This is a genomic window from Providencia sp. CIM-Carb-044 (assembly GCF_033901115.1).
Taxonomy (GTDB): Bacteria; Pseudomonadota; Gammaproteobacteria; order Enterobacterales; family Enterobacteriaceae; genus Providencia; species Providencia hangzhouensis.
On record NZ_JAXADV010000005.1, the window covers coordinates 230686 to 276224 of the forward strand.

45 protein-coding genes and 1 pseudogene are annotated in these 45539 nt (G+C 41.1%); 29 read left to right on the top strand and 17 right to left on the bottom strand.

Translation table 11 applies throughout. The features are described 5' to 3' along the window. Positions 1–9: 9 nt before the first annotated feature. Positions 10–708, top strand: coding sequence for a HAMP domain-containing protein (locus SJ312_RS12635; protein ID WP_036958595.1), 699 nt, complete (start codon positions 10–12; stop codon positions 706–708). A 169-nt stretch (positions 709–877) separates the two neighbouring features. Then, entirely contained in the window at positions 878–2374 is a 1497-nt protein-coding gene (locus SJ312_RS12640; protein ID WP_319867864.1) for an insulinase family protein, read from the top strand. 66 nt (positions 2375–2440) lie between these two features. Here the strand turns inward: SJ312_RS12640 and SJ312_RS12645 are convergent, their stop codons facing one another. Further along, positions 2441–3439, bottom strand: a complete 999-nt coding sequence (locus SJ312_RS12645; protein ID WP_319867866.1) for a serine hydrolase domain-containing protein — start codon at positions 3437–3439, stop codon at positions 2441–2443. 209 nt (positions 3440–3648) lie between these two features. On the opposite strand from SJ312_RS12645, the gene SJ312_RS12650 reads away from it, so the two are divergent. Then, positions 3649–4710 carry an NAD(P)H-dependent flavin oxidoreductase gene (locus SJ312_RS12650; RefSeq protein ID WP_272574827.1) on the top strand — a complete coding sequence of 354 codons (1062 nt, stop codon included), beginning with the start codon at positions 3649–3651 and terminating at the stop codon, positions 4708–4710. Between the two features lie 46 nt (positions 4711–4756). Here the strand turns inward: SJ312_RS12650 and yhjD are convergent, their stop codons facing one another. Both yhjD and SJ312_RS12660 read right to left on the bottom strand, forming a co-directional pair. After that, positions 4757–5749, bottom strand: a complete 993-nt coding sequence (gene yhjD, locus SJ312_RS12655) for an inner membrane protein YhjD (RefSeq protein WP_319867867.1) — start codon at positions 5747–5749, stop codon at positions 4757–4759. A gap of 204 nt (positions 5750–5953) precedes the next feature. Continuing rightward, positions 5954–6358: a DUF1090 domain-containing protein gene (locus tag SJ312_RS12660; protein ID WP_036958592.1), complete on the bottom strand. Its 405-nt coding sequence runs from the start codon at positions 6356–6358 to the stop codon at positions 5954–5956. A gap of 233 nt (positions 6359–6591) precedes the next feature. Here SJ312_RS12660 and SJ312_RS12665 point away from each other — a divergent pair, with 233 nt between their 5' ends. Continuing rightward, complete coding sequence (locus SJ312_RS12665) at positions 6592–7434, top strand: 23S rRNA (adenine(2030)-N(6))-methyltransferase RlmJ (protein WP_004262593.1); 843 nt, start codon at positions 6592–6594, stop codon at positions 7432–7434. 138 nt (positions 7435–7572) lie between these two features. After that, positions 7573–8925, top strand: a complete 1353-nt coding sequence (gene gorA / locus SJ312_RS12670) for a glutathione-disulfide reductase (RefSeq protein WP_004266020.1) — start codon at positions 7573–7575, stop codon at positions 8923–8925. A gap of 55 nt (positions 8926–8980) precedes the next feature. Here the strand turns inward: gorA and SJ312_RS12675 are convergent, their stop codons facing one another. The 4 genes from SJ312_RS12675 to mobA form a co-directional block, all read right to left on the bottom strand. Further along, positions 8981–9580 carry a glutathione S-transferase family protein gene (locus SJ312_RS12675; protein WP_319867871.1) on the bottom strand — a complete coding sequence of 200 codons (600 nt, stop codon included), beginning with the start codon at positions 9578–9580 and terminating at the stop codon, positions 8981–8983. A gap of 49 nt (positions 9581–9629) precedes the next feature. After that, a complete protein-coding gene (locus tag SJ312_RS12680; protein ID WP_004262584.1) occupies positions 9630–10328 on the bottom strand; it encodes a helix-turn-helix transcriptional regulator in 699 nt (232 codons plus the stop codon). Positions 10329–10405: 77 nt separating this feature from the next. After that, complete coding sequence (mobB, locus tag SJ312_RS12685) at positions 10406–10924, bottom strand: molybdopterin-guanine dinucleotide biosynthesis protein MobB (protein ID WP_096863562.1); 519 nt, start codon at positions 10922–10924, stop codon at positions 10406–10408. Beyond that, positions 10921–11514: a molybdenum cofactor guanylyltransferase MobA gene (gene mobA / locus SJ312_RS12690; RefSeq protein WP_094960789.1), complete on the bottom strand. Its 594-nt coding sequence runs from the start codon at positions 11512–11514 to the stop codon at positions 10921–10923. The genes mobB and mobA overlap by 4 nt, the downstream gene beginning before the upstream one ends. A gap of 216 nt (positions 11515–11730) precedes the next feature. On the opposite strand from mobA, the gene SJ312_RS12695 reads away from it, so the two are divergent. The 4 genes from SJ312_RS12695 (at position 11731) to polA (ending at position 16847) form a co-directional block, all read left to right on the top strand. Beyond that, positions 11731–12000, top strand: a complete 270-nt coding sequence (locus SJ312_RS12695; protein WP_004262581.1) for a YihD family protein — start codon at positions 11731–11733, stop codon at positions 11998–12000. A 6-nt stretch (positions 12001–12006) separates the two neighbouring features. Then, complete coding sequence (locus SJ312_RS12700; RefSeq protein ID WP_282554683.1) at positions 12007–13002, top strand: serine/threonine protein kinase; 996 nt, start codon at positions 12007–12009, stop codon at positions 13000–13002. 33 nt (positions 13003–13035) lie between these two features. Next, positions 13036–13656: a thiol:disulfide interchange protein DsbA gene (gene dsbA, locus SJ312_RS12705; protein ID WP_004262579.1), complete on the top strand. Its 621-nt coding sequence runs from the start codon at positions 13036–13038 to the stop codon at positions 13654–13656. 398 nt (positions 13657–14054) lie between these two features. After that, entirely contained in the window at positions 14055–16847 is a 2793-nt protein-coding gene (gene polA / locus SJ312_RS12710; protein WP_319867876.1) for a DNA polymerase I, read from the top strand. A 526-nt stretch (positions 16848–17373) separates the two neighbouring features. On the opposite strand, the gene yihA is transcribed toward polA, so the two are convergent. Next, a complete protein-coding gene (gene yihA, locus SJ312_RS12715) occupies positions 17374–17985 on the bottom strand; it encodes a ribosome biogenesis GTP-binding protein YihA/YsxC (protein ID WP_036958591.1) in 612 nt (203 codons plus the stop codon). 323 nt (positions 17986–18308) lie between these two features. On the opposite strand from yihA, the gene ppiA reads away from it, so the two are divergent. The 3 genes from ppiA (at position 18309) to SJ312_RS12730 (ending at position 21250) form a co-directional block, all read left to right on the top strand. Further along, on the top strand, positions 18309–18881 hold the full coding sequence (ppiA, locus tag SJ312_RS12720; protein ID WP_004262568.1) for a peptidylprolyl isomerase A: 573 nt from the start codon (positions 18309–18311) through the stop codon (positions 18879–18881). A 431-nt stretch (positions 18882–19312) separates the two neighbouring features. Then, positions 19313–19888 (top strand): aminodeoxychorismate synthase component II, encoded by a 576-nt coding sequence (locus tag SJ312_RS12725; RefSeq protein ID WP_004265957.1) that lies wholly within the window; start codon positions 19313–19315, stop codon positions 19886–19888. Between the two features lie 129 nt (positions 19889–20017). Next, positions 20018–21250: an aspartate aminotransferase family protein gene (locus tag SJ312_RS12730; RefSeq protein ID WP_110592664.1), complete on the top strand. Its 1233-nt coding sequence runs from the start codon at positions 20018–20020 to the stop codon at positions 21248–21250. A gap of 54 nt (positions 21251–21304) precedes the next feature. Here SJ312_RS12730 and SJ312_RS12735 read toward each other — a convergent pair whose 3' ends face one another. After that, positions 21305–22603 carry a hypothetical protein gene (locus SJ312_RS12735; RefSeq protein WP_110592663.1) on the bottom strand — a complete coding sequence of 433 codons (1299 nt, stop codon included), beginning with the start codon at positions 22601–22603 and terminating at the stop codon, positions 21305–21307. Between the two features lie 193 nt (positions 22604–22796). Beyond that, positions 22797–23429 carry a cAMP-activated global transcriptional regulator CRP gene (gene crp / locus SJ312_RS12740; protein ID WP_004262556.1) on the bottom strand — a complete coding sequence of 211 codons (633 nt, stop codon included), beginning with the start codon at positions 23427–23429 and terminating at the stop codon, positions 22797–22799. Positions 23430–23785: 356 nt separating this feature from the next. On the opposite strand from crp, the gene SJ312_RS12745 reads away from it, so the two are divergent. Further along, a complete protein-coding gene (locus tag SJ312_RS12745) occupies positions 23786–24187 on the top strand; it encodes an OsmC family protein (RefSeq protein WP_004262554.1) in 402 nt (133 codons plus the stop codon). Positions 24188–24277: 90 nt separating this feature from the next. Here SJ312_RS12745 and SJ312_RS12750 read toward each other — a convergent pair whose 3' ends face one another. The 3 genes from SJ312_RS12750 to SJ312_RS12760 form a co-directional block, all read right to left on the bottom strand. Next, positions 24278–25147, bottom strand: a complete 870-nt coding sequence (locus tag SJ312_RS12750; protein ID WP_319867880.1) for a phosphoribulokinase — start codon at positions 25145–25147, stop codon at positions 24278–24280. Between the two features lie 177 nt (positions 25148–25324). After that, positions 25325–25543 (bottom strand): YheU family protein, encoded by a 219-nt coding sequence (locus tag SJ312_RS12755; protein ID WP_004262551.1) that lies wholly within the window; start codon positions 25541–25543, stop codon positions 25325–25327. Further along, on the bottom strand, positions 25540–26523 hold the full coding sequence (locus SJ312_RS12760) for a hydrolase (protein ID WP_036958590.1): 984 nt from the start codon (positions 26521–26523) through the stop codon (positions 25540–25542). The genes SJ312_RS12755 and SJ312_RS12760 overlap by 4 nt, the downstream gene beginning before the upstream one ends. A gap of 101 nt (positions 26524–26624) precedes the next feature. Here SJ312_RS12760 and SJ312_RS12765 point away from each other — a divergent pair, with 101 nt between their 5' ends. Beyond that, positions 26625–27230, top strand: a complete 606-nt coding sequence (locus SJ312_RS12765; protein WP_165879083.1) for a LysE family translocator — start codon at positions 26625–26627, stop codon at positions 27228–27230. A gap of 77 nt (positions 27231–27307) precedes the next feature. Here SJ312_RS12765 and murP read toward each other — a convergent pair whose 3' ends face one another. Continuing rightward, the gene (gene murP / locus SJ312_RS12770) at positions 27308–28774 is read right to left on the bottom strand and encodes a PTS N-acetylmuramic acid transporter subunit IIBC (RefSeq protein WP_004262534.1); all 1467 of its coding nucleotides are present in this window, start codon (positions 28772–28774) and stop codon (positions 27308–27310) included. 27 nt (positions 28775–28801) lie between these two features. After that, positions 28802–29713 (bottom strand): N-acetylmuramic acid 6-phosphate etherase, encoded by a 912-nt coding sequence (gene murQ / locus SJ312_RS12775; protein WP_004262531.1) that lies wholly within the window; start codon positions 29711–29713, stop codon positions 28802–28804. Positions 29714–29968: 255 nt separating this feature from the next. On the opposite strand from murQ, the gene SJ312_RS12780 reads away from it, so the two are divergent. Then, positions 29969–30829, top strand: a complete 861-nt coding sequence (locus SJ312_RS12780; protein WP_004262528.1) for a MurR/RpiR family transcriptional regulator — start codon at positions 29969–29971, stop codon at positions 30827–30829. A gap of 104 nt (positions 30830–30933) precedes the next feature. Beyond that, positions 30934–33201, top strand: a complete 2268-nt coding sequence (gene adiA, locus SJ312_RS12785; protein ID WP_319867885.1) for an arginine decarboxylase — start codon at positions 30934–30936, stop codon at positions 33199–33201. An 80-nt stretch (positions 33202–33281) separates the two neighbouring features. Here adiA and SJ312_RS12790 read toward each other — a convergent pair whose 3' ends face one another. Further along, positions 33282–35216 (bottom strand): ABC transporter ATP-binding protein, encoded by a 1935-nt coding sequence (locus SJ312_RS12790; protein WP_272574836.1) that lies wholly within the window; start codon positions 35214–35216, stop codon positions 33282–33284. Between the two features lie 183 nt (positions 35217–35399). On the opposite strand from SJ312_RS12790, the gene kefG reads away from it, so the two are divergent. The 4 genes from kefG (at position 35400) to slyD (ending at position 38667) form a co-directional block, all read left to right on the top strand. Beyond that, positions 35400–35954 (top strand): glutathione-regulated potassium-efflux system ancillary protein KefG, encoded by a 555-nt coding sequence (gene kefG / locus SJ312_RS12795; RefSeq protein WP_164564364.1) that lies wholly within the window; start codon positions 35400–35402, stop codon positions 35952–35954. Further along, a complete protein-coding gene (kefB, locus tag SJ312_RS12800) occupies positions 35954–37762 on the top strand; it encodes a glutathione-regulated potassium-efflux system protein KefB (protein WP_004262513.1) in 1809 nt (602 codons plus the stop codon). Before kefG ends, kefB begins: the two co-directional genes overlap by 1 nt. Positions 37763–37771: 9 nt before the next feature. Then, complete coding sequence (locus tag SJ312_RS12805) at positions 37772–37975, top strand: YheV family putative zinc ribbon protein (RefSeq protein WP_004262510.1); 204 nt, start codon at positions 37772–37774, stop codon at positions 37973–37975. Positions 37976–38061: 86 nt separating this feature from the next. Then, a complete protein-coding gene (slyD, locus tag SJ312_RS12810) occupies positions 38062–38667 on the top strand; it encodes a peptidylprolyl isomerase (RefSeq protein WP_181488835.1) in 606 nt (201 codons plus the stop codon). Positions 38668–38748: 81 nt separating this feature from the next. Here the strand turns inward: slyD and SJ312_RS12815 are convergent, their stop codons facing one another. Beyond that, on the bottom strand, positions 38749–38970 hold the full coding sequence (locus tag SJ312_RS12815) for a SlyX family protein (RefSeq protein WP_004262507.1): 222 nt from the start codon (positions 38968–38970) through the stop codon (positions 38749–38751). A 246-nt stretch (positions 38971–39216) separates the two neighbouring features. On the opposite strand from SJ312_RS12815, the gene fkpA reads away from it, so the two are divergent. From fkpA to SJ312_RS12860, 9 genes and pseudogenes are all read left to right on the top strand, one after another. Beyond that, the gene (gene fkpA, locus SJ312_RS12820) at positions 39217–39960 is read left to right on the top strand and encodes an FKBP-type peptidyl-prolyl cis-trans isomerase (RefSeq protein WP_319867889.1); all 744 of its coding nucleotides are present in this window, start codon (positions 39217–39219) and stop codon (positions 39958–39960) included. Positions 39961–40257: 297 nt separating this feature from the next. Then, positions 40258–40962: a transcriptional regulator gene (locus SJ312_RS12825; RefSeq protein ID WP_004262503.1), complete on the top strand. Its 705-nt coding sequence runs from the start codon at positions 40258–40260 to the stop codon at positions 40960–40962. After that, positions 40959–41363, top strand: a complete 405-nt coding sequence (gene tusD / locus SJ312_RS12830; RefSeq protein WP_110592658.1) for a sulfurtransferase complex subunit TusD — start codon at positions 40959–40961, stop codon at positions 41361–41363. Before SJ312_RS12825 ends, tusD begins: the two co-directional genes overlap by 4 nt. 24 nt (positions 41364–41387) lie before the next feature. After that, complete coding sequence (gene tusC / locus SJ312_RS12835) at positions 41388–41747, top strand: sulfurtransferase complex subunit TusC (RefSeq protein ID WP_004262499.1); 360 nt, start codon at positions 41388–41390, stop codon at positions 41745–41747. Between the two features lie 57 nt (positions 41748–41804). Then, entirely contained in the window at positions 41805–42092 is a 288-nt protein-coding gene (gene tusB / locus SJ312_RS12840) for a sulfurtransferase complex subunit TusB (RefSeq protein ID WP_036958589.1), read from the top strand. A gap of 136 nt (positions 42093–42228) precedes the next feature. Next, positions 42229–42603, top strand: coding sequence for a 30S ribosomal protein S12 (rpsL, locus tag SJ312_RS12845; RefSeq protein ID WP_004265905.1), 375 nt, complete (start codon positions 42229–42231; stop codon positions 42601–42603). 97 nt (positions 42604–42700) lie between these two features. Then, positions 42701–43171 (top strand): 30S ribosomal protein S7, encoded by a 471-nt coding sequence (gene rpsG, locus SJ312_RS12850; RefSeq protein WP_004262486.1) that lies wholly within the window; start codon positions 42701–42703, stop codon positions 43169–43171. 86 nt (positions 43172–43257) lie between these two features. Then, positions 43258–45384 carry an elongation factor G gene (gene fusA / locus SJ312_RS12855; RefSeq protein WP_165879081.1) on the top strand — a complete coding sequence of 709 codons (2127 nt, stop codon included), beginning with the start codon at positions 43258–43260 and terminating at the stop codon, positions 45382–45384. A gap of 77 nt (positions 45385–45461) precedes the next feature. Beyond that, positions 45462–45539: pseudogene (locus SJ312_RS12860) on the top strand (elongation factor Tu); the annotation flags it as partial.

Here is a 45539-nt window from a genome sequence, read left to right on the forward strand (position 1 = left end):
TGTGGCCAAATGAATACCCGAGTCCAACGCTCACTAACATTAAAAAGTATGGTCGTATTCTTTATGATTACGCTACTATCACTTGCGCTTTTTTTAGCTATTCAATTCAGTTACTTAGTTGAACAACGTAAGCAAGATTATTTAGACCAGCTCAGTAACGCTGTAGTGCAAATTCAAAAACCATTAACAGATTCCCTCCTAAGCTCCGACCTTAATGAAGTTAAACGGCTGCTGATAAGCTTAAAGACATCAGGCATTATGGGAAACGCGATTATTACTGTTGATGGCACAACGGTAATGAACCTAAGCTTTGCAACGCCGAAGCCGATACCCAATTGGGTTACCCATTTTGTGGGGATCCCTGTCGAAATGACCGTACCATTGTATGCGTATGGAAATGTTGTGTTGCAAGCGAAGCCTCAAGGGTATTTAACATTACAAGTGGATCCTAACCGTGTTTATCGATTTGCACTAAATACCCTTGCTTTGATGACAACAACTTATTTATTGTTGGTACTCATTATTGCTATTGGAATGACGTGGTGTGTCAGTCGTATGATAATAAGGCCGCTACGTAAAATCGCAATTGAATTACAGACAAATTCTGAAGTTAATCAAATTGTTGTGTCTGAATATCATCGTGACGATGAGCTCGGTTTACTTGCAAAAGGGTATAACCGTCAAAGAAAACAGCAAAAATCAGATTAAGTCATGAACATGAACTCAGCTTTATGGTCTAATATCGTTATAGTGGTAACAATGAAAAATGGAATAAAGCCAAACTATATCGTTTAACCCGATAAGTTCACGTTTTTCGTTAATTTATCTGTTGCTATTTGCGGTTAAATATAAAGATATAAAACACATAGGGGTTTACATGCAGGGCTTGAAAGTTCGGTATATCATTGGTGTTGTATTATTCTCAGTCGCGTATTTAGCGGGAGCTGAGCCTTTACAACCTGATCCAGCATGGCAGCAAGGGAAGCTAGAAAATGGCTTTAGCTGGCAATTATTACAAACACCGCAACGTCCTAATGATCGTATCCAGCTTAGGTTAGCAATTAAAACAGGCTCATTAACAGAAAAAGCGAGCGAGAAAGGGTACAGTTACCTCATTCCTAAAATGGCGTTGCTTCATCAAACTGAAGCATTTCCAACAGCAACATTACAAGATTTCTGGCGTCAGGCCACAGACCCTGACATGCCAATTCCACCCGCTGTTGTTTCTTATGACTACACCATTTATAGCTTAAGTTTACCGAATAATCGCCCAGACTTAATTAAGCAAGCACTCAGCTGGTTAGCAACTTCTGTTGCAGGAGCTGAGTATACAGAAACGACATTACATAATGGTTTGACAGCACAAAATGTCCCAGTTGCAACACTTCCTTTAAATGCCAATGATCCCGTTTGGCGAGCGCGTTTAAAGGGGTCGACGATGATGGGGTATGACCCAGGCCAAAAACCGAATGATGTTGTAGCTCTTGATAGTGTGAATTCTTTTTATCAAAAATGGTACACACCGGACGTCATGACATTGTATGTAGCGGGCCATGTTGATTCTCGAATGTTATCTGATTCAATTTCACAAACTTTCTCATCATTAGAAGGTAGGCGCTCTGAACCTGTTTCTGTTGCAGTACTATCGGCGGTAAAACCACAATCTATTGATATTTTACAGGAACAGCCTGCACAGGATACGCTTTCATTAATTTGGGATATTGATTGGCTCCCCATTAAAGACTCAAATGTTTTACTGCGTTATTGGTCGAGCGATTTAGCACGTGAAGCGGTTTATCGTTCTTTGCAAAAAGCGTTCAATCAAAAATTTAATCAAGGAGAAGTTGTTCCGGGGTTAGATTGTCGTGTGCAATATCAGAAAGCCAGTTGTACGTTAACGGTGACAGCAGTACCTGAAAAAATGGCAGCGGTAACGGATATTGTTGCGAGTGAGCTTGCATCGATTAACCAAAATGGTATTGCTGCTGAGCTATTTGACGATATGCTTAAAGAAAAACAAGTGCAGTTATCGCAACTATTTGCAGCCTATGCGCGTACGAGTACTGATGTTTTGATTAGCCAACGTTTGATTTCTCAACAAAATGGGGTGGTTGACATTGCTCCTGAACAATACCAGCGGTTAAGGCAATCTTTCTTGGCGTCACAAAGCCTTGAACAGGTGAATATGGAAGCCCGTCGGTTATTATCTCAAGAGGCAGCGTTTGTATTAGCGCAGCCAAAAGATAAACAAATGATGGATGCAGAACAAATTCGCCAGAAATTTACCAAGGTGTTATGGCCCCAAATTGCTGCGCCAGTACCAACAGAAGCGGCTCCCGCTGCACCAGCAGAAGAAAACCACACCTCACAATAAGCATGAAAAGATAGATATATGAAAAGATAGTCATTGAATGATTCAGTGGCTACCTTTTCATTAATGTTATTGGCTTAATAGCGATTCAATAACGCGAATTAGAGTCTCTCGCGACTCTCTGTCATCAACAAATCCTGCCGCACTGATTTTTGCTTCTGGTGCGTAATAGGCTACAGATCCCCAAAAGCCTAAATGGGAATACAGGGTGATACCATTGACCACATTCACCATAATGCCTAATCGGTAAAGTTCTGCACCTTCGTGAGAACCCATACTTAGCATAGTCTCTAGCGTATTTGGTGATGAAAAAATATTTCCCTCAAACAGCGCTTCTAGAAATATCGACATTTGTTTCGAGGACATAACTAAACCCCCACCGCCATAGGTATCCATGGAAGCATGAATATGTGTTCCATCCAATTTACCTAAATATTGACGAGCCCGTGGTGCTGCGATTTGCGGCGGTTGTTCTAATGACTCCCAATATGCGCTCTCGAGACCAATAGAATCGAAATGCAAAAGCTCCCTAACAGCTAGGCCAAGAGATTGCCCCGTAATCCGTTCAATAATATCACCGAGCAAAATATAACCCGTATCTGAATAGATAAAGGATTTTGCAGGCGAAAACGTTGGAAATTGTTTACGCATGTACATTTCGATTTGTTCTGTTCGGCTCCAAACATAGTTAGGTTGTTTGAGAACGGCTTTTAGATAGTCTCCATCTGCATGGTCTAGCAGGCCACTACTGTGCTCCAGTAAATGGCGGATAGTGATAGCGTGAGTATTATATTGGGTACTGAGTAGCGTATTATATTGAGGGTCAATATATTCAGATATTGCATCATCAATACTGAGTTTTTCCATTTCAGCAAGACGTAAAATTGCAGCTGCGGTAAATGTCTTTGTATTACTGGCAATTCGTAGTGGTGTATCAACAGTAAGAGGCCTACCTTCAATATCCATTCCTCTAGCACAGAAGGCACCCACGCTATTTTTGGTCTGATTATGATAGTAAAGGACGACGCCACAAGTTAAATTTTCGAGCTGTTGAATAGAGGTAGTCATAATAATCTCATTATTGAATGAGTAAGATGAGGATATATGGCATCTTAATCATATCTATACGATTCCTGCACGCTTTAAATGCGCTTAAAGTGACAATATGGCGACGACACAATGGCAAGTGTTTTTTCTTTTTATATAAATTTGGTGCTATGTTTATCCTCAATATAAGAACATAAAATGTACCCAGACATTGAAGTAAAGGAAATAACATGAATAGCTCGAATATATTTCTACAACGGTTAGGTTTGCGTTATCCCATTATACAAGCCCCAATGGCGGGAGTTTCTACTCCGGCGCTAGCCGCTGCGGTTTCAGAAGCTGGAGGGCTTGGCTCACTAGGCCTAGGCGCAAATTCAGTAGAACAAGCTCGCCAATTGATTACTCAAACACAAGCACTGACAAGTAAAGCATTCAATGTCAATTTATTCTGCCATTTACCTGCGAAACGTCATCCTGATAATGAACTGGCATGGAGCCAGTATTTAGCGCCTTATTTCGCTCAATTTAATGAGACTCCTCCTACCTATCTCAATGAAATTTATCACACTTTTTTAGATAACTCAGAAATGTTATCTATGTTACTTGAAACAAAACCTGCGGTAGTGAGTTTTCATTTTAATATTCCATCCATCGAGGTGGTACAGCAATTGAAACAACATGGTATTTATACCATGGCGACGGCAACGAATTTACAAGAAGCACAACAAATTGAATTGGCTGGAATTGATGCTGTTGTTGCACAAGGTATTGAAGCGGGAGGGCATCGAGGCATGTTTGATTTGCAGGCTTTAGATGAAGAACTCACTACTTATGAATTAGTGACATTAATCTCTCAACATATTGATTTACCTGTAATTGCAGCGGGTGGCATAATGGATGGGCAAGCTATCAATAGGGCTTTAGAGTGCGGTGCTGCTGCCGCTCAATTAGGCACTGCATTTTTGCTTTGCCCTGAATCTGCCGCGAACGCAGGCTATCGGGCTAAGATCAAATCGCAAACAGCGGATCACACTCAACTAACTTCTGCAATTTCAGGGCGCCCAGCGAGAGGGATTATTAATCAATTTATTCGAGCAGGTAACGGCTATGAGACAAGTCAATTACCTGATTATCCATTGGTTTATGATATTGGTAAGCAGCTCAATGCAGCAGCAATGAAGTTAGGTAGTGATGAGTTTGCGGCATATTGGGCGGGGCAGAATGTGGCGAAAGCTCGTGAGATGTCTGCGTCTTTATTGGTTAGAACGTTGGCAGAAGAAATGAAACGCTAGTTTTAAACAGTGGTAGGGCGGTTTGTCTTACCGCCCCAGTAAGTTGTTATTTAATTATTTCGTTATCCAATGAACCTTTTGGCTCATCAGTCGCTATCCAAGCTGCACAAAATAAGGTTAAACGCGCAAAGAAGTAAAAGAATGCCATTAGGCCAAGCACTGAACCAAACGCGGCTCCAGAAGGTGACGAGGCAAGGTTAGGTAAAATCCATGTCATGATGGATTTAATGATTTCAAACCCAATAGCTGCAAGCAATGTTCCTTTAAATAGTGACCTGCGGCGATGCTGCATACGCGGTAGGATCCAAAAAATCCATAAAAATAGTAGGAAATTAGCTGTAATTGATATTGTTAAACCAATCAGTGTCCAAGCAGGTTTAAGCCATTCTATACCATCTAACCCAAGCGTACTGACAATCGTTGCTTGTGCAGAGCCAGCAACAGAGGTAAGTGTAATTGTCACAATTAAGGCAATAAGTAGGCCAATTAAGGCAAAGAAGTCGCGAATGTAGCGGAAAATAATATTTTCATGTTCATCTTCATTACGTTCCCATACAGAACGTGATTGTGCCAAAATAGCTAAACGTAAGTTATTAACCCATTTAACCCCTGAGTACACGGCTAAAGCCAACCCTGTCAGCCCAACTGTCGTACGTTGGCGGATTGCGGTGTCTATTGTTCTTTCTAATGTATTTGCGAGCGTAGGGTCAGTAATATTTGCAGAAATTCCACGAACTAATTTTTCAAGCAATTCAGGATTACTGGCTAATACAAAACCGGCAGCGGCGAATGAAAACATTAAAACGGGAATTAAAGAGAGAAAGGAGAAATAGGTAATTGCAGCCCCAAACTGGTTCCCCATTCGGTCATTAAAACGTTGCACGGTACGAATGATGTGAGCAATAAAAGGAATTGCACAAATAAAGTTCACAACTCGCATTGAGAAGGTCACTGCTTTTTTACTGCCATCAATACTTTTATTCAGTGTCGCTTTCAGTTTATTAGTATCTTTCTGTTCTTCTTCCTGCGTATTCGACATTTAATCCCCTTTTCCCGCAACTAAAAGTTGTCTGACTTTTCGACCTATTTAATGCCTATAAATGAATGATATGCATAATACTATAGCTTAAATTGGACAATAACTTCATCCCAATGACTGTTTTAAGAGACAAATAGTCATTGGAACGTTTGTTTAAAGTCAAAGCAACTGGTTAATTAATCAGAGGAAAAGGGGCGTTAGAAATTAAAGCGCATCTTTATAAACTTGCAGTTCAGCTTGGGCTTCTTTTAATTCTGCTTGAGCTTCTGCGAGTTTTCTTTCACGTTTTTTAATTTTACTACTGTCATCGCCTTTTAATTTTTCTTCCTGCAGCTCAGCTTCGCGTTCCTGCACTTTTTCTGTTTTCTCAGCTACATCTTTTTGACTATCACGATATAAAGATTCTGGAGTGCAATAACGATTCACATTATCTAATGCTTCTTCTAAGCCTTTAACTCGATGCTGATTACCATGTTGTTTTGCGTAATCAATTTGTTCTTGAATGCGTTGTTTCTTTATTTCGCAGCCATTTTGTGTTTTTGCTGCCATTACTGATGCGCTAGCAAAAAAGGAAATACAAATACTAGTTGTAAGGAGTAGTTTATTCATCATTTACCTCTGTTTATTTTAAAATTTGTGTTTAGGATAGCGTTTTATTTCTTTTCAGTCATGTGAATTTTAACACAGCTATGGTTATGACATTTGTAGCCAATTTTAGCTATAATGACGCGGATGAATAAATCCGGTCTATTTTTTGTTCAAAAGGGCTATCTTTAAAGAACCTATTTAATAATAGTCATCTTAGTGGCTAGTATTGAATTTCCTCAGGAAACAAACGTTACATGTTAAGTTATCGTCACAGCTTTCACGCAGGCAACCATGCTGATGTGTTAAAACACACAGTACAGAGCTTGATCATTGAATCTCTGAAAGAGAAAGAAAAACCGTTTCTGTATTTAGATACACATTCAGGTGCTGGCCGTTATCAATTAACGGGGGAACATGCAGAAAAAACAGGTGAATATCTTGAAGGGATTGCGCGTATTTGGGAGCAACCTGATTTGCCTGAGGAATTATTGCCGTATATGAATATTGTGCGCCAATTGAATGATAATGGGCGTTTACGCTATTACCCGGGTTCACCATTATTAGCAAAATATTTATTACGTGAACACGATAAGCTGGTATTAACTGAACTACATTCGAGCGATTATCCATTATTACGTACAGAATTTTCACGGGATAACCGCGCGCAAGTTTTCAAGGAAGACGGCTATCAACAGCTAAAATCGAAATTACCCCCACAGAGTCGACGTGGCTTTGCGCTGATGGACCCTCCTTATGAGATGAAGACGGATTATGAAGCGGTCGTGAAAGGGGTGGTGGAAGGCTATAAACGCTTTGCAACAGGAACATATGCAATTTGGTATCCTGTTGTATTACGTCAACAAATTAAGCGTATGGTCAATCAATTAGAAGCAACAGGCATTCGTAAAATATTACAAATTGAATTGGCGGTACGTCCTGATAGCGACCAACGTGGGATGACGGCATCCGGTATGATAGTGATCAACCCACCTTGGAAACTTGAGCAGCAAATGAAGAATGTGCTGCCATGGTTACATAAAACACTCGTCCCAGAAGGCACTGGGCATACGTTAGTTGAGTGGATTGTGCCAGAGTAAACTGTATTTTTGATAGGTAATACCGATTAAATTAACAGGTGTTATCTATCGTAAAGCGCTATTTATGCCATGACAATCAATAGCATGATGCGAGAAAATGCATTCATAAATCATTCAATCAATGGGAATAACCAAATTATGAGCAAACATTACGACTATATCGCAATTGGTGGCGGAAGCGGTGGTATTGCGTCGATGAACCGTGCAGCAATGTATGGGCAAAAATGTGCCTTAATTGAGGCGAAAGCATTAGGTGGGACTTGTGTTAACGTGGGCTGCGTACCGAAAAAGGTGATGTGGCATGCGGCACAAATCTCGGAAGCTATTCGCAATTATGGCCCTGATTATGGTTTTGATGCGACAATTAATCGTTTTGATTGGAAAACACTTATTGATAGTCGTACTGCTTATATTGACCGAATTCACCAGTCTTATGACCGTGTCTTAGGGAATAATAAAGTTGATGTCATCAATGGTTTTGCACGTTTTATTGATGCCCATACTGTTGAGGTAAATGGTGAAACCTACACGGCAGACCATATTTTGATTGCAACTGGCGGGCGTCCAGTGATCCCTGCTATCCCAGGTGCAGAATATGGCATGACTTCTGATGGCTTCTTTGAACTTGAAGCATTGCCAAAACGTGTTGCGGTTGTGGGTGCCGGTTATATTGCCGTTGAACTTGCTGGTGTATTAAATGGTTTAGGCGCAGAGGCGCATTTATTTGTGCGTAAACATGCCCCGTTACGTTCATTTGACCCACTGATTGTCGAAACATTAGTGGAAGTCATGAATACGGAAGGCCCTAAACTGCATACGGAATCAATTCCAAAAGAAGTCGTGAAAAATGCAGATGGTTCACTGACATTAAAATTGGAAAATGGCCAAGAACAAACCGTCGATGCATTAATTTGGGCTATTGGTCGTGAACCAATGACAGATAACCTGAATATTGAAGCCACAGGCGTCGCACTGAATGAAAAAGGTTATATCAAGGTTGATAAATACCAAAATACCAATGTACCGGGTGTCTATGCGGTTGGTGATAACACTGGCGCGGTTGAGTTAACTCCTGTAGCGGTTGCGGCTGGTCGTCGTTTATCTGAACGTTTATTTAATAATAAACCGGATGAACACTTAGATTACAGTAATATCCCAACAGTGGTGTTCTCACACCCTCCAATTGGTACTGTCGGTTTAACTGAACCAGAAGCGATTGAAAAATATGGTGCTGATAAAGTGAAATGTTATAAATCATCTTTCACTGCAATGTATACCGCCGTCACTTCACACCGTCAACCTTGCCGTATGAAATTAGTTTGTGTTGGTGAAGATGAAAAAATCGTTGGCATCCATGGTATTGGTTTCGGAATGGATGAAATCCTACAAGGTTTTGCGGTTGCATTAAAAATGGGTGCAACCAAAAAAGACTTTGATAATACGGTGGCTATTCACCCAACAGCGGCAGAAGAATTTGTGACAATGCGTTAAGCATGGGTTATCTAAAATTAAAAGCTAAGTTCATCTGAACTTAGCTTTTTTTGTATTATTTTGCCAACAGCTCTGCAATCGCAGGAATGACTGCTAAGCTATCAAGGTATTTTTTCATCGCAGGAGTCGTTTCCATGATTTGGTATTTGACTAAAAATATGACAAACGCCCCGACATACACATCCACTGCGGTAAATTGCTCACCACAAATAAACGGTTTAGCGTTATTTAAGCCGATTTCTAAGCAAGCCATGGTGCGTTCGACAGAACCAAAACCAGAAGATTTTTGCTGCTCTTCATCTAATCGAATACCTAAGTTATTGATAGTGAATGCAGATTCAATGGGCCCTGCAGTAAATAGGAACCAGCGATAATAATCTGCACGTTTAGGGTCATTCAATGCAGGCGCTAAGCCTTTTTCAATAAATTTATCGGCTAGATAGAGACAAATCGCCGCCGTTTCCGTCACAATCGCATCACCATCAACAAGTGTGGGAACTTTCGCCATCGGATTAATTGCAAGATATTCAGCCGTATGCATATCTGCACCATAACCTAATTCAATACGCTTGTAAGGAACATCTAAAATTTTTAATAGTAGGTCGACCGTGTTGCCACGTGACATTGAATTAGTAAAAAGAACCAGTTCGCTCATGGTGATTTCCTTATATGAAGTTGAGTGCTTACTATAAGGGAGTGGAGTGTCAGAAATTGTCAGGAGAGACGCACAATACTTCTTTTTGCCAGCGCTCTAGTAGGTAATTTTTGGGGTAAGGTAGTTTATCTGAAAGTGCATGATAAGACTGAATGCGGTCTAAACGAAAATGGCGGTAACTTTCACGTAATTCACACCAAGCGGCTAATACTTGGGAATCTTTCATATAACCAATGGCAATTGGCCAAATAATTCGTTCACTAGGTTGATTTTGCCCATCAAGGTAAGTCATTTTGGCTTTGCATTCTTCTCGTAAACTTAAACGTAAGTCTTTAACAATGACGTCATTAATTTCATAGAAATGTGTGGTGGGGGCAAATAAGGTATTTTGATTTAGGATTTTCTGTGAATGACCTGCAACTACAGCATTAATTTTGCTTATCGCCCGTATTGCTGAGTTTTTTAGTTCAGTGTCTGCGTTACTTTTTACCCAACGTAAACCTAATATTAAGGCTTCAAGTTCATTTTCATCGAAAGCTAAAGGCGGTAGTAATAGTCCCGTTTTTAATTGGTAACCAATACCGGCTTCCCCGATAATTTCAGCACCTTGATCACGCAGGGATTCAATATCTCGATAGATAGAACGCACGCTGACTTGCAGTTGTGATGAAAGTGCTTCAGCCGTAATAGGATAGCGATTTTCTTTGAGTATCTGCAATAGGGTCAGTAAACGTTGAGTACGGGTCATGAGTGTTTTTAGGTTATTGTGAATGAATCTCTAAATTGCGTCTATTTTATCTAAACGATAGACGCAATATCAGACAGTTACTTGCTTTTTTGCCACCAAGACACAATGTAATCTGCGATTTGTTCTGGGTTATTGATATCTAATTGTGGCACGTTGGTATCAATGATTTCATCACTGGCAACAGCCACCACATAGTTATCTATCAAACCGTTGAGAGGTTTGCCCACTTCAGAGCGAAATAATGCGATTTTATCGATCGGTTCGTGCTTAAAGCCCTCAACTAAAATCAGATCTAATGTTGTGTGATCGAAACGACTGGCTAAATAGTGTAGATCCATTTCATTAGCTTCGGGGGTTTCGGTCATCAGCGCCCAGCGCTTTTCACTGGCAACAAGCGTTTGGTTTGCGCCAGCTTTACGTAATTCAAAACTGTCTTTGCCCGGTTTATCCACTTCCATGTCATGGTGAGTGTGCTTAATTAAACCAACACGAACGTTACGCAGCTTAAGCAGAGGGATAACTTTTTTTAATAAAGTCGTTTTTCCTGTGCCGCTATAAGCGGTAATTCCAAGTAGGGGTAGAGTATTTTGCTTCATAATTCTTTTTGTTGTAACTCCCAGTTACGGCTATCTTCCAGTGTATTAAGATTCGCAAATGAACCCGATTCGGGTGAGAAAATAACACCTTTTGCATTAATTTCATGCATAAAGAGCATTAATTTACGGTCACCTCTTGCAAGGTAATCATCAAGTTGAGCTTTTAGTGAGCGATGCAATAAAGCAAACGTAGGGTGCTCTCGTTCTGTATCACAAGCGTAGCAGGCTAAATGTTTTTCTTTCTCATTGAACATTTTTTCCGCTAAATTGAGAGGGAAAGCAGGAACATCGCAAGGCACAAACAGTAACCAATCTGTTTTGGCATGGTGTAAAGCCGCTTGCATTCCTGCTAATGGGCCAGAAAAATGGTTATTTAAATCAGAGATAACCGTCAATTGGCTTTCGCTGTAACGTGCCTGATTACGGTTTGCATTGATGAGTACTTCGCCAACTTGGGGTTGTAAGCGTGCTAAAATATGTTGATAGAGCGGCTTTCCCGATAAAAGTACCAATCCCTTATCTTGACCACCCATTCGAGAGCCTCGGCCACCAGCAAGTATCACACCCGTTATTAACTGACGAAATGACATGTTCAATATCCTTGAATATCTTCAAGAAAATGTTTCAACATTCCTAGAAAACACTTTCGAGTATAGTAATTACTAAAATTTATTCTATTTTGCTATAAAATCAATGAATATTCGTGCGTATTGCAGTTAAACTTTACGTAGATTGACAACAGTTCGCTTTTTCTCTTGTATGATTATTGGTAACTTGTATCGAATATTCGTGATAAAGGAATAAACATGAAATGCCATCGCTTAAATGAAGTTATTGAGCTTCTGCATCCTGTCTGGAAAGATAATTCAGATTTAAACTTGGTAGAATTATTGCAAAAACTGGCTGATGAAGCAGGTTTTAAAGGCAGTTTATCTGAGTTAACAGATGATGTGCTAATTTATCATTTAAAAATGCGTGGTTCGGATAGCAATGAAGCGATCCCGGGTTTAAAAAAAGATTATGAAGATGACTTTAAAACCGCTATTTTGCGTGCCCGTGGCATTATTAAAGACTAAAACGCGATGGACGAAATAGAACATTCGAATTTCCATTTTAGTGGAATCTCCCCTGACTTAATTTTAGACGCCTTAATGGAAGTCGGGGTTTACCCCGAATCAGGTCTGCTTGAATTAAATAGCTACGAAAATCGGGTTTATCAATTCCAAGACGAAAATCGGCAACGTTATGTGGTTAAATTTTATCGTCCTGAGCGTTGGAACCGTTCACAAATTCAAGAAGAGCACGATTTCACTTTAGAGCTTCGAGATGAAGGGCTGTCTGTCGCAGCGCCTCTTGAGTTTGCTGGGCAAACGGTATTGGAGTTTGGTGGGTTTATATTTGCAATTTTTCCGAGTATCGGTGGCAGACAATATGAAACAGATAACTTGTTTCAATTAGAAAGTGTAGGCCATTTGCTAGGACGTATACACCAAATTGGCCAGCGTAAAAACTTTGCATTTCGTCCGACAATGGGTCTTGATGAGTATTTGGCACAGCCTCGCCAAGTGATAGCCTCAAGCCCTTTGATTGCAGAACGCTATAAATCTCAATTTATAGAGTCTTTAGATGCATTGATTGCACAAGTAAAATTACACTGGACTGACTCAATTTCATCTATTCGCCTACAAGGTGATTGCCACCCAGGCAATATTCTGTGGCGCGATGAAGCTTGGCTGGTGGATTTTGATGACGCCCGAAATGGGCCTGCAATCCAAGACCTTTGGATGCTACTTAATGGTTCTCGCCAAGAACAAGTCATTCAATTGGATACGTTATTAGATACGTATAATGAGTTTTGTGATTTTGATGTAAAACAGCTGAAGCTGATTGAACCTCTTAGAGCAATGCGTATGGTACATTACCTCGGGTGGATTATCCGCCGCTGGCAAGACCCTGCGTTTCCTCGAGCATTTTCATGGCTACAAGCTGATGATTTTTGGCAAAAACAATCGCTCGAATTTAATCAACAGATTGAACGGTTGCAAGACGCCCCTTTGCAGTTAACCCCTCAGTTTTAACTTTTAAGTTTTTGTTTTTGGAGAATGTAGTCTATGAAAAAAATTATGTTGGCTTTGCTTGGTATTGCCATGTCTTTTAGTGCTGCAGCGGCAAACTACACGGAAGGTAAAGAGTATACTGATGTTAAAGCTGTACCAAATTTACCTCAAGTTCTGGAGTTCTTCTCATTTTATTGCCCACACTGCTATCAATTTGAGAGCGTGTATAAAGTGCCTCAAACGGTAGAGAAAAACTTACCAGAAGGCGTGAAAATGGAGCGTTATCACGTTGATTTTCTTGGTCCTTTAGGTGCCGATTTAACTCAAGCTTGGGCCGTTGCGATTGTCTTGAAAGCAGAAGATAAAGTCACACCTATCCTGTTTGAAGGTATCCAAAAAACGCAAACTATCAACAGTAAAGCAGATATCCGTAATGCCTTTATCAAAGCAGGTATTTCTGGTGAAGAGTATGATGCAGCTTTAAACAGCTTCGTTGTGAAATCTATCGTTGCGAAACAGCAAAATGCAGCGCAAGACTTAAAACTACGCGGTGTTCCTGCATTATTTGTTGATGGTAAATACCAAGTTCGTAATAACGGCATCTCAGTTGATAACGCAGCGGACTACGGCAAAGAGTTCTCTAATGTTGTGAACTTCTTAGTAAATAAAAAATAATCGTAAATAGACGGTGGTATACTCGCCATCGTCTCTTTTTTTCTATTAATATCCACAATTCAAAGACTTTCTCTCACCTGTATTAAACCCATTCAATTATGCGCTAACCCATTGATTTTACTTTTCTGTTTATATTGTTAATATTCATATTACCTGTTGAATTTACTGAGTAACACAAATTTACACACAAGCTTATCCACAGGATGTTAGCCAGATACTTAGTTAATCGGCGTGATTAATTTTAATTAACTGTAATTAATGGTGTACTTATAATAGTGGATGATTTGGTGTGTTTTTAATTATCTAACTAAGCGGAATATAAAACTTGGGATGTATCTGAGGCCACATTATGGCATCCTATTGGTATTCGTTCCTGACTAAAAAGATGATGACAGATTATGGCTCAGATTGCAGAAAACCCTCTTATTTTGGTTGATGGTTCCTCTTACCTATACCGTGCTTACCATGCATTCCCTCCACTGACCAATAGTGCTGGTGAGCCTACAGGGGCAATGTATGGCGTGCTTAATATGCTACGTAGTTTAATTATGCAGTATAAACCTAGCCATGTAGCGGTTGTCTTTGATGCGAAGGGAAAAACATTTCGTGATGAATTGTTTGAAAGCTATAAGTCACATCGCCCACCTATGCCTGATGATTTACGCGCTCAAATCGCCCCATTACATGAAATGGTGGAAGCGATGGGCTTGCCTTTACTGGTGGTTTCAGGAGTGGAAGCCGATGACGTCATCGGGACATTAGCCTGTGAAGCAAGCCGAAAAGGTATGCCAGTGCTAATTAGTACGGGCGATAAAGATATGGCGCAATTAGTTGAGCCTAACATTACGCTCATCAATACCATGAATAACACTATTCTAGGGCCTGATGAAGTCAAAGAAAAATACGGTGTTCCCCCTGAACTTATCATCGACTTTTTAGCATTAATGGGGGATTCGTCAGATAATATTCCTGGGGTGCCTGGCGTTGGTGAAAAAACAGCACTCGCTTTACTGCAAGGTATTGGTAGCTTAGAAGCAATTTATAATGACCTTGAGGCTATTGCCCCGTTAGGTTTTAGAGGTTCTAAAACGTTAGCCCCTAAAATGGCGGAAAACCGTGATGTTGCTTTTTTATCATACCAATTAGCGACGATTAAAACGGATGTTGAGCTGGAAAAAACGTGTGAAGAGCTACAAGTTGCTCAGCCAGATGTGGATAAACTGCATCAATTATTTAGCCGTTATGAATTTAAACGTTGGCTAGCCGATGTTGAAAATGGGACTTGGATGGAGGATAAAGGCTCAAGTGCGAAACCTAGCCCAACACCAGCAGCGTCACCTGTGAAGCCATCAAACCCAACTGTGCCAACATTGTGTGCCGAAAATTACCAAACGATTCTAGAAAAAGCCGATTTAGAGCGCTGGGTTGAAAAATTAAGCAAAGCATCATTATTTGCTTTTGATACTGAAACCGATAGTTTAGATACCCAAGAAGCTCGTTTAGTGGGGATGTCATTTGCAATTGAGCCGGGGCATGCCGCTTATTTGCCATTAGGTCACGATTACCTTGATGCGCCAGTACAGCTTCCTCTGGAAGAGGTTTTGGGACTTATGAAGCCTATCCTTGAGAGTGAAAATATCCTCAAAATTGGCCAAAACTTGAAGTATGATGCAGAAGTCCTTGAAAACTATGATATTGAATTAAAAGGTATTGGTTATGACACCATGCTGGAATCGTATGTGTTAAACAGTGTTGCGGGGATGGGACGCCATGATATGGACAGCTTGGCCGATCGCCATTTGAACCATAAAACCGTGAGCTTTGAAGAAATTGCAGGTAAGGGCAAAAAACAGCTGACATTTAACCAAATTGCTTTAGAAGAAGCCGCTAATTATGCGGCGGAAGATGCAGATGTCACGCTATTACTGCATCAAGCGTTATATCCACAATTAGAGGCTGAACCTAAGCTTAATCACATTTTCCAGAATATTGAAATGCCACTTGTACCTGTGTTAGTCCGAATGGAGCGTAAAGGTGTTCTAATTGATGCTAACGTGCTTGCTGCGCAGTCAAAAGTGATTACCGCTCGTTTAGCTGAACTGGAAAAGGAAGCTTTTGAGCTTGCGGGGGAGGAGTTTAACCTCGCTTCACCAAAACAATTACAAACGATTTTATTCGAAAAATTGCAGTTGCCAGTGATAAAGAAAACGCCAAGTGGGGCAGCATCGACGAATGAGGAAGTGCTTGAAGAATTAGCGCTAAACCATGCATTGCCAAAATTGTTGCTTGAGCACCGTAGTTTAGCCAAATTAAAATCCACGTATACGGATAAACTGCCACTCATGATTAACCCGCGTACTCAGCGTGTTCATACTTCTTACCACCAAGCAGTTACAGCAACGGGGCGTTTATCTTCTCGAGATCCTAACCTACAAAATATTCCAGTTAGAACGGAAGAAGGTCGCCGGATCCGCCAAGCCTTTATCGCGCGTGAAGGCTACAAAGTGATGGCAGCGGACTATTCACAAATTGAATTACGTATTATGGCGCATTTATCTCAAGATAAAGGCCTATTAACTGCGTTTGCGGAAGGGAAAGATATCCATAAAGCGACAGCCGCTGAAGTCTTTGGTGTACCACTGGAACAAGTCACCAGTGACCAACGCCGTAGTGCCAAGGCGATTAACTTCGGGCTTATCTATGGCATGAGTGCATTTGGTTTAGCACGTCAATTAGGGATCCCTCGTGGTGAAGCTCAGCGCTATATGGATCTCTACTTTGAACGCTACCCTGGTGTATTGCGTTATATGGAAAACACACGCTTACAAGCTTCTGAACAAGGCTATGTTGAAACACTTGAAGGCCGTCGCTTATATTTAGCGGATATTAAGTCGAGTAATGGGATGCGCCGTAAAGCGGCAGAACGCGAAGCGATCAACGCCCCAATGCAAGGAACCGCAGCGGACATCATTAAAAAAGCCATGATTGCCGTTGATAATTGGTTGCAAACTGAAAAGCCGCATGCAGATATGCTAATGCAAGTTCACGATGAATTGGTCTTTGAGGTCAAAGAGTCTGAATTAGAGCGTGTTCAAGCTCAGGTCCAGTCATTAATGGAACAAAGCATGAAACTGGACGTGCCATTAAAAGTGGATGTGGGAATTGGTGATAATTGGGATGAAGCCCACTAATTATTAATCATATTGAATATATAAAACCTCCATTATGAAGAGACCCCCAAGAGTTGGATAACCAATTACTGGGGGTTTTTTACGTTTAAGCGAAGGTATAACAGATAATTATGCATTTGAAATTATTAACTAGAAATTCAATATAACTCTGCAATAAATCAATTATTTTTGTGATGACAGTCAAGAAAATGATTAACATTTTTATGCGACATACATCTCATAAATATGTAATTAAAATCCGTTTTTTAGCTTATTTTATTCATACTTCTGTGCTGAATCGTAGAAAGCTTTGAAAAAAAATTACAAAAAGGCTTTTTTTCGAGCGAAAAATAAAGTACATTAATAGGCGTAGGGTACAGAGGTAAGATGTTCTATCTTTCAGACCTTTTACTTCACGTAATCGGATTTAGCTGAATATTAGCTGCTCCAGTCAAGTTTTTTGATTGGAGCATTTTTTTATCTAAAATTCAGTGGATTAGAATACGTAAGGGTGTTATGAGCCATTTCTGACTCACAATAAAAGAAATCAAGCCGGTGTGTTATACCAACTATCTAGCTTAATGCGGAGTTTATCGATACCAATCTTTTTCAGTGCTGAAAAGTATTCGACTTCAATATCCCCTTCAAGTGGAGCCAATGCTTGGCGAACTTCCATCAGTTGTTTTTTTCTTGCTCCAGAGGCCAGTTTGTCTGCTTTTGTGAGTAAAACTAAAACTGGTACATTCATCGCAACAGACCATTCAATCATTTGCATATCGAGGTCTTTTAATGGATGACGGATATCCATTAAGACAACCAGCCCCTTAATGCATTCTCTTTTTTGGAGATATTCCCCGAGTGCTTGTTGCCATTTACGTTTCATTTCTTCAGGAACTTCGGCATAACCATAGCCCGGAAGGTCAACAAGGCGAACGCCTTCCTCAACTTCAAATAGGTTGATTAGCTGAGTTCTTCCTGGTGTTTTACTGGTACGTGCTAAGCTTTTTTGCTGTGTTAATGCGTTTAACGCACTGGATTTCCCCGCATTAGAGCGGCCAGCAAAAGCCACCTCAATTCCAGTATCTTTAGGTAGATGACGGATATCGGGTGCACTGATGACAAACTTTGCCATCTGGTAGTTATGATTTTTAATTGCCATTTGTCGTTCTCCCTGAGTTAGCCTCAAAAGGCTCGGGGATTATAGCTTTGCTTAGCGCTTCCCGACAACTCGAAATCTCCTCTCAACCGCTTTTCTCTTGGAATCAGGTAATATTTTTCCTGTGTTGTGAGCCGCGCAATTGTAATAATAGAAAAATAGCCATTATTCATGACGCCTTTTGCTGAAAGTGGTCTAGAATTTAACGCATTTGATGCACTTTTGTTTTTGGGCGTAAATATAGGTAAATCTTCAGCATTCTTGTTAGCTTCACTCTAGAATTGCTTGATTGCAGTTGTAATGAGCTATAACGAAAGGGACCTTACATGTTAAAACGAATTTTTGTGCCACTTTTGGCCGTCTGCGCAATGAGCGCATCTTCTCTTGCTTTATCTGCGGGTGAGACTTATGTCAAGTTAGTCACGTCGGCGGGTGATATCGAATTAGAACTGAATAGTAAAAAAGCCCCTGTTACGACAGAAAATTTCGTTCAGTATGTTAATGAAGGTTATTACAACGGAACTACTTTCCACCGTGTTATTCCAGGTTTTATGATCCAAGGCGGTGGCTTTAATAAAGATTTACAGCAAAAGCAAACCCGTGCCCCAATCAAAAATGAAGCAGATAATGGCTTACGTAATTTGCGCGGTACTATCTCTATGGCACGTACTGCAAATAAAGACAGCGCAACGAGCCAATTCTTTATTAATGTTGCTGATAACGCGTTCTTAGACCACGGACAACGTGACTTCGGTTACGCCGTATTTGGTAAAGTGGTGAAAGGGATGGATGTTGCAGATAAAATCTCTAAAGTAAAAACAGAGAACGTCGGCCCGTATCAAAATGTTCCTGTAGAGCCAATTACAATCATTTCTGCTGAAGTGATTAAAAAGCCTTAGTGATTAAAAAACAGTAGTAATTAAAAACTATCGTGTCGAATACAGTGGGTAGGTTGTTTTAACGTGCCCACTTTTTTTAAAATCCGCTTTTCCTTCCCCTTTGAGTTTCTCTTTATTCACTATGTTAGTTAAAATGTGTCAGTGCTTATTATGTTTTAATCGCCTTTTATTTCATTGTATTTAAAGTAATTCTCAATCAAAATGTGAGTTTGTTATAGGGATGTAAATATAATTCCATGATTTTTATATGGAAATTTTCTCTGAGAAAAAATAATCATTGACTTAAATAGGCTATTTTCCTGCTTTGGCTGTGCTATGATAGCCGCCCTTATTATTTTTATGGTGTTTTAATCACCGTTCTGATTGCCAACACAATAAAAATATGCATAAGAAATAATACATAATGATAAAAATCAGTCGGATAGGCTAATATGCTTCTACTTATTGATAATTACGATTCATTTACTTACAACTTATACCAATACTTTTGTGAGTTAGGGGCTGAAGTTGTTGTAAAACGTAATGATGAAATTACCATCGAAGAAATTGAACAGCTTTCGCCTACACATCTTGTGATTTCACCTGGGCCATGTACACCGGATGAGGCTGGCATCTCCCTTGAGGCGATAAAATATTTTGCAGGTAAGCTTCCCATTTTAGGTATTTGCTTAGGGCATCAAGCCATTGGGCAAGCTTTTGGTGCATCAGTTGTTAAAGCACGAGAAGTTATGCACGGTAAAACCTCTGCTATTCACCATAATCATCAAGGGGTATTCAAAGGCTTGAACCGGCCCTTGACGGTGACACGTTACCACTCTCTGGTAATTGCGGCAGAGACACTCCCTGTTTCTTTTGATGTATCAGCATGGTCACTGAATAATGGTGATGTTGATGAAATCATGGGAATACGGCACAAAACCTTGCCTATAGAAGGCGTTCAGTTCCATCCTGAAAGCATTCTGAGTGAGCAAGGCCATGAATTACTAAATAATTTTCTAAAATATTAATTTATAAATCTGGTTCAGAATAAATTAATTATGCATATTATGCCCTTTGCTATTGCTCTTTTTTGATTTTTTATTCATATTTAATGATTATATTTTCATTATCGCATTAAATAAGAGCAGGTGAGGGGTATGTCAGAACAATACGCAGCAGCAGAACAACACGCAGTTAATCGGCAGACTTTCGATCAAGTTATGTTGCCTATTTTTTCGCCGGCGGAATTTATTCCAGTTAAAGGTGAAGGGAGTCGCGTTTGGGATCAGCAAGGTAAAGAATATATTGATTTTGCCGGTGGGATCGCGGTTCTTGCTTTAGGGCATTGTCACCCTAGTTTGGTGGCTGCTGTGCGTGAACAAAGCGAAAAGCTATGGCATGTCAGTAATATTTTCACCAACGAGCAGGCGCTAAAGTTAGCACAAAAACTTACGAATGCGACATTTGCTGACCGTGCGTTTTTTGTGAATTCAGGCTCAGAAGCTAACGAAGCCGCGTTTAAATTAGCGCGTCGCTACGCTATCACTAAATATAACCCATATAAAACGAAGATTATTGCTTTCAAACAAGCCTTCCATGGGCGCACATTATTTACCGTTTCGGTGGGCGGGCAAGCGAAATATGCAGATGGCTTTGGGCCAAAACCCGCGGATATTATTCATGTGCCTTTTAATGACCTTGATGCAGTCAAAGCGGTGATTGATGAAAATACTTGTGCAGTTGTCCTCGAACCGGTGCAAGGCGAAGGTGGCGTAACCGCAGCAACAGCAGAATTTCTGCAAGGAGTTCGTAAGCTGTGTGATGATAATAATGCATTACTCATCTTTGACGAAGTGCAAAGCGGTATGGGGCGTACAGGTAAATTATTTTCTTATATGCATTACAACGTTGTGCCTGATATTTTAACCACGGCAAAAGCATTGGGTGGCGGTTTCCCTATCAGTGCAATGATTACTACTGAAGAAATTGCGAAAACGATGGAAGTGGGTTCGCATGGTACCACTTATGGCGGTAATCCATTAGCTTGTGCAGTAGGTAATGCAGCGTTTGATATTATTAATACTGAAGAAGTGTTAAAAGGTGTCGAAAAGCGTCGTGAGCTGTTTGTTGCCCATTTAAATAAATTGAACGATAAATACGGCATTTTTTCTGAGATCAGAGGAATGGGGCTCTTAATTGGTGCTGAGCTTGACGGCAAACTATTGAACCGCTCGAAAGATATCCTGCAAGCCAGCGCAGTAGAAGGGCTGATGATGCTCAATGCAGGCACTAATGTTTTACGTTTTACGCCTTCGCTGATTATTTCGGAAGAAGAAATTAATAACGGTATGGCGAAATTAGCAACGGCGATTGGTAAGTTATTGGGTTAAATTGTAGAGTAAAGTTGCAGAGGCATTTTGCCTCTGCAATAAACGTTTTATTGATTAAATGTTTTTATTTTCTACGATATCTTGTTTAGCCTCTAATACTAATTGTTTAATTTTTTTTTCATGTGTTGAAGTGATATTAGCCATTTCTTGGTATTCTTTTTTCTGAGCTTCCAACTCAGCAATTTTTCTATCAAGCTGATTTATTTTTTCAATTTGATTTGAGTTATTTATTTTATTTCGACGAGAGGGATGTATATAACCTGTTGAGCTTTTCCCTTCCGTTAATAGTTTCATTTTTTCGGTTTGTGTTTGCTTTTCAGGTCTTTTATTTATATCACTAAAATTTTCTTTATTATATTTTTTTTGATGCAATGATTCGCTTGAAGAATACTTTAAGATTTCATTATTTGAATTAAAATTAGTTAGATTATAATATTTCGTAGGGTTATTTATTATCAAGTCGATATTGGGATTTAAATTATCATTTTCTTGATGTAACGATTCGGTAGAGGAATATTCTGAACTGCGTAAGGGTAAGCTAGTATCTGAATGATAACCAGATGAATTCAAACTTTCGTCACTTGAATAAAGAACAGTTATTAAATCGTTAAATTCATCAGTATTATTAGATTCAAAATTTAAGCTTTCATTCTTTTGATGAGGGAACACTGCTGATCTATTATCTAAGTATGTAGGCTCCTGCTCGAAGTAATCCCATTCTAAGTCTATAGCTGAATTTTCTTTTTCGGTATGGTTAATTTCTTTATGTTGTTTCATTAATTCTTGTCTAGCGATAGTAGCCTTATCTGTAATCTTAGCCTCGCCATTTTCAAATTTAACACATAGTTCTTCATTGTTATTTTTTTTAAGTATATTTTTTAAATAACGAATGCCTTTTTCATGTGTTGATTTTATTTCTAATATTAAATTTGAAAATCGACCAGCTGAGCGATTTAAACGGAAATCTTTAAAAACTTTGGTTTCTGTAGTGCTTATTTTATTAAGTGGCATTAGCTCGGTATCCTTTTTTTCACTGATAAGTGAATCATTTTTTATTTCAATGCTATTTTTGAAGATATCTAATGAGGAAACTAAATCATCCTCATGATAGGTATAAGGTAATAAGAGCTTTTCAACAGGTGGTGAATAGGGTAGTTGATTTAGTACGGGCTGTGCACTTTCGTGAAATTCACTATTCTGAATTGCAAAGTTTATTTTATTATAACTCTCTGAGCTCAATGGCTTAATAATATTTAGATTATCAATGACTGAGGTTTTTTTGTATGGAATTACTTTGTTGTTAATGTTAATAAATATACTGGCTTGATTATTTACTTTAGTATCTAACGTCACGACTAATAATCTCCTAATAATGGTTAACTCCCATTATATTAGTTCGATAATTAGCTAGAAGAATATAAAGAAACGATACTCATTAATGAAAGTATATAAATAGGCTATGGATAAGCAAAAATAGCGTTATACCGGAGGTATAACGCTATTCTAAAGTGGGCGCCTCGCCAAGAGAGCGAGGCTGAAAGGTTAATTAGCGAGTACCATAAACAACGATTGTTTTACCGTGTGCGGAGATCAGGTTTTGGTCTTCTAACATTTTTAGAATGCGGCCGACTGTTTCACGGGAACAACCCACGATTTGGCCTATTTCCTGACGAGTAATTTTGATTTGCATACCGTCTGGGTGTGTCATTGCATCAGGTTGTTTAGCTAAGTTTAATAGCGTTTGAGCAATACGGCCTGTAACGTCTAAGAATGCGAGGTTACCGACTTTCTCAGATGTTGTTTGTAGGCGACTAGCCATTTGCGCAGAAAGGCGCATTAAAATATCAGGGTTAACCTGAATCAATTGACGGAATTTTTTATATGAAATTTCAGCAACTTCGCAGGCGATTTTTGCTCTAACCCACGCAGTACGTTCTTGCCCTTCTTCAAATAACCCAAGCTCACCAATGAAATCCCCCTGATTCAGGTAAGAGAGGATCATTTCTTTGCCTTCTTCATCTTTAATTAAAACAGCCACCGAACCTTTAACGATATAGTAAAGGGTTTCTGCTTTCTCACCCTGATGGATAAGAGTGCTCTTGGATGGATATTTATGAATATGGCAGTGTGACAAAAACCATTCAAGAGTAGGGTCTGTTTGTGGCTTGCCGAGAACCATTAGCGTTATCCTCTGTATGTTATTGCAGCCATTCGGAAAAACGTACTAGAAAGGCTGGCTTTAAAGTCACTAGCTTAGCATATTAATTTGCCTTATATACCTTTAAATAATCAAGGGGCTGATTACTTCAGCGCTTTTGATTGCTTTTGGTAACGCAAATTGATATCAACACTATAATATAATCAATTAAACCGTTGAGTTTTGATCTTAATCCTATCAACTAAGTATTGTTTGTAGCATATTCAATAAAGAAAGTCTTCCCTGTATCGCTTCAGCCAAATAAAGTTGATATAACATTCCTTATATCTATGGAACAATGTAGCCTTTAAACCGATTTCATTTCAAGGGGAAATACAATGGAAGCAAGAGTAAAGTGGGTTGAAGGACTTTCTTTCTTAGGGGAGTCAGCGTCTGGGCACCAAGTGATGATGGATGGCAATGCGGGTGATAAAGCCCCAAGCCCAATGGAAATGGTGTTAATGGCAGCGGGGGGTTGTAGCGCGATTGATGTCGTTTCTATTTTACAAAAAGGCCGCTATGATATTACGGATTGTGAAGTTAAATTAACCTCACAACGTCGTGAAGAAGCCCCTCGTTATTTTGTGAAAATCCATTTGCATTTTATTGTTACAGGGAATGAATTAACGGAAAAAGCGGTCGAACGTGCCGTTCAACTTTCAGCTGAGAAATATTGCTCAGTCGCATTGATGTTAGAGAAAACCGTTGAAGTCACACACAGCTTTGAAATAAAAAACTAAAAATAAATTTAATTTTTATTAATATATTTGAACTGAAAGATGCTTACCTTAATTAATGATAAGCATCTTATTCATTAATCAAAAAATAATTTAACTGTTGTTCTTTTGATTAATTAGTTTTTCGACTATTGGTGCCATAATTAATTCCATTGCTAAACCGAGTTTCCCTCCTGGGACGACAATTGTATTCATTGCTGAAATAAAAGAGCCAGATATCATTGACAGCAAATAGGGGAAATCAATTTGCTCCAGCCCACGAAAGCGGATCACAATAAAGCTTTCGTCTTGTGATGGGATAGCTTTAGCTGAAAAGGGGTTAGAGGTGTCTACCGTAGGAACGCGTTGAAAATTGATATGGGTGCGAGAAAATTGTGGCGTGATGTAATTTATATAGTCCCCCATAGAACGTACAACAGAGTCCATAACCGCTTCGCGGGAGTGCCCTCTCTCTGTGGTATCGCGGATCAATTTTTGGATCCATTCGAGGTTGACAATAGGGACAACACCTACAAGCAAATCAACATGTTGTGCAACATTATGTTCTGGAGTGACAACGCCACCATGCAGCCCCTCATAAAATAAAATATCTGTTTTGTCTGGTAGCGGCTCCCAAGGGGTAAATGTCCCAGGTTGCAAGCCATACGGTACCGCTTCATCATAAGTATGTAGATATTTACGGGACTGCCCACAACCTGTTTTTGCATAGTCGATTAAGGTTTGTTCAAGCAACGCAAAATCATTCGCTTCGGGGCCAAAGTAACTGATGTGCCGGCCTTGTTCTCTGGCTTTACGGATAGCCATATCCATTTCAGGGCGTGTATAGCGATGAAAGCTATCCCCTTCTAATGTTGCTGGTTGGATATTTAATTGGTGAAAAACTTTACGAAATGCTTGGCTAGTTGAGGTTGTGCCAGCTCCGCTCGAACCAGTGATAGCAATGATTGGGTGCTTTTTGGACATCGTGGACTCCCTGTGTTGCGCTTATAAGCACTATTTTAATCAATAGTGCATGAAGCGGATTAACGGGTGTTAGGGTTTTGAGTTTTATTTGATGGTTTTACGACATGATTGTGTGGAAAACCTGTAACTTAATTCATGATAGATGATGACGTAAAAATGAACCATAGAATAAAAACATCAGACAGAAAAACTCCCCTTAGGCATGAAATTAACCGATTCATGCAATTCAGACCAGACTAGCACAATTTCACCAGAAACTAACTGCCGTTTCACATCGTTGACCTTATCTTGTAAGCTTTTTTCATGGGAGCCGTAGTCGGTTCCTTCCCGTAAGACATAGCTTTCAATTAGGTTTTCCAATGTTTCAGGTTCAAGTTCTTGCCAAGGAATAATCACATTATTTCCTTATCTAAATAAGGCGTTAACCATTGAGGGATGCGTGTTTCTAACCACATTTGCGGTTTTCTCAAGGTACCGCTCACAAAGCCTACGTGCCCACCATGTTCTGTCATTTGGTATTCCACATTGTGGGGTAAAAATGATAAATCAGGAACAACCTCAGGCGCCATAAAAGGGTCATCTTTAGCGTGGATAATCAATGTTGGCTTCGTGATGTAAGCTAATTTAGGTAATGCGCTGCATTTTTGATAATAATCTGTCGCATCATCAAAACCATGAATACGAGCAGTGATCACATCATCAAATTCACGGATGCGTTTTAGTTGTTTAAGCTGCAGCAAGTTTAAAGGTAGTGAGCCAGGGTAGCGTACCAATTTACGCGTTGCATTACGTTTTAAGCCATTTAGTAAATAGCGTTGATAGAATTGAGATATTCCTTTTTCCATCCGCAAAGAACAGGCTTCTAGCATTAATGGTGCCGAAACCACGACGCCCGCATCTAAATCTGCATTTTGCCCACTTTCTGCGAGATAGCACGCTAACATATTACCACCAAGAGAATAGCCGACTGCGGCCGTCGGCGTATCACCATAGGTTTGTTTTAACCAACGGAGAAAATAGCGAGCATCACTGGTTTCACCTGAATGGTAAATTCGCTGTTGGCGATTGGGTTCACCGCTACAACCGCGAAAATGCATAATTACACCCAACCAACCATGCTTTTGGGCCGTTTCTAGCATCCCGTGGGCATAAGGGCTCTTAAAATTGCCTTCGAGACCATGGAAGATCACTAAACGTGGCTTATGTGCCGCTAGCTCAGGTTTTTCACTCCAAGCGAGATCGATAAAATCGCCATCAGGCAATTCAAGCCGCTGCCATATTGGTTTGATTTTCGGTGTTCTACGGAAAATCCTTGGCAGTAATGTTTGGAGGTGTGGATTTTTAGCCCAACTTATTGGACGAAAGTTTTCTGACATAGCCTTATTTTTATTTAATGGAGACTCTTGTGAGTCACATAACATACTGTTATTTTTTTGTGATGCAAGTAAACAAATTTGAGTTTGAGGCTAAATTATAAATGACATTGGGGCTGGTTTTTTCTCTTTTTACGTTTTTATTCATTGCTGCAGTCACTCCCGGCCCTAACAATATGTTGCTAACGTCAAGTGCAGCAAACTACGGTTTTCGCCATACAATAATATTATGCCTTGGTATTATGTTAGGGATGCAGTCAATACTCTATCTCTCCGCATTCGGGGTTGCTGCACTTTTATTGCTCTATCCTGCGCTTCATGTCGCCTTAAAATTCGCCGGAAGTCTATATTTGCTATGGCTAGCATGGAAAACAGCGACGGCAAATTATGCACCACTGAAGACGAATAGCGAAGTTGTGAAAAGCATTACTTGGTATCAAGGTGGCTTATTACAGTTTTTAAACCCCAAAGCATGGATGATGGGGCTAGGCGCTGTCGGGGGATTTAGCCTCCCTGGTGAATTATTTACCCAATCTATTTTAATGATGAGTATCGCATTTGTGATAGTTAACTTAGTGGCGGGTTTAATTTGGATGGGGTTTGGTTCATTAATTAGCCTATTTTTACGTAGCCGCCGTGCTTGGTTTATTTTTAACTGGGTGATGGGGATTTTAACGGCTTTGTGCGTTCCCCTGATTTGGTTGGAATGATTTTCTGATAAAAGTGCAGTTTATATGACCCATCAAAAAGCAGCCCATGGGCTGCTTTTTACATGTAAGGGAGGCGATTAATCTAAATCGACGTTTTTAGTGCCGAAAAAGTAGGTAAAAATAAAACCGAATAAGTAGGAAACGAATAACCCGCCCACATAAACTAACATCCCTGGGAACACGCCATCAGCAGAGGTCATCATTGGGATAGCGACTAAGCCAGACGGGCCAAAGACAGTATTTAAACCAACTGGTAAACCCATCCAAGCCACGAGTCCAACAAAGAACCCCCCAGCAGCACCGCCTAAACATGCGGTGACAAACGGCTTCATTCGAGGAAGGGTTACACCGTAGATAAGTGGTTCACCGACACCTAAGAAACCTGGAATGATGGCCCCGCGAATCTGATTACGTAACACTGAATCTTTTGCGGCTTTAACATACAACGCCATTGCGGCACCAACTTGCCCACCACCAGCCATTGCTAGGATAGGGAAAAGTGAGTTAAAGCCTTGGGTTTCAACGAGTGCCATATATACCGGAACAAAACCTTGGTGCACGCCAAACATTACTGCAATTAAGAATAGCCCAGCAAGTATAGCGGTTCCGAATGGGTTGCTGCTTAAATGAACAAAAAGCCATGACATACCAGAGAATAACCAACTGCCAATTGGCATGATGAAGATAAACACTGCAGCACCAACAATTAACAAGGTAATTGTTGAAGTTAAAATCATATCAAGGTTGGCTGGAATAATTTTACGGACTTGTTTTTCGACCCATGCCCCAAAAATACACGCAATTAATACCCCAATAATGTTACCTCTTGGGTCGATAGCCAACCCGAAGAAGCTATTCATATCAGAATAGAACCCCTTAGCTATTTCAGGGTTGTACCCAAGAACAAACAGTGAAGCAATGATGGCGCCATTTACTGCGCTACCGCCAAAGGCTTTTTGAGTGTTATAACCGATAAGAATACTTAGGAAGCTAAACAGCCCTTTGCTAAATACCGACATATACAGAATCGTATGTACGAGTAGGGTCTGCTCTTCAGGTTTTGTCGGGAGCCCTGCTGGAAAATAGGTTTGTTTCGCCAGAGTTGCAAAACCTAATAGTAAGCCCGCAGCAATAAAACCTGGAATTAGCGGAGTAAATATGGTGGCAAATTTGGATAAAAATCGGTGAACGGCACTGGTTTGTTTCTTTTTCAGTTGCTGCTTATTTGCGGATGCAATATCGTTCAGATCCTGAGGCTGGGCTGCTGCTTCGTGGTTATCCTCTTCATCACTATCTAAAAGTTGGTTCATCAAGTCCGCGGCAGTTTGCGCTTTACCTGGGCCAAGGATCACTTGCAGTTGTTCATCACTTTCAATAACGCCAAGCACTCCTGCAATTTGTTTGAGTGCAGCTTTATCGACTAGCTGGTCATTGTTGAGTGTGAGCCGCAAACGGGTCATACAATTACCCGCTAATTTAATATTACGGCGTCCTCCAACGTGTTGCAGGATCTGCTGTATCATTTCTATTGTTATTTTAGCCATACTATTTATCCCATTGAAGTCCGCAAGTTAGGCGGATGAGGCCATATTGAGAGCCGTACGAATAAAACCGTTGTTATCTAAGAGTAGTTGACGTGCGTCATCGGCATTTAAACCCGATAACACCATTAAAATGGCAGTTTTGCAGTGCCGGTTACATTGTTGAAGGGCGGTCTCTGCGGTAGTTCGGTCGCAGTCGGTTGCTTCCATCACAATTTTAGTTTGTCTTTCAATGAGTTTGGCATTTGTTGCTTCGACATCGACCATTAAATTACCAAACACTTTTCCAATACGGATCATCGCCCCAGTGGTGATCATATTCAGCACTAATTTTTGTGCTGTTCCTGCTTTCATGCGTGAAGAACCGGTGACAACCTCTGCACCTACAATGGGAGTAATAGCAATATCTGCGGCATTGGCAATTGGGCTATTTGGGTTACAGCTAATGGCCGCTGTTGTTGCACCAACAGCCTTCGCGTATGCTAAAGCGCCTAATACATAAGGCGTTCGCCCACTGGCTGCGATACCAACTAACACATCATTATCATTAAATTGAATATCTTTGAGGTCTTGTTCACCCAGTTCAGGCTTATCTTCTGCATTTTCTACGGCACGGAAAATAGCTTGATGGCCACCGGCGATTAAACCCACAACTTGTTCATGTGGCGTCCCATAAGTTGGCGGGCACTCACTGGCATCAAGGATCCCTAAACGGCCAGAGGTTCCTGCACCTGAATAAATCAGACGACCGCCTTTTAAGAAAGCCTCTGCGACTTTATCAACCAGTTGAGCAATTTCAGGGAGCACTTTTTCAACTGCTAACGGAACGAGCTTATCCTCATCATTAATGACCTTCAGCATTTCAGCCGTTGATAGTTGGTCGATATTAGTACTGGCTGCATTGCGGCTTTCAGTTACCATTTTGCTTAAGTCGATAGTCATAAAAATTGCTCCTAAATCAGTTATTGGGCTAATATAAGGAATTATTTATTCCTTATATGTGATTAACATCACGGTGCTATCTATTCTAACTTGTGAATATACAAGAATATTTTGTGATTAATTTTATAAGCTAAAGTCACGACTCTTTGAATTATAAGTATTATTCATCAGGTATCAGTGGCTTGATTGAGGAATAATTTATTATTATTTTTTTATCTATAGGTCTGGCTATTACAATTATTATTAGAGGTCACCATGACATTATTGGACATCATTACCTACTCACTACCGCGATTAGCGGAAAACCAACGCAAAATTGCCCAATTTATCCTTGAAAATCCCGAAAATGTACTAAATTTGTCGTCTCAGCAATTAGCGGAAATTTTAGATGTTAGCCAATCAGCCATTGTTAAGTTTAGTCAGAAAGTTGGTGTAAAGGGGTATCCTGCCTTGAAACTTGCACTTAGCGAGATTATTGGGCGCCAACAACTTAAAGATGGAGCGCCTCATTCTGCTCTACATAACCGTATTGCGCCTGATGATAACTTGATGGTTGTTGCTCAGAAACTCGCAATGGAAAAAAATCACTCCATTACAGAAACAACAAAATTAATTGATTTCAAGCAGTTTGAACGCATTGTTGAGCGAATAGACCAATCACAACGAGTACAGATTGTCGGGATTGGTGGGTCAGGTTTAACCGCAAAAGACCTCAGTTACAAATTACAAAAAATTGGTATCACAACACTTGTGGAGTCAGACCACCATGTGCAAATTGCTGCGGCGCTGACTCTCAATACTCATGATGTACAAATCGTTATTTCTTTTACAGGAAGACGTAAAGACATGCTAACAGCAGCGAATATTGCGCGTAAGCAAGGGGCATGCGTCATCGCGATTACTCGTGATTGTGATTCCCCCTTGGGGCAACTTGCTGATTATGTTCTTGAAAGTATCGCGGAGGAAGATGAATGGCGTAGTTCATCAATTTCTTCAAGAACCGCACAAAATACGCTAACAGACTTGATCTTTATGGCGTTATTACAACGAAGAGAAGCGAAAGCGAAGTCGTTGGTTATGAATGCAAGAGTAGTAATTAATAAATTAGATGAATAGTTGGCGGCTTGAATTCTCATCGATAACTTTGCAATAAAACCTTATTTACGTTAAGACTAATATTATAAGTATTTTGATTTTAAAAAGTTAAAAGGGAGTTATTGATGAGAGCACTCATAGTTTATACGGAATTAACCGATGACGACTCCGTTATTAGCCATGCCGTAGCAAGACTCGCCAGTGAACTTAACGATGAGCACGTAGAAACCGTGATCATTCGTAATTTTGAAGATGGAATGGCATACATTCGGTCAAATACCAGCATTGACTGCTTGTTATATGGCCGTGATATGTCAGACAAGCAAGAACAAACTCAGGCACATCAGTTAATTACCCAACTTCACCGTAGGCAAGAAGATGTCCCCGTATTTTTATTAAGTGATCGTGAAGAAGCTTTGACGGCATTCGACCGCAAAATGATGGAACAAGTCGATGAATTTGCATGGATTTTAGAAGACTCCGCAGATTTTATTGCAGGCCGTGTCCTTGCCGCGATCATCCGTTACCGTGCCAATTTATTGCCCCCTTTGATGAAAAGCTTGATTAAATACAGTGATGTACATGAATATTCATGGGCAGCACCGGGGCATCAAGGTGGTGTTGGGTTCACCAAAACTCCCGCAGGTCGCATTTATCATGATTTCTTTGGTGAAAACTTATTTCGGACGGATATCGGTATTGAGCGGGTTGCTGTGGGTTCACTGTTAGACCATACCGGCGCATTTGGTGAGTGTGAAAGGAATGCTGCGCGTATATTTGGTGCTGACCAATCTTACTCCGTGGTTGTGGGAACATCGGGTTCGAACCGAACGATTATGCAAGCTTGTATGACAGATGATGATGTTGTTGTGATTGACCGTAACTGCCACAAATCTATTGAGCAAGGTTTGATCTTAACAGGGGCAAAACCGGTTTATATGACACCAAGCCGTAATCGTTATGGCATCATTGGCCCGATTTATCCTCAAGAAATGACACCCGAAGCGATTACTGAAAAAATCGCTAAAAATCCATTAACTTCGGATAAAATAGGCAAACGTCCTGCATATAGCGTCGTAACCAACTGTACTTACGATGGCGTGTGCTATCACGCACGTAAAGTACAGGATTTGCTGGATGAATCATTGGATAGAATCCATTTTGATGAGGCATGGTACGGCTACGCACGCTTTAACCCTATCTATCGCGACCACTTTGCGATGCGTGATGACCCTAGAAAAGACGATGAGCCCACCGTTTTTGCAACTCACTCTACGCACAAATTATTGAATGCACTTTCACAAGCTTCATTTATCCACATTCGAAATGGCCGTAATGCGATTGATTTTAATCGTTTTAACCAAGCCTATCATATGCATGCGACTACTTCGCCGCTATATGCAATTTGTGCCTCAAATGATATTGCCGCAGACATGATGGACGGTAATAGTGGGCGTTCACTCACTGATGAAGTCATCCGTGAAGCTATCGACTTCCGTCAATCACTGGGCTACCTATACAAAGAATTTATCAATGACGATGAGTGGTTTTTCAAACCATGGAATCAAGAAATGGTGAAAGACCCAGCAACAGGCAAGCGCTATGCTTTTGAAGATGCGCCTGTTGAGCTGTTGATGAAAGAGCAAAGCTGCTGGGTGATGAACCCTGAAGATAAATGGCATGGTTTTAAAGATATCCCTGAAGATTGGGCGATGCTTGACCCGATTAAGGTGAGTATTTTGTCGCCGGGAATGGGAGATGACGGTAAATTACTGGATAGCGGCGTCCCAGCCGCGTTAGTCACGGCATGGTTAAACCACTATGGTATTGTACCAACCCGCACGACTGATTTCCAAATTATGTTCTTGTTTTCTATGGGGATCACAAAAGGAAAATGGGGAACCCTGGTCAATGCGTTGCTGTCGTTTAAGCGCCATTATGACAACAATACGGCACTGAAAAAAGTATTACCTGAAGTGGTTGAAGCGTCTCCTGAGATCTATGGCGAGATGGGGCTACGTGATTTAGGCAATAAAATGTTTGTGTATCTACAAAAAAATAACCCAGGTGGCCAGTTAAATCAGGCTTATGAGCAACTCCCCGCCGTGATGATGAGCCCACGCGATGCCTATCAAGAAATTGTTGCTAACCGCGTTGAGGCGATTCCTTTAGATAAACTTGCCGGACGTATTGCTGCTAACTCGATTATTCCCTATCCGCCGGGTATTCCTATGTTGTTATCAGGTGAAAGTTTTGGCGATAAAAACAGCCCGCATATCGGCTATTTGCATAGTCTTCAAGCATGGGATAGCGAATTTCCGGGTTTTGAACATGAAACCGAAGGTACTGAAATTATTGATGGCCAGTATTATGTGATGTGTGTGAAAGAATAAGATTCAGTAATGATAAAAACGAAAAGCTATCAAAAGATAGCTTTTCGTGATTTTAATGGATTGTGATGTTTTATAACGAATTAATTTAATTCAAACTCACTAGTCATGGTTTCTAACTGCTCTTGCAGTTCCATCCACTCCATTTCCACATCTTCAAGAGCCGCTTTGTGTTCAGTTTGTTTTTTCAAACATTCCGTCAATTCGGCTTTTTTATCTTGTTCGTAAATGGTGGCATCAGAAAGTTTTGCTTCTAGCTCATTTAGGGCATTCGAGTGCTTATCCATTTGCTTTTCCAATTCCGTGATTTTTTTGCGGATCGGTTGAGTCAGTTGGCGGAACTCCGCTTCACGACGTTTTTGGTCTTTTCTATCTTGTGCCGTCACCGTTGCAGCGGCTGCTGGCTTGTCTTTTTCTTGTTGATCACGCGCTTGCTGTAATTCGAGCTTATTTTGCTCTGCTAGCCATTGTTGGTAATCTTCTAAATCACCATCAAACTGCTCTACAGAACCGCCGTGGACCAAATACAGTTCATCGGTAGTGGTGCGCAGTAAATGCCTATCATGGGAAACGACAACTAAAGCACCTTCGAAGGCCATTAAGGCTTCAGTAAGTGCTTGCCGCATATCTAAGTCCAAGTGGTTGGTTGGTTCATCGAGCAACAGTAAATTAGGGCGTTGCCAAACAATTAACGCGAGTACTAAGCGCGCTTTTTCTCCACCAGAAAAACGGCCGCTTGGGTCAGTAACTTGGTCGCCTTTGAAGCCAAAACCACCTAAATAGTCACGTAACTGCTGCTCAGTTTGCTCTGGTGCAAGGCGGGCAAGATGCTGCAAAGGTGACTCTTCAGGGTGTAAATATTCTAATTGGTGCTGGGCGAAATAACCGAGTTTAATCCCTTTTGCGAGGGCGATTTCTCCCTGTAATGGTGGTAAATCACCTGCTAACATTTTGATTAAAGTTGATTTACCCGCACCATTTCGGCCTAATAATCCAATACGTGAGCCTGGTACTAAGTTCAGCTTGATGGATTGTAAGATGACTTTTTCGCCATAGCCTGCGCTGACTTTTTCCATTTTTAATAATGGATTCGGTAAGCTTTCTGGTTTACGGAATGAAAAATGGAATGGGTTATCCACATGAGCTGGGGCAACCATTTCCATTCTTTCAAGCATCTTAATGCGGCTTTGTGCTTGTTTAGCTTTGGTGGCTTGCACTCTAAAACGGTCAATATAACTTTGTAAATGTGCAGCTTTAGCCTGCTGGCTTTCATACAGTGCTTGTTGCTGAGCCAGTTTTGTTGCGCGCTGACGTTCAAATGACGAATAGTTACCCGTGTATTCGAACATGGTTTCTTGTTCGATATGCAACACTTTATCAATAATCGGGTCGAGGAAGTCCCTATCATGGGAAATCAAAATCAGGGTGCCTTGGTAGCTTTTTAACCATTTTTCTAACCAAATCACTGCATCTAAATCAAGGTGGTTGGTCGGTTCATCAAGTAGCAATAAATCTGAACGACATAACAAGGCTTGTGCTAAGTTCAAACGCATCCGCCATCCACCAGAAAATGATTTTACAGGGGAGTCTAGCTGTGCTTGGCTGAAACCTAAACCATGTAGCAAACTGGCTGCACGGGAGCGGATGGTCCATGCATCAATGGCATCAAGTTGCCCATGAACCACAGCGATGGCATGGCCGTCATTTTTTTCATTGGCTTGTTGAAGTTTTTGCTCTAAAGCTCGAAACTCGCGATCACCATCAATCACATATTCAAGAGCGGGTACGTCAAGCGCAGGGGTTTCTTGGTTCACCCATGCCATGGACCAATTGCTTGGAAAGGTTGCAGAACCCGCTTCAGCTTGTAATTCGCCTTTTAATAACGCGAGAAGTGTCGATTTACCGCAGCCGTTTTTACCCACTAAACCAACTTTTTGGCCGGGGTTAATAGTCGCAGTGGCATTGTCCAGTAGGACACGAACACCTCGGCGAATTTGGAGTGAAGAGAAAACAATCATAGCAACCGTCTATTAAAAATATGTTAGATTATCAACGTATATACTCTAAATAATTTACGGTGCTGTTAGGTGACTAGTGCGAATGCGCGTAGTCAACAACACAGCAACGTGAAGTACGACGAGTATAGCAGGCTGCATGGTAACGGAAAATGTTCCGTCTGACACGCCTTTGAGGAGGGAAAGATGTCAAATACACCGAAAGTGCTGGTGGTCTACGCTCACCCGGACCCCGACGAATCGATGGCTAATAAGGCGTTATTGGAGGCAGTGCGTGATTTTGACCATGTGACTGTACACGATTTGTACGCAATTTATCCAGATTATTTTATTGATGTAACCGCAGAACAAAAATTACTGTGCCAGCACGATATCATTATTTTTCAACATCCTCTCTATACATATAGTTGCCCCGCGTTGTTGAAAGAGTGGTTTGATCGCGTGTTAACCCGCCGTTTTGCGACCGATGTAGGGTACCAAAAATTAAAAGGCAAATACTGGCGTTCGGTGATTACCACAGGCGAGCCTGTTCACGCTTACCAACATGATGGATATAACCATTATCCACTTACAGAAATACTTCGCCCATTTGAATTGACCGCATTAATGTGTGATATGCAGTGGCTAGAACCAACCATTATTTATGCAGCACGTCGGCAGCCTAAAGAACGATTTGAACAGATTATCGATGACTACCGCCAATGGATGCAACAGCCGCTAGGTGCGGGAGGGTTATCCTAATGTCAGAACTAGGGCTATTTGAATCCGTTATCATCTTCCTCTGCGCAGGGGTAGTCATGGTACCTATTGCACAAAAAATCCGCTTAGGTGCTGTACTGGGGTATTTGCTTGCCGGGATCATGATTGGGCCATTTGTTTTTGGCTTTATTCGTAATGTTGATGATATTTTGCACTTCTCCGAAATGGGAGTGGTGTTCCTGATGTTTCTCATCGGGTTAGAGCTAAAACCTTCTAAATTATGGGAGCTTAGGCGCTCGATTTTCGGTGTAGGTACGCTTCAAGTGGTTGTCACTGCGGCTATCATGGCGTCATTGTTGTTTTTAGCCAAATTTTCTTGGCAAGCCGCCATTGTTGGTGGATTAGGAATGGCGATGTCATCAACGGCAATGGCACTTCAGTTGATGAACGAAAAAGGGATGTCCAACAAAGAAAGCGGGCAACTCGGTTTTTCTGTTTTGTTATTCCAAGATATGGCAGTTATCCCGATTATGGCGCTGATCCCATTGCTAGCCGGGGACTCAGCAACCAGTGATTGGCAAAAAATTGGCTTGAAGATAGTGGCGTTCGCAGGTTTATGGGTAGTTGGCCGCTATTTATTACGGCCGATGTTCAGGCTTGCCGCTAAATCTGGCGTTCATGAAATTTTTACGGCTGCAGCATTGTTGGTGGTATTAGGTTCCGCACTCATTATGGAAAGCCTTGGCTTTTCTATGGCTCTGGGAACCTTTATGGCAGGGGTCATGTTAGCGGAAACAGAGTTCCGCCATGAGCTGGAAATTAATATCGAACCGTTTAAAGGTCTGCTACTGGGGCTATTTTTTATCTCAGTAGGTATGTCATTGAATTTAGATGTGTTGTGGGCCTATTTACCACAAGTATTGATTGCTGTTGCAGTATTAGTCGCAGTTAAAGCGTTAGTGCTTTACGGACTGAGTTTAGCCGCTAGGCTTCGAAATGGAGCAAGAGCTCAATTTTCCGGGGTGCTTAGCCAAGGTGGTGAATTTGCTTTTGTGATCTATGCAACTGCTTTTGGTGCAAGTGTGATAAATGAACGGCAGATGGACTTATTACTGGTAGTTGTCACACTTTCGATGATGACTACTCCACTTGTGATGCAGTTGATAGATGCCTATTTAAACTACCGTTATAATCAACAACCAGCCTCGAGCGAAAAACCATTTGTAGAAGACAATGACCCACATGTTATTTTGGTCGGTTTTGGTCGCATGGGGCAGGTGGTTGGCCGCTTATTAATGGCGAATAAGGTTAAAATTACAGTACTAGAACAAGATGTTACGGCGATTAGTACCATGCGTCGCTACGGCTATACGGTCTATTACGGTGATGCACGTGAACTGCAATTATTACGCTCAGCAGGAGCCGATAAAGCAAAATCTATCGTCATCACCAGTGATGTGCCTGAAGAAGTGATGGAAATTGTGCAAATTTGCCAAGAAAACTTCCCTAACTTGCATATTATTGCACGTGCTAAAGGTCGCCTTGAGGCCCATGAGCTATTACAAAGTGGAGTGACTGATTTTAGCCGTGAAACATTCTCGAGCGCACTTGAATTAGGAAGCAAAGCGCTTGTTAGTACAGGGATGCATCCTCATAAAGCTTATCGCGCGAAGCAGCATTTCCGCCGTTTAGACATGAAAATGCTTAGAGATATTTACCCAGAGAATGAAAATAGTGACAGCGGGCAAATTTCACGCATTAAAGAGGCTCGTCGTGAACTGAATGAACTCTTTGAGAAAGAAATGCAAAGAGAACATCGGCAGCCTCATAGCTGGAATAATGAACAATAAGGGTTAGAAATGGCTTCAACACGTAAACGCTTTATTGCCGGGGCGACGTGCCCTAAGTGTAAGTCACAAGACACATTAATGATGTGGCGTGAAGATAAAATTGATGTTGTCGAGTGTGTCAATTGTGGCGATCAGCAACGCCAAGCAGGGGATGAAGCAACGGGACATGTTAGGCAAAAAGAGCAGGTTATTGGAATTTTTACACCTGAATAATAGAAATTTGTCAATTCTCAATACATCACTATAGTTTTTCGGTACAATTGGCAAAAATTTTTCCCTTACGGGTAGTAGGAGATGTCATGAAAGTAGCAAAAGACTTGGTGGTCAGCTTGGCTTATCAAGTAAGAACAGAAGACGGTGTTTTAGTTGATGAGTCGCCAGCAAGCGCGCCAATGGACTATTTGCATGGTCGTGGGTCTTTAATTTCAGGTTTAGAAAAAGCATTAGAAGGTCGCTCTGTCGGCGAAAACTTCGATGTTGAAGTCGCTTCAGACGATGCATATGGTCAATACGATGACAACTTAGTTCAACGTGTTCCTAAAGATGTATTTATGGGCGTTGATGAGCTAGAAGTCGGCATGCGTTTCTTAGCTGACACTGACATGGGCCCAGTTCCTGTTGAAATTACAGGTATCGAAGGTGATGAAGTTATCGTTGACGGTAACCACATGTTAGCAGGTCAAAACCTGAAATTTAATGTTGAAATCATGGCTATCCGTGAAGCAACAGAAGAAGAAATCGCACATGGCCACGTCCATGGTGCAGGTGGTCACGACCATGACCACGACCATGAAGGTGGTTGCTGTGGCGGTGGCGGTCATAACCACGGTTCAGAAGGCGGTTGCTGCGGTGGCGGTGAAGGTCACGGACACGGTCACAAACAAGGCGGCTGCGGCTGCCACTAATACTTCGTATTAGTGTTTGTAAAAAAAAGGAAGCGAAAGCTTCCTTTTTTTAATTTAAAATCAATAGGTTCGCACTTTAAATTAATAATGTGGTGGCGGCGTTTCTTCTTCAGGCCTTGCTAAGTGAGAATCTTGGGATGATTTCAGCCTTTCAGCTACAATGCGTAAATGTTCCTGCAGACGGCTCATTTGCATTTGTTGGTCAGTAATAACCTGGTTTAGTTGTTCAATCGCCAGTTCTTGAAAGGCAACTTTACTTTCTAAAAGTTCTAAGCGTTGTTCAAATGTATCAGATGAGTCCATATTCGACTCTCCTTAAGCGTTTATATCGTAATTAAACCATCATAATAACTGAACATTACAAATCAATAGATAAGTTTTAGTTAAAGATATAGGCGACGAAACGACTTTTTGTTAATGTGGTCTCAGTAGTTATTATATTTTTTTAATACTCAATGGGGTAACGGGGTCTAAACTTAAAGAGCCCTACCCATAAAACGAATAGTTCGCTATTCGAATATAATCGAATAAAAGTTATCGGAGACTAGGATGAAATCACTGTTTAAGGCAAGCCTTTTAGCAACTACGCTAGCATTTACTTTTGCTGCTCCGCAAGTGATGGCAGCGGAAGCCAAAGCACAAAGCAGCGCATTCAAAAACGCAGAAGAGCGTAATGCGTATGCACTGGGTGCGTCTTTAGGCCGCTACATGCAGAATTCTTTAGAAGAACAAAAAACAATTGGTATTAATTTGGATAAGGCTCAATTACTCGCTGGTGTCCAAGATGCATTTAACGGCAAAAGCAAAATGACCGATGCAGAAGTTGAAGAAACATTGCGTCAGTTTGAAGGTCAAGTCAAAGAAGCTGCCGACAAAAAAATGAAAGAAGAATCAGCCAATAATGAGAAAAAAGGCGCTGAGTACCGCGAAAAATACGCGAAAGAAAAAGGCGTTGTTAAAACTAAATCAGGCTTACTGTACAAAATTGAAAAAGACGGTACAGGGGCGAAACCTAAAGCAGATGAAACCGTTGTGGTTCACTACAAAGGTTCTTTGATTGACGGTACTGAATTCGACAGCTCATATTCACGTAATGAGCCACTGACAATTCCATTAAATTCAGTGATTAAAGGCTGGGCTGAAGGTTTAGTTAACCTGAAAAAAGGCGGCAAAATGCAGTTGGTTATCCCAGCTGAATTAGCTTACGGCGAAAATGGTGTGCCGGGTATCCCAGCAAATTCAACATTAGTCTTTGATGTTGAGTTATTAGACATCAAGCCTGCTGCTAAATAAGTCCTCACTAAGCATTAGCTAAGTGTATTTTGATGCCCAATGCATTCATGCCTTGGGCTTTTTTATATTTCTCATCAAAAAAACTCTCAAATTGTTTAAAACTTGTGATAAAACAGACTGTCTTGCATTCATTCGCTTGACGGCAACGCCGTGGAGTTTTAACTTCAGAAGACTCTATTTTATTTTTTATCATCACAATTGTTGGCTACAAACAAAGTAATGAAGGCCAAATAGTCGAATAATGAACGCCTTTTTAGTCAACAGGATGAGTTTTTACATTAGAAGGATGATGTTGAAATGTCTGATTCTATACAATCACACGACCTCAGCGATATTAACATATTGGATAACCAACCTTTTTCTGAGACAGACCATGAGATTTTAAAATCGTATGAAGCTGCTGTGGATGGTCTGGCAATGCTAATCGGTGGGCACTGTGAAATTGTTCTTCACTCTTTAGAAGACCTAAACTGCTCTGCAGTCAGAATCGCAAATGGCCAGCACACTGGGCGTAAAATCGGCTCACCGATTACAGACCTAGCGTTGAGAATGCTGCATGATATGGCAGACGAAGAATCGAATGTCTCGAAGGCTTATTTTACGAAAGCGAAAAGCGGTGATTTAATGAAATCCGTTACTATTGCTATTCGTAACCGTAAGCAACGTGTGATTGGCTTGTTATGTATCAATATGAACTTAGATGTGCCGTTCTCTGAAATTATTCAATCGTTTGTTCCAGAAACTAAGCAAGAAGTTACTTCAGATGTAAACTTTGCCTCTTCAGTTGATGACCTTGTCGCACAAACATTGGAGTACACAATTGAAGAAGTTGGCGGTGATCGTAATGTCTCAAATAATGCGAAAAACAAGCAAGTGGTTCTTAACCTATATGAAAAAGGCATTTTTGATATTAAAGATGCCATTAACCAAGTTGCTGACCGTTTGAACATTTCTAAACACACCGTTTATTTATACATTCGTCAATTCAAGAGCGGTGAATGAGTAATACAAATTCGTTAACCTACTGCTTAGTTGTGACAGGTCCTGCTTATGGTACACAACAAGCAGCGAGTGCGTATCAATTTGCAAAAGCCCTTCTTCAAGAAGGGCATATATTGAAAACACTCTTTTTTTATCGTGAGGGTGTTTTTAATGCGAACCAGCTTACGTCACCAGCAACAGATGAATTCAATTTAGTTTCAGCTTGGCAGGAACTGGCAAAACAATCTGGGTGCGAAATGCATATCTGTGTTTCTGCCGCGTTGCGTCGGGGGGTTGTTGACCAAGAACAAGCGCAAAGTTTATCACTTCCAACGGCTAACCTTGCTGAGGGCTTTATCATGAGTGGGTTAGGAAGCCTTGCGGAAGCGATGATAACCACAGACCGAACAATTCAATTCTAAGAACAGCTCAATACAAGGTACCGTGTGAAAAAAATAGCTTTTGTCTTTACAACCATGCCCCATGGAAATGCCAGTGGCCGAGAAGGGTTAGATGCATTATTAGCAACTTCAGCACTGACAGAAGACATTCAGGTGTTTTTTCTCTCTGATGGCGTTTATCAGCTTCTAGCAAACCAACATCCCGCTGAAGTGCTTGCTCGAGATTACATCGTAACATTTAAAATATTGCCGTTATATGACATTGAAAAAGTTTATCTCTGCGGCTCTTCGCTACAAGAACGGGGGCTGGGAGAGCATTGTGAATGGGTTTTAACACCAACAATTCTTAGCAAGAAAGAGGTAAGCGCTAAAATAGCGGAATGTGATGTGGTGCTTAATTTTTAATCCATTGTGTGAATTTTGAGCTTGGGTTGTTTTTTGATCTATAGTAGGATCTTTTCTATGCTGTATACATTAGCAACATCTCCGTTTAAATGTGATTTTTCTACAATGGTAGGCTTTATTACGGCTGAAGATGTCGTTTTACTGATGCAAGATGGCGTGGTTGCGGCAGTCGCACAGTCGCCTTATCTTGTTGCACTACAAAAAACAGGGGCGCAGTTGTACGCTTTGGATGTAGACATCAATGCTCGTGGGTTGCAAAATACCCTATCAACCGCAGTTTCTGTAATCACATATCAAGGTTTTGTGAAGCTAACAGAAGTCCAAAAACAACATTTTGCCATATAAAGGCACTAAAAGTTGTATATTTCTTGACACCTGAGCCAGTCAGCAATAAAATTTCGCGTCCTCGTGTATCGTCATGTTGGCGAACGGGGTCAAAATCCGTGTTTACGAAGCAATAAAACCAGGAGCTTTTTTAATAATGGCAACTATTAATCAGCTGGTACGCAAATCTCGTAGCTCGAAAGTTGTTAAAAGCAACGTTCCAGCACTGGAAGCTTGCCCGCAAAAACGTGGCGTATGTACTCGTGTATATACTACCACTCCTAAGAAACCAAACTCAGCATTACGTAAAGTATGCCGTGTTCGTTTAACTAACGGTTTCGAAGTTTCTTCCTACATCGGTGGTGAAGGCCACAACTTGCAGGAGCACTCCGTTATCCTTATCCGTGGTGGTCGTGTTAAAGACTTACCAGGTGTGCGTTATCACACCGTTCGCGGCGCACTGGACTGTTCTGGTGTTAAAGACCGTAAGCAAGCTCGTTCTAAATACGGCGCGAAAAAACCTAAGGCTTAATGGATTTCCGTTAAGTAAGGCCAAACATTTTAATCTTAATGTCAAAATACTCTCGTAGAGTTTTGGACAAACCTGAATTAACAACGGAGTCATATCCATGCCACGTCGTCGCGTAATAGGTCAACGTAAAATTCTTCCAGATCCTAAGTTCGGATCAGAATTACTGGCCAAATTTGTAAATATCCTGATGGTAGACGGGAAAAAATCTACTGCTGAAGCAATCGTATATAACGCACTTGAAACCCTTGCTCAGCGTTCTGGTAAAACTGAACTTGATGCATTCGAATTAGCACTAGATAACGTGCGTCCGACTGTGGAAGTTAAATCCCGCCGTGTTGGTGGTTCAACTTACCAAGTTCCAGTTGAAGTTCGCCCGGTTCGTCGTAATGCCCTGGCAATGCGTTGGATCGTTGATGCTGCTCGTAAACGCGGTGATAAATCTATGGCGCTTCGCCTGGCAAATGAATTATCAGACGCTGCTGAGAACAAAGGTTCCGCTGTTAAGAAACGTGAAGACGTTCACCGTATGGCAGAAGCTAACAAGGCGTTCGCACACTACCGTTGGTAAGTTCTTACCCACATTAGTGATGTATCTCAGGGTAGCCATTTGCTACCCTTTATATGAAGCATTGAACGCCCACGAGAGAGGAAAAAATGGCCCGTCAAACGCCCATAGCACGTTATCGTAATATCGGTATCAGTGCACACATCGACGCCGGTAAAACCACAACTTCTGAACGTATTCTGTTCTATACTGGTGTAAACCATAAAATTGGTGAAACTCACGAAGGTTCTGCAACAATGGACTGGATGGAGCAGGAGCAAGAGCGTGGTATTACTATCACATCTGCTGCGACTACTGCATTCTGGTCTGGTATGGCAAAACAGTATGAGCCACACCGTATCAACATCATCGACACCCCGGGACACGTTGACTTCACTATCGAAGTAGAACGTTCTATGCGTGTTCTTGATGGCGCAGTAATGGTTTACTGTGCAGTTGGTGGTGTTCAGCCACAGTCTGAAACTGTATGGCGTCAGGCTAACAAATATAAAGTTCCACGTATCGCGTTCGTTAACAAAATGGACCGTATGGGTGCGAACTTCTTACGTGTTGTTGAGCAATTAAAATCACGTTTAGCTGCTAACGCAGTTCCACTGCAATTACCAGTCGGCGCAGAAGAGTCGTTCACTGGTGTTGTTGACTTGCTGAAAATGAAAGCAATCAAGTGGAGTGATGAAGACCAGGGCGTTACCTTCGAATACGAAGATATCCCTGCGAACATGCAAGAAGCTGCTGAAGAGTGGCACAACAACCTGATCGAAACCGCAGCAGAAGCATCAGAAGAACTGATGGAAAAATATCTGGGCGGTGAAGAACTGACTGAAGCAGAAATTAAAGCTGCATTACGTCAACGTGTTCTTGCAAGCGAAATTATCCTGGTTACCTGTGGTTCTGCATTTAAGAACAAAGGTGTTCAGGCGATGCTGGATGCAGTTGTTGATTACTTACCTGCGCCAACAGATGTACCTGCAATTAATGGTATTCTGGACGATGGTAAAGACACTCCTGCAGAGCGTCACGCAAGTGATGATGAGCCATTCTCATCATTAGCATTTAAAATTGCAACCGACCCATTCGTTGGTAACTTGACGTTCTTCCGTGTTTACTCTGGTGTTGTTAACTCAGGTGACACAGTACTGAACGCAGTTAAAGCGAAGAAAGAGCGTTTTGGCCGTATCGTACAGATGCACGCTAACAAACGTGAAGAGATTAAAGAAGTTCGCGCTGGTGACATCGCGGCTGCTATCGGTCTGAAAGACGTAACTACAGGTGATACTTTATGTGCAGTTGATGCACCAATCATCCTGGAGCGTATGGAATTCCCAGAGCCAGTAATCTCTGTTGCAATCGAACCGAAAACTAAAGCTGACCAAGAAAAAATGGGTATCGCATTAGGCCGTTTGGCTCAAGAAGACCCATCTTTCCGCGTATCAAGTGATGAAGAGACTAATCAGACTATCATCGCTGGTATGGGTGAGCTGCACTTAGACGTTCTGGTTGACCGTATGCGTCGTGAATTTAAAGTTGAAGCGAACGTTGGTAAACCTCAAGTTGCTTACCGTGAAGCAATCACTATGAAAGTGACTGATATCGAAGGTAAACACGCGAAACAGTCTGGTGGTCGTGGTCAGTACGGTCATGTTGTTATCGATATGTTCCCTCTGGACAAAAGCGATAAAGACGGTGTTCCAATGGATTACGAATTTGCCAACGACATCAAAGGTGGTGTAATTCCTACTGAATACATCCCTGCGGTTGACAAAGGTATCCAAGAACAGCTGAAATCTGGTCCATTAGCTGGTTACCCGGTTGTTAACATGGGTGTTCGTTTACATTTCGGTTCTTACCATGATGTTGACTCCTCTGAATTGGCGTTTAAACTTGCGGCTTCAATCGCGTTTAAAGATGGCTTCAAAAAAGCTAAACCAGTTCTGCTTGAGCCAATCATGAAAGTTGAAGTGGAAACACCAGAAGACTACATGGGTGATGTTATTGGTGACCTGAACCGTCGTCGTGGTATGATTGAAGGTATGGATGACCTGCCTACTGGTAAAGTCGTTCGTGCACAAGTACCATTGTCAGAAATGTTCGGTTATGCTACTGACCTGCGTTCTCAGACACAAGGTCGTGCTTCATACTCTATGGAGTTCCTGAAGTACAATGAAGCACCAAACAACGTTGCACAAGCTGTAATCGAAGCTCGTAACGCTAAATAATCGATTTTTATCGGTTAACTACTTTAATTTAAGTTCCTTCTTTATCGTGAAGAGGGAACTCCATAAGGAATAGAGTCGTGTCTAAAGAAAAATTTGAACGTTCAAAACCGCACGTTAACGTTGGTACTATCGGCCACGTTGACCACGGTAAAACT

Bases quoted from the DNA above. Each gene is read 5' to 3' on its own strand.
- rpsL (WP_004265905.1), top strand. From the start codon at position 42,229: ATGGCAACTATTAATCAGCTGGTACGCAAATCTCGTAGCTCGAAAGTT.
- mobB (WP_096863562.1), bottom strand. From the start codon at position 10,924: ATGAAGCAAAATACTCTACCCCTACTTGGAATTACCGCTTATAGCGGC.
- tusB (WP_036958589.1), top strand. From the start codon at position 41,805: ATGCTGTATACATTAGCAACATCTCCGTTTAAATGTGATTTTTCTACA.
- mobA (WP_094960789.1), bottom strand. From the start codon at position 11,514: ATGTCATTTCGTCAGTTAATAACGGGTGTGATACTTGCTGGTGGCCGA.
- yihA (WP_036958591.1), bottom strand. From the start codon at position 17,985: ATGGCAATTAAAAATCATAACTACCAGATGGCAAAGTTTGTCATCAGT.
- SJ312_RS12730 (WP_110592664.1), top strand. From the start codon at position 20,018: ATGTCAGAACAATACGCAGCAGCAGAACAACACGCAGTTAATCGGCAG.
- murP (WP_004262534.1), bottom strand. From the start codon at position 28,774: ATGGCTAAAATAACAATAGAAATGATACAGCAGATCCTGCAACACGTT.
- SJ312_RS12825 (WP_004262503.1), top strand. From the start codon at position 40,258: ATGTCTGATTCTATACAATCACACGACCTCAGCGATATTAACATATTG.
- SJ312_RS12695 (WP_004262581.1), top strand. From the start codon at position 11,731: ATGAAATGCCATCGCTTAAATGAAGTTATTGAGCTTCTGCATCCTGTC.
- SJ312_RS12675 (WP_319867871.1), bottom strand. From the start codon at position 9,580: ATGAGCGAACTGGTTCTTTTTACTAATTCAATGTCACGTGGCAACACG.
- SJ312_RS12700 (WP_282554683.1), top strand. From the start codon at position 12,007: ATGGACGAAATAGAACATTCGAATTTCCATTTTAGTGGAATCTCCCCT.
- crp (WP_004262556.1), bottom strand. From the start codon at position 23,429: ATGGTTCTCGGCAAGCCACAAACAGACCCTACTCTTGAATGGTTTTTG.
- SJ312_RS12725 (WP_004265957.1), top strand. From the start codon at position 19,313: ATGCTTCTACTTATTGATAATTACGATTCATTTACTTACAACTTATAC.
- SJ312_RS12640 (WP_319867864.1), top strand. From the start codon at position 878: ATGCAGGGCTTGAAAGTTCGGTATATCATTGGTGTTGTATTATTCTCA.
- yhjD (WP_319867867.1), bottom strand. From the start codon at position 5,749: ATGTCGAATACGCAGGAAGAAGAACAGAAAGATACTAATAAACTGAAA.
- ppiA (WP_004262568.1), top strand. From the start codon at position 18,309: ATGTTAAAACGAATTTTTGTGCCACTTTTGGCCGTCTGCGCAATGAGC.
- fusA (WP_165879081.1), top strand. From the start codon at position 43,258: ATGGCCCGTCAAACGCCCATAGCACGTTATCGTAATATCGGTATCAGT.
- dsbA (WP_004262579.1), top strand. From the start codon at position 13,036: ATGAAAAAAATTATGTTGGCTTTGCTTGGTATTGCCATGTCTTTTAGT.
- SJ312_RS12790 (WP_272574836.1), bottom strand. From the start codon at position 35,216: ATGATTGTTTTCTCTTCACTCCAAATTCGCCGAGGTGTTCGTGTCCTA.
- polA (WP_319867876.1), top strand. From the start codon at position 14,055: ATGGCTCAGATTGCAGAAAACCCTCTTATTTTGGTTGATGGTTCCTCT.
- kefB (WP_004262513.1), top strand. From the start codon at position 35,954: ATGTCAGAACTAGGGCTATTTGAATCCGTTATCATCTTCCTCTGCGCA.
- SJ312_RS12760 (WP_036958590.1), bottom strand. From the start codon at position 26,523: ATGTCAGAAAACTTTCGTCCAATAAGTTGGGCTAAAAATCCACACCTC.
- SJ312_RS12750 (WP_319867880.1), bottom strand. From the start codon at position 25,147: ATGTCCAAAAAGCACCCAATCATTGCTATCACTGGTTCGAGCGGAGCT.
- SJ312_RS12635 (WP_036958595.1), top strand. From the start codon at position 10: ATGAATACCCGAGTCCAACGCTCACTAACATTAAAAAGTATGGTCGTA.
- SJ312_RS12765 (WP_165879083.1), top strand. From the start codon at position 26,625: ATGACATTGGGGCTGGTTTTTTCTCTTTTTACGTTTTTATTCATTGCT.
- adiA (WP_319867885.1), top strand. From the start codon at position 30,934: ATGAGAGCACTCATAGTTTATACGGAATTAACCGATGACGACTCCGTT.
- gorA (WP_004266020.1), top strand. From the start codon at position 7,573: ATGAGCAAACATTACGACTATATCGCAATTGGTGGCGGAAGCGGTGGT.
- fkpA (WP_319867889.1), top strand. From the start codon at position 39,217: ATGAAATCACTGTTTAAGGCAAGCCTTTTAGCAACTACGCTAGCATTT.
- tusD (WP_110592658.1), top strand. From the start codon at position 40,959: ATGAGTAATACAAATTCGTTAACCTACTGCTTAGTTGTGACAGGTCCT.
- SJ312_RS12645 (WP_319867866.1), bottom strand. From the start codon at position 3,439: ATGACTACCTCTATTCAACAGCTCGAAAATTTAACTTGTGGCGTCGTC.
- SJ312_RS12650 (WP_272574827.1), top strand. From the start codon at position 3,649: ATGAATAGCTCGAATATATTTCTACAACGGTTAGGTTTGCGTTATCCC.
- SJ312_RS12815 (WP_004262507.1), bottom strand. From the start codon at position 38,970: ATGGACTCATCTGATACATTTGAACAACGCTTAGAACTTTTAGAAAGT.
- SJ312_RS12665 (WP_004262593.1), top strand. From the start codon at position 6,592: ATGTTAAGTTATCGTCACAGCTTTCACGCAGGCAACCATGCTGATGTG.
- rpsG (WP_004262486.1), top strand. From the start codon at position 42,701: ATGCCACGTCGTCGCGTAATAGGTCAACGTAAAATTCTTCCAGATCCT.
- SJ312_RS12680 (WP_004262584.1), bottom strand. From the start codon at position 10,328: ATGACCCGTACTCAACGTTTACTGACCCTATTGCAGATACTCAAAGAA.
- SJ312_RS12780 (WP_004262528.1), top strand. From the start codon at position 29,969: ATGACATTATTGGACATCATTACCTACTCACTACCGCGATTAGCGGAA.
- SJ312_RS12805 (WP_004262510.1), top strand. From the start codon at position 37,772: ATGGCTTCAACACGTAAACGCTTTATTGCCGGGGCGACGTGCCCTAAG.
- SJ312_RS12745 (WP_004262554.1), top strand. From the start codon at position 23,786: ATGGAAGCAAGAGTAAAGTGGGTTGAAGGACTTTCTTTCTTAGGGGAG.
- SJ312_RS12660 (WP_036958592.1), bottom strand. From the start codon at position 6,358: ATGAATAAACTACTCCTTACAACTAGTATTTGTATTTCCTTTTTTGCT.
- murQ (WP_004262531.1), bottom strand. From the start codon at position 29,713: ATGACTATCGACTTAAGCAAAATGGTAACTGAAAGCCGCAATGCAGCC.
- kefG (WP_164564364.1), top strand. From the start codon at position 35,400: ATGTCAAATACACCGAAAGTGCTGGTGGTCTACGCTCACCCGGACCCC.
- slyD (WP_181488835.1), top strand. From the start codon at position 38,062: ATGAAAGTAGCAAAAGACTTGGTGGTCAGCTTGGCTTATCAAGTAAGA.